Genomic DNA, 57,671 nt, shown 5'->3' on the forward strand with positions numbered 1-57,671 from the left:
CTGAGCGCCGGGCAGAACTTCCTCGTCTACGCGATTATTCAGGCTATTACCTTTGCCGCAGGTGTGTTCATTATCCTGCAAGGCGTTCGCTTGATCCTGGCGGAAATCGTGCCGGCCTTTACCGGTTTTTCTGAAAAACTGGTTCCCAATGCCCGTCCGGCGCTGGATTGCCCGGTGGTTTATCCCTATGCGCCAAACGCAGTGTTGGTTGGCTTCCTGTTCAGTTTTCTCGGCGGGCTGGTGGGGCTGTTCCTGCTCGGTCAGATGAAGCTGGTGCTGATTCTGCCTGGCGTGGTACCGCATTTCTTCACCGGTGCAACGGCGGGCGTGTTTGGTAACGCTACCGGCGGGCGACGGGGCGCGATGATCGGTGCCTTTGCCAACGGTTTGCTGATTACCTTCCTGCCGGTGTTGCTGCTGCCTGTACTGGGCGCGCTCGGCTTTGCCAATACCACTTTCTCCGATGCCGACTTTGGCTTTATTGGCATTGTGCTGGGCAACCTCGCGCGTTATCTGTCACCGATGGCCATTACCGGTCTGGTGGTGGCGTTGTTCATTGCCTTAGTGATCTGGAATGTGATGTCAAAAGGCAAGTCGGCTGCCAGCGATGCAGATGAAAAGAACGGAGCGAAGTCATGAGCACAATTGCAGAAGTAACACAATTTGCGCGGGACATTCGTATCGCCACTCTCAAGGCCTTAACGCATCTTGGTTTTGGGCACTATGGCGGCAGCATGTCGGTGGTAGAAACCCTCGCGGTGCTGTATGGCGAGGTCATGCGGATTGACCCGGCCGACCCGGACTGGCCGGAACGCGACTACTTTGTGCTCTCGAAAGGTCACGCCGGCCCGGCGCTGTATAGCACGTTGGCATTGAAAGGCTATTTTCCTCAGGAAGCGCTGATGACGCTCAACGAAAATGGAACCCGTTTGCCAAGCCATCCGGATCGCTTAAAAACGAGGGGCGTAGATGCCACAACCGGATCGCTGGGGCAGGGAATTTCTATCGCGGGGGGAATAGCGCTAGGCCATAAGCTGGCGGGCAGGCCTAATCGCGTGTTTTGCATCGTTGGCGATGGTGAGTTAAATGAAGGGCAGTGCTGGGAAGCATTCCAGTTTATTGCCCATCATCGGCTCAACAATCTGACGGTGTTTGTTGACTGGAACAAGCAACAACTGGATGGCGAGCTGGATGAAATTATCTGCGCCTTCGATCTGCAAGGGAAATTCCGCGCCTTCGGTTTTGATGTCTGTACGGTGAAGGGGGACGACATTGCTGCCCTTCTGGAGGTGGTGAAGCCTGTTCCGCCAGCCGATGCAAGGCCGCGGTTGGTGATCCTCGATAGCATTAAAGGGCAGGGGGTGCCGTACCTCGAAAGTCTCAGTAATTCTCACCACTTACGCCTGACAGATGAGATGAAGCAGGCGCTAAACGACACCATTAAACAACTGGAGGCGGCACATGATTAAGGTGGCTGAACCCGGCGGCAAAGACAGTATCGAGATGCGCAAAGTCTATGCCGGTTTTATCAGCGAGCAGATCGAGGCAGGCAGCGATATTATCGCCCTGGAAGCCGACTTGATGAGTTCGATGGCGATGGATAGCGTCCATAAAAAGTATCCGCAGCAGGTGATCAATTGCGGCATCATGGAAGCCAACGTGATCGGCACGGCGGCAGGGCTTTCACTGACTGGACGTAAACCGTTTGTGCACACGTTCACCGCTTTTGCCAGCCGACGCTGTTTCGACCAGTTGTTTATGGCGCTCGATTACCAGCGCAACAATGTTAAGGTTATCGCCTCCGATGCGGGTGTCACTGCGTGCCACAACGGCGGGACGCACATGTCATTTGAGGATATGGGGATTGTGCGCGGGCTGGCGCATTCGGTCGTGCTGGAAGTGACAGATGCGGTAATGTTCTCCGATATTTTGCATCAACTGGCGGAGCTGGAAGGTTTTTACTGGGTGCGCACCATCCGCAAACAGGCGCCGACCATCTACCAGCCGGGCTCACGCTTCACCATCGGTAAAGGTAATGTGCTGCGCGAGGGGACAGACATTACGTTAATTGCCAATGGCATTATGGTTGCCGAAGCCCTGACCGCCGCGCAGCAACTGGCGCAAGAAGGTATCAGCGTGGCGGTGATCGATATGTTTACTTTAAAACCTATCGACCGTGAGCTGGTGAAGAACTACGCAGAGAAGACCAGGCGGATTGTTACCTGTGAGAACCACAGCATTCATAACGGGCTGGGCTCAGCCGTGGCGGAAGTGTTAGTGGAAACCTGCCCGGTGCCGATGCGCCGTGTCGGCGTGAAGGAGCGTTATGGCCAGGTAGGGACACAGGATTTTCTGCAACAAGAGTATGGACTCACAGCGAATGACATCGTGGCGGCGGCACGCGAGCTGTTGTAAATAAGCAGGTGTAAATAAAAAAGGCGACCATCAGGTCGCCTTTTTGTTGCCGTTTACAGCAGATTACTGCTGTGAAGCCTGGATCGCGGTCAGTGCGATGGTGTAGACGATATCGTCAACCAGCGCGCCACGGGACAGGTCGTTAACCGGTTTGCGCATACCCTGCAGCATCGGCCCGATGGAGATCAGGTCGGCAGAACGCTGTACCGCTTTGTAGGTGGTGTTACCGGTGTTCAGATCCGGGAAGATGAACACGGTAGCGCGACCTGCAACCGGAGAGTTCGGCGCTTTGGATTTCGCAACGTCAGCCATAACGGCAGCGTCGTACTGCAACGGACCGTCGATCACCAAGTCAGGACGTTTTTCCTGTGCCAGACGCGTTGCTTCGCGCACTTTCTCTACATCGCTACCCGCGCCGGAGTTACCGGTGGAGTAGGAGAGCATTGCCACACGCGGTTCGATACCGAACGCGATAGCGGAATCCGCAGACTGAATCGCGATTTCTGCCAGCTGTTCAGCGGTCGGATCCGGGTTGATGGCGCAGTCACCGTACACATAAACCTGTTCCGGCAGCAGCATAAAGAACACGGAAGAAACCAGTGAGCTGCCCGGTGCGGTTTTGATCAACTGCAGCGGCGGACGGATGGTGTTCGCGGTGGTGTGCACAGCACCGGAAACCAGACCGTCAACTTCGTCCTGTTCCAGCATCAGCGTGCCGAGAACCACGTTGTCTTCCAGCTGTTCGCGGGCGACGGCTTCGGTCATGCCCTTGCTCTTACGCAGCTCAACCAGGCGAGCAACGTAGCTTTCACGTACCACGTCCGGATCGACGATTTCAATCCCGGTGCCCAGCTCAACGCCTTGCGCAGCGGCAACGCGATTGATCTCGTCCGGGTTACCCAGCAGGATACAGGTCGCGATACCACGTTCAGCACAGATAGCGGCAGCTTTCACGGTACGCGGTTCGTCGCCTTCCGGCAGAACAACGCGTTTGCCCGCTTTGCGCGCCAGCTCAGTCAACTGGTAACGGAATGCCGGCGGAGAGAGACGACGGCTGCGTTCGGAAGTTGCGGTCAGAGAATCGATCCACTGGGCATTGATGTAGCCAGCTACGTATTCCTGAACGTTTTCGATACGCTCGTTATCATCAACCGGAACTTCCAGGTTGAAGCTCTGCAGGCTCAGGGAGGTCTGCCAGGTGTTGGTATTCACCATAAATACCGGCAGGCCGGTGGCGAATGCACGTTCACACAGTTTGCGCACGCTGGCGTCCATTTCGTAACCGCCAGTCAGCAGCAGCGCCCCGATTTCCACGCCGTTCATCGCGGCAAGGCAAGCAGCAACCAGCACGTCCGGACGATCTGCGGAGGTCACCAGCAGTGAACCCGGGCGGAAGTGTTCCAGCATGTGCGGAATGCTGCGCGCACAGAAGGTCACGGATTTCACACGGCGGGTTTTGATATCGCCTTCGTTAACAATGGTCGCATTCAGGTGGCGGGCCATGTCAATTGCGCGGGTAGCAATCAGATCGAAGCTCCACGGCACAGCGCCCAGCACCGGCAGCGGGCTGGCTTCTTGCAGTTTCGCCGGATCGATATGAATAACTTTTGCTTTGGACGAGTCATCAAAAATTTCAGACAGGTCAGGGCGGGTACGGCCTTGTTCATCAACCGGTGCGTTCAGTTTGTTAACGATAACGCCAGTGATGTTGGTGTTTTTCGTGCCGCCGAAGCTGTTGCGGGTCAGTTCGATACGCTCTTTCAACTGCTCTGGCGTGTCGGTGCCCTGAGACATGACAAACACGATTTCTGCGTTCAGCGTTTTCGCGATTTCAAAGTTCAGCGATTGCGCGAACTGATGTTTACGCGTCGGAACCAGACCTTCAACCAGCACCACTTCAGCGTCTTTGCTGCTTTCGTGATAGCGGGCGATGATCTCTTCCATCAGCACGTCTTTCTGGTTGCTGGAGAGCAGCGACTCAACGTGGCTCATTTTCAGCGGTTCTGCTGCAGTCAGGCCAGAGTTGGCACGCACGATTGTGGTGGTCTGGTCTGGCGCATCGCCACCAGCGCGCGGCTGAGCGATCGGTTTAAAGACGCTCAGACGAACGCCTTTGCGTTCCATAGCACGGATAACGCCAAGGCTGACGCTGGTCAGGCCGACGCTGGTTCCGGTAGGGATCAGCATAATAATACGGGACACGGTTAATCCTCTTTCGTTACCGTCTTGCGAGACGGGTTACAAAACAGCACCGCCAGCGTGGGCTGGCGGTGTGTGGAATCAGGCAGTCAGGCGGCTCGCGTCTTGCGCGATGACCAGCTCTTCGTTTGTCGGGATAACGACAGCCGGGCGGGTGCCTTCTTTGTTGATAAAGCCAGACTTACCAAAACGGGCAGCCAGGTTACGTTCGTGATCAACTTCAAAGCCGAGAACGCCCAGTTTGCCCAGAGACAGCTCACGTACCATGGCGGCGTTTTCACCGATACCGCCGGTGAAGACAACCGCGTCCAGACGACCGTCCATCAGCGCAGTGTAAGAACCGATGTACTTCGCCAGACGGTGGCAGTAAACGTCCATTGCGCGTTTCGCGTCTTCTTTATCTTTGTAGTTGTCTTCTACATAACGGCAGTCGCTGGTGACTTCGGTCAGACCCAGCAGACCGGACTCTTTGGTCAGCATTTTGTTGATAGCTTCAACGCTCATGCCCAGAGTGTCATGCAGATGGAAAATGATAGCCGGATCGATATCACCAGAACGGGTACCCATTACCAGGCCTTCCAGCGGGGTCAGACCCATGGACGTGTCAACGCATTTGCCGTTACGGATAGCGGAAACAGAACCACCGTTGCCCAGGTGGCAGGTGATGATGTTCAGTTCTTCAACCGGTTTGTTCAGGACTTTGGCTGCTTCCTGAGTCACATAGAAGTGGCTGGTGCCGTGTGCGCCGTAGCGACGAACGCCGTGCTCTTTGTACAGTTTGTACGGCAGCGCATACAGGTAGGATTCTTCCGGCATGGTGGTATGGAACGCCGTATCGAAGACAGCCACGTTTTTGTCTTTCAGGTTCGGGAAGGATTTCAGCGCTTCGGCGATACCGATCAGATGAGCCGGGTTGTGCAGCGGTGCGAACGAGGCTGCATCTTTGATGCCCTGAATAACGGATTCGTCGATAACCACAGAGCTGGTGTATTTTTCGCCACCGTGCACGATGCGGTGACCGATTGCGGTCAGCTGTGCAGACAGTTCTGGTTTTTGTGCCAGAATAGTGTTAACGATAAAGTTCAGCGCTTCGCTGTGAGCGGCACCTGCACCTAAAGCCGCTTCTTGTTTACCGCCATCAATTTTCCACTTGATGCGCGCTTCAGGAAGGTGGAAACATTCGGCTAAACCAGAAAGGTACTCGTCACCATTAACTGCATCGATGATTGCGAATTTCAGTGAGGAGCTACCGCAGTTCAGAACCAGTACTAACTTACTCGACATGGAAGTACCTATTTATGATACGTGGCTAAAAAAGGTCAGTGAGTCGCACAGCGTAGCGCAGGTGGACACTGACAATTATGATTAACATCATGCCGGGTTTACTTTCTGGCATGATGAGAAGAATACATAAAATTTTAAGCTATTTTGCGCAAATTTCAGGCAGTGGCATAATGAGCTTAAATTTGACGACTTAAAGATATTCGTCTAATGAACCGGTCAAGGCCGCCACAGGATACCTGATACCAGGTGGGATTGACAAAAAATTTTAACGATGTCATTCACAGTTGTTGTTTTGCACAATTTTTTTAATTTTTATATGTGAAGTTGAGGTAAACCATGTCCACTTCAGAGAATCGACCCGTCAATTTTTTTAGTTTGTTTCGTCGGGGTCAGCACTATGCGAAGACCTGGCCTATGGAAAAACGCCTCGCTCCGATGTTCGTTGAAAACCGCGTGATCCGCGCAATGCGCTATGCCACGCGCTTTATGCCGCCAGTGGCAGTGTTTACTCTCTGCTGGCAAATTGCGCTCGGTGGCCAGCTTGGCCCGGCGGTGGCTACCGCGTTGTTTGCGCTGAGCCTGCCAATGCAAGGGCTTTGGTGGCTGGGTAAGCGTTCCGTGACGCCGCTACCGCCGTCGATTCTGCACTGGTTTTATGAAGTGCGAGGCAAGCTGCAAGAAGCGGGTCAGGCGCTGGCACCTGTAGAGGGTAAGCCTGATTACCAGGCGCTGGCCGACACGCTTAAACGTGCTTTTAAGCAGCTCGATAAAACATTTCTTGATGATTTGTGAGTTTTAGCAAATTTCGTAATCTCTATAAAAGAAGGCATTTTTGCGATGTCTTCTTTTTTATTTTTCATCGTGTTCTACCCAAAACCCCCGGCAAATCAAAAAAGCCGTCTTTTTCAGCAGGTAAACTCAAGACATCTTTTTTAATGCGCCGATGTGCCACAGGAGTCGAAAGATGGAAATGACTAATGCCCAACGTCTGATCTTATCCAACCAGTACAAAATGATGACCATGATGGACCCGGCAAATGCGGAGCGCTATCGCCGTTTGCAAACCATTATTGAGCGTGGATATGGCCTGCAAATGCGTGAGTTGGATCGTGAATTCGGCGAGTTGAAAGAAGAGACCTGTCGCACGGTTATCGACATCATGGAGATGTACCACGCACTGCATGTCTCCTGGACCAACCTGAAAGATACCAGCGCCATTGATGAGCGCCGCGTGACTTTCCTTGGCTTTGACGCCGCAACGGAAGCGCGTTATCTCGGCTATGTGCGTTTTATGGTCAACATCGAAGGCCGTTATACCCATTTCGACGCGGGAACCCATGGCTTTAACGCGCAAACCCCAATGTGGGAAAAATATCAGCGCATGTTGAGTGTGTGGCACTCCTGCCCGCGTCAGTACCACCTGAGCAGTAACGAAATTAATCAGATTATTAACGCCTGAGGAGGTGAGTGTGCAGTGTAAAGGATTTCTGTTTGACCTGGATGGCACCCTGGTGAATTCGCTGCCTGCCGTGGAGCGGGCATGGTGTAACTGGGCTGATCGATTTGGTATCGCGCATGATGAAGTACTGAATTTTATCCATGGCAAACAGGCGATTACCTCGCTGCGGCATTTCTTACCGGGCAAGTCTGAAGCAGAGATTGCGGCTGAGTTTACCTGGCTTGAACAAATTGAAGCGGCAGATACCGATGGTATTACCGCGCTGCCTGGCGCGATTGCGCTGCTTCAGCACTTAGATGAGTCAGCGATTCCGTGGGCTATCGTCACTTCCGGGTCGGTGCCTGTCGCGCACGCGCGACATCGTGCGACCGGGTTGCCGACGCCGAAAGTGTTCGTCACCGCCGAGCAGGTCACTCGCGGCAAACCTGAGCCTGATGCTTATCTCCTCGGCGCTCAGCTGCTGGGGCTGGCACCGCAAGAGTGCGTGGTGGTGGAAGATGCGCCGGCGGGTGTCCTTTCCGGCCTTGCTGCAGGTTGCCATGTGATTGCGGTAAATGTTCCTGCAGATGCGCCCCGGCTTGATGAAGTAGATTTCCGGCTCACCACACTCGACGCGCTCGATGTCGCAAAACGGCCGGACGGCCTGGTGGATGTCACGCTAAAGGCCTGATTCCATGATTTAACCCCACTTTTGTGGGGTTTTTTATGGCACTATTTCTCCACTATCAACTGACAAGGATTCGTTGTGAACGGTGAACTTATCTGGGTACTGTGTCTGCTGGGCATCGCGGTGGTGCTTTTTGCGACGGGCAAAGTGCGTATGGATGCTGTTGCGCTGTTTGTTATTGTTGCCTTCGTTCTCAGTGGAACGCTGACGATTTCCGAAGCGTTTTCCGGTTTTAGCGACCCGAACGTCGTATTAATTGCCGCTCTGTTTATCATCGGCGATGGCCTGGTGCGCACCGGTGTGGCGACGAATATGGGGACGTGGCTGGTCAACATGGCGGGCAGCAGCGAAATCAAAATGCTGGTGCTGTTGATGGTTACCGTTGCCGGGCTTGGCGCGTTTATGAGTTCGACCGGCGTGGTGGCGATCTTCATCCCGGTAGTGCTCAGTGTGTCAATGCGCATGCAGATTTCGCCGTCACGGCTGATGATGCCGCTCAGCTTCGCCGGCCTTATTAGCGGCATGATGACGCTGGTAGCGACGCCGCCAAATCTTGTCGTTAACAGTGAATTGCTACGCGAAGGCTTTAGCGGGTTCAGCTTTTTTAGCGTGACGCCTTTAGGGCTGGTGATCTTGCTGCTTGGCATTATTTATATGCTGTTGATGCGTTTCACGTTGAAAGGGGAGAGTGACGATACCGCGCGTGAAAGCTGGAAACGTCGCAGTTTTCGCGATCTTATTAAGGAGTATCGTCTTGCCGGACGGGCGCGCCGCCTGGCGATTCGCCCCGGTTCGCCAATGATTGGACAGCGCCTGGATGATTTACAACTGCGTGAACGCTATGGTGCCAACATTATCGGTGTTGAGCGCTGGCGACATTTCCGGCGTGTCATTGTTAACGTTAATGGGGTGTCCGAATTTCGTGCCCGTGATGTGCTGCTGATTGATATGTCTGCCGCCGAAGTCGACTTGCGCCAGTTTTGCGCTGAACAATTGCTTGAGCCGATGATCCTGCGCGGTGAGTATTTTTCCGACCAGGCGCTGGATGTTGGAATGGCGGAGGTGTCGTTGATTCCCGATTCGGAACTGATTGGTAAAACCGTGCGCGAAATCGGTTTTCGCACCCGCTACGGTCTTAATGTTGTTGGTCTGAAACGCAACGGCGAGGCGCTGGAAGGCGCAGTGACGGATGAAACGTTGCAATTGGGCGATGTTTTTCTGGTGGTCGGCAACTGGAAACTTATCAGCCAGCTTGGTTCGCACGGGCGCGACTTTGTGGTGCTCAACTTACCGGTGGAGGAGAGCGCCGCTTCCCCGGCGCATAGCCAGGCGGCACACGCTATTTTTTGTCTGGTATTGATGATTGCATTAATGCTGACTGATGAAATTCCCAATCCGGTGGCCGCGATCATAGCTTGTATGCTGATGGGTAAATTTCGCTGTATTGATGCGGAAAGTGCGTATAAAGCGATCCACTGGCCGAGCATTATTTTGATTGTCGGCATGATGCCGTTCGCGCTGGCGCTGCAAAAAACCGGCGGTGTGGATTTGGTGGTGAAAGGGTTGATGGATTTGGGCGGCGGCTACGGCCCACATCTGATGCTGATATGTCTGTTCGTGATGTGCGCCATGATTGGGTTATTTATCTCTAACACCGCCACTGCGGTATTGATGGCGCCGATTGCGCTGGCGGCGGCGAAATCGATGGGCGTGTCACCTTATCCGTTTGCCATGGTCGTGGCGATGGCGGCCTCGGCGGCGTTTATGACGCCTGTTTCCTCACCGGTGAATACGCTGGTTTTAGGGCCGGGTAACTATCAGTTCAGTGATTTCGTAAAAATTGGCGTGCCGTTCACGTTACTGGTGATGGTGGTCTGCGCATTATTAATCCCGGTGCTGTTTCCGTTCTGACATGACCTGACCTGGCCGGGCTGTTGGCCCGGCATGTTCAGTTACAGCGGCGAATCCTGGCTGATCTCATCCAGCGACAGATGGAAGCTCGGCACAAACACCTGCATAAAGTAATCCATTTCCGGGCTGCGGCGCGCATCGAGCGTTTTTTCCAGCCGTGATTTGGCCAGCAAGAATTCGTTGTTGCCAGCGGAGAGCTCTTCCAGACATTTCAGATAAGCGCACAGGGCATCTGCCTGTTTCACGATCGATTTTTCTTCTGCGGTGTAGTGATGCTCATCGATCAGCGGCGCAAAAATATCACGCAGTTCTTCCGGCACCATCTCGACCAGCTTCTGCTGGGCGATCTTCTCAATGGCTTTATATTCCTGGGCGATTTGCGAGTTGAAATATTTTACCGGCGTTGGCAAATCGCCGGTCAGCACTTCCGATGCATCGTGGTACATCGCCAGCAGTGCGATGCGCTCAGCATTGAGCTGGCCTGCGAATTTACGGTTTTTAATGGCCGCCAGCGCGTGGGCGACCATCGCGACTTGCAGGCTATGTTCGGAGACATTCTCTGTGCGCACATTGCGCATCAGTGGCCAGCGATTGATAAGTTTAAGGCGGGAAAGGTGGGCGAAAAAGTGGCTCTGACTCATGGTTTACCTTGTCTGTGACTGCGACCTGAGCCATTGTGCGCAGAGAGTGGGGGAAGATGCAAATCCTCCCCCGGTATCCTTACTGATGGTAACCCGAGAGGAAACGACCAAAACGGGTAATCGCCATTTCCAGATCGTCTTCACGCGGTAACGTCACAATTCGCACGTGATCCGGCCATGGCCAGTTAAACGCAGAGCCTTGTACCAGCAGCACTTTTTCCTGCAACAGGAAGTCGAGAACCATTTTCTGGTCGTCGTGAATATTGAAGCGTTTGGCGTCGATTTTCGGAAACATATACAACGCGCCGCTTGGTTTCACGCAGGAAACGCCCGGGATCTCGTTGATCAGCTCCCACGCGCGGTTACGCTGTTCATACAGGCGACCGCCGGGCACAATAAATTCACTAATGCTCTGGTAGCCGCCGAGCGCGGTCTGGATCGCATGTTGAGCCGGAACGTTGGCGCACAGGCGCATCGACGCCAGCATCTCCAGTCCTTCAATGTAGCCTTTCGCGTGCTTTTTAGGCCCGCTCAACACCATCCAGCCCTGGCGGAATCCCGCGACGCGATAGGTTTTCGACAGCCCGTTAAAAGTGATGGTGAACAGATCCGGCGCGAGTGCGGCAATGGAGTGATGCTGCGCTTCGTCGTAAAGAATTTTGTCGTAGATTTCATCTGCAAAGATGATGAGGTTGTGCTGACGCGCGATCTCAACGATTTCCAGCAGCAGCTCTTTGGAGTAGACCGCGCCGGTTGGGTTGTTCGGGTTGATAATGACAATCCCGCGCGTACGCGGCGTAATTTTGGCGCGGATATCGTCGAGATCGGGGAACCAGCCTGCCGATTCATCGCATAAATAGTGCACCGCTTTGCCGCCAGAGAGTGAGACGGCAGCGGTCCACAGCGGGTAATCCGGTGCGGGCACCAGCATTTCGTCACCGCTGTTCAGCAACGCCTGCATCGACTGCACAATCAACTCGGAAACACCGTTGCCAATATAGATGTCTTCCACAGTGATTTCGCGCATGCCGCGCGCCTGGTAGTGCTGCATGATGGCTTTGCGCGCGGAATAGAGCCCTTTTGAATCGCAGTAACCTTGCGCGCTGGGCAGGTTGCGGATCACATCAACCAGAATTTCATCCGGTGCCTCGAAGCCGAAAGGGGCTGGGTTGCCGATGTTGAGTTTGAGGACCTTGTTGCCTTCTTCTTCAAGACGTTTTGCTTCTTTCAGAACCGGGCCACGGATGTCGTAACAGACGTTATCTAATTTGCTGGATTTTTCGATGGAGGACATGAACCTTTGACCTTTTAGCTGGAATAGCCACTGCCTGCCGTGGAAGTGAGCACGGAACAATGTACTCCCCCCTCGGTCCGTTTTGAAGGGTTAGCAGGAGAAGATTTTGTCTTAATGTCTCTGATGGTTAACGATTTTTTAACTATTTATTAGGCTTTATGTTTTTTATTTTTTCTGTGTTTGTTTTATTTTTTGGTTTTTAATGCTGATTTTGTGTTTTTAGGTGAGATTTTTTACCGCCTAAAAGCGTTCGTTTAGTCTCGGTTTGAGGCCGTTGTGCTACGGTAGAATTCGCTTTCTGCTTAAAACCAGCGCGATAGATTACCTCCTCATTTGGCCTGGCGAAGAGGTGAGTTGGCTGTGAACGCAATGTTAAGCATTATTAATAGTTAGTTCTTCACTTAATTAATAGCTATTTAATATTGAGAATGGGAACGATGACTATCACTAATATTAATTAGTAGATGGTATGGTGGAAGCCATTTGTTTGCTTAAGATAATTCGTAATAATGCTTATAAATATAAAGGTTTTAGGTTAAACTCGTGGGGCAAGAAATGGAACTGATACCAAAAGCCTTGCTTTAGTTAAGGTTTATTTCTTAATTGTAGTCGATTGTTATTACTCGCTTTTAATTCTGACCAGTTATATAGGCTGGTTCTATATGGCGCAGTGCTATGTATAGCCTATGAACGTTGCACAAACATGTTTTTCTTAAAAGGAATAACGCGCTTTGGCATCTTTTATATATCTAAAAGGAATGGCAGAAGGCGAAATAAAGCCATCGAGTTCAGCTTGCGTTAGACAGCGAACTATAAACACCTGAACGACTGCCAGCTTTACCTGGTTATAAACCTGCTGGATGCACTTTTTAAATGGAATTACTTAATCTTACGAGCACAGCATAAACCCGGGTCACTCCGCGCGAACGACCCGTAAGTGAAAAATTATGATAAATGCAAATCGTCCGATATTGAATCTCGACCTCGATCTGCTGAGAACTTTCGTTGCGGTCGCCGATCTAAACACTTTTGCTGCGGCCGCTGCTGCAGTTTGTCGCACACAATCCGCTGTAAGTCAGCAAATGCAGCGGCTTGAACAATTAGTGGGAAAAGAATTATTTGCCCGTCATGGCCGCAATAAACTGTTAACTGAACATGGTATTCAGTTACTGGGATATGCGCGAAAGATCTTACGTTTCAATGACGAAGCATGCACGTCGTTAATGTTTAGCAACCTTCAGGGCGTCTTAACTATTGGTGCTTCTGATGAGTCCGCAGACACCATTTTACCGTTTTTGCTTAATCGTATTAGCTCGGTATATCCGAAGCTAGCTCTTGATGTGCGCGTGAAACGCAACCCCTTTTCTGACGAACGCGAACAAGAGCATGATGTTGATCTCGTGGTGACGACTCACCGTTCCGCGCAATTCGATTGCCTGACGTTACGCACATCGCCCACGCACTGGTACTGCTCGGCTGAGTACGTGTTACAGAAAAGTGAGGCGATACCACTGGTTCTGTTGGATGAGCCCAGCCCATTTCGCGATATGGTCATCAATTCGCTGAATGATGCGGATATTCCCTGGCGTATGGCTTATGTTGCTTCGTCGTTGTCGGCGGTCAAAGCAGCTGTAAAAGCCGGATTAGGTGTAACCGCGCGGCCGGTGGAAATGATGAGCCCTGATTTGCGCGTGCTGGGCAGAGCCGAAGGGCTGCCGCTGTTGCCGGATACGGAATATTTGCTCTGTTATAACCCGCAAAGCCGCAATGAGCTGGCACAGGTAATTTTCCAGGCCATGGAACATTATCAAAACCCCTGGCATTACAGCGGCGGTACTCCTGAAGGAGGAGGCGATCCGCTGGTTATCGAAGGGGATTTTAGCTAACATCCCCTGCCAAATCTGGTAACAAAATGTAAGTGCAAAAATGAACCGCTGGCGGCAAAAAAGCGGTTATCGGTTCATTTTGCGCACAGATGATGAATCACAGAAGCCCCATTCCTGAAAATTATTCTTTCTTTCAATAATTTAATATCACTCACAGCAAGATCTCCTTTTTTCAACTATAGTCTTTCATGCCTGCTGGTCATGTTAAAAATCAAGGCGGATTGTTGCTGTTTCACTGAATGAATTAACAAAAGCGTGTCTCAGATCAAGAAAATACTCCCGTTGAGGGGGAGGAATCCGGACAAAATCCTGTCAAAATAAGCGGGTAATTAGTGTAAAACCTCGCTACGGACACGATTCAACACTGGATATTTCTTGTGAATGTTTGAAGCCGTTCAAGAAAACGGCACTAAATGTTAATGAATTGCTGCCGATGTAAACTAATGTGAGGAAACCTTTGTTAAAGTTGACAAAAGGTTATAGAAAGGAGTAAAAACCCACATCGTTTAGCTGTTTTCGCCTTTTACACAGTTAATGTGTGGTTTTTTATTCCTCCCCGTGAATCGATGTGGCGTCATCTGCCAGCAAGAGCAGAGGTAATAACGCTACCTTTTGAGTTAAGCAATGCGTATGTCAACATCCACTGAAATCATCGCTCATCACTGGGCATTCGCTATCTTTCTTATTGTCGCCATTGGCCTGTGTTGCCTGATGCTGATCGGCGGTCGGTTTTTGGGCGGTCGCGCACGCGCGAGGCACAAAAACGTTCCTTTCGAATCGGGTATCGACTCCGTCGGTTCCGCTCGCTTACGTCTATCCGCCAAGTTCTACCTGGTGGCCATGTTCTTCGTCATCTTCGATGTGGAAGCGCTCTATTTATACGCATGGTCAACCTCCATTCGCGAGAGTGGTTGGGTCGGGTTTGTCGAAGCCGCAATTTTTATATTAGTGCTGCTGGCTGGTCTGGTTTATCTGGTGCGTATTGGCGCGCTGGATTGGACGCCCGTGCGTTCGCGCCGTGAGCAAATCAACCCAGAGACTAACAGCTACACTGACAGTCAACGCTAACCGCGAGGCAATAAGATGGATTATACGCTCACCCGCATAGATCCTAACGGTGAGAACGACCGTTACCCCCTGCAGAAACAGGAGATCGTAACCGACCCCCTGGAACAAGAAATTAACCGTAGCGTTTACATGGGCAAACTCGAGAATGCCCTGCACGATATGGTGAACTGGGGACGTAAAAACTCAATTTGGCCATATAACTTTGGCCTGTCGTGCTGTTACGTAGAGATGGTGACATCCTTTACGGCGGTGCACGACGTTGCGCGTTTTGGTGCGGAAGTGTTGCGTGCTTCTCCTCGTCAGGCAGACCTGATGGTGGTAGCAGGCACATGCTTTACCAAAATGGCGCCGGTCATTCAGCGCCTTTACGACCAGATGCTGGAACCTAAATGGGTTATCTCCATGGGCGCCTGTGCCAACTCTGGCGGTATGTACGACATCTACTCAGTCGTACAAGGCGTCGACAAATTTATCCCGGTGGATGTTTACATCCCTGGCTGCCCGCCGCGTCCTGAAGCCTATATGCAGGCGCTGATGCTGCTGCAGGAGTCGATTGGCAAGGAGCGTCGTCCGCTCTCATGGGTGGTTGGCGATCAGGGCGTTTATCGCGCCAATATGCAGTCGGAACGCGACCGTAAGCGTGGCGAGCGTATCGCCGTGACCAATCTGCGTACGCCGGACGAGATTTAATTTGCGCCTGTGGGTAATGGAAGAAACTTCGCATTTCAATAATCCAATAACGCGAAGCCATACCCAACAGTCACCACGGACCCTTTGCAATGGTGAACAATATGACCGATTTAACTGCGCAAGAAGCCGCATGGCAGACCCGGGATCATCTGGATGATCCGGTCATTGGCGAATTGCGCAACCGTTTTGGGCCGGATGCCTTTACCGTTCAGGCGACCCGCACCGGGGTACCCGTTGTTTGGGTTAAGCGTGAGCAGTTGCTGGAAGTGGTCGATTTCTTAAAGAAATTACCGAAACCGTACGTCATGCTGTTCGATTTGCACGGCATGGATGAACGTCTACGCACACACCGCGCCGGTTTGCCCGCCGCGGATTTTTCCGTTTTCTACCACTTCATTTCCATCGATCGCAACCGCGACATCATGCTGAAAGTGGCGCTGGCCGAAAACGATCTGAATGTGCCGACGATGACCAAACTTTTCCCGAACGCCAACTGGTATGAGCGTGAAACCTGGGAGATGTTTGGCGTTACCTTTAATGGTCACCCGCACCTGACGCGCATCATGATGCCGCAAACCTGGACGGGTCACCCGCTGCGTAAAGATTACCCGGCGCGCGCAACCGAATTCGATCCGTTTGAGCTGACCAAAGCCAAACAGGATCTGGAAATGGAAGCGTTGACCTTCAAGCCGGAAGACTGGGGCATGAAACGCGGCACCGAAAACGAGGACTTTATGTTCCTCAACCTCGGTCCGAACCACCCCTCTGCGCACGGTGCGTTCCGTATCATCCTGCAACTGGACGGCGAAGAGATCGTCGACTGCGTGCCGGATATCGGTTACCACCATCGTGGCGCGGAGAAAATGGGTGAGCGCCAGTCCTGGCACAGCTACATTCCTTACACCGACCGTATCGAATATCTCGGCGGTTGCGTAAACGAAATGCCTTACGTGCTGGCGGTAGAAAAACTGGCCGGTATCACCGTGCCGGATCGCGTCAACGTGATCCGCGTGATGCTGTCTGAACTGTTCCGCATTAATAGCCACCTGCTTTATATCTCAACCTTCATCCAGGACGTAGGCGCAATGACGCCGGTGTTCTTCGCCTTTACCGATCGTCAGAAAATCTACGATCTGGTGGAAGCGATCACCGGTTTCCGTATGCACCCGGCCTGGTTCCGCATTGGCGGCGTGGCGCACGATCTGCCGCGTGGCTGGGATCGTCTGCTGCGTGAATTCCTCGACTGGATGCCAAAACGTTTGGCCTCTTACGAGAAAGCGGCACTGCGTAACACCATTCTGAAAGGCCGTTCACAGGGCGTTGCCGCTTACAACGCAAAAGAAGCGCTGGAGTGGGGCACGACCGGTGCAGGCCTGCGTGCGACCGGCATCAATTTTGACGTGCGTAAAGCGCGCCCGTACTCCGGTTACGAAAATTTCGACTTTGAAATCCCGGTTGGCGGTGGCGTGAGCGACTGTTACACCCGCGTGATGCTGAAAGTTGAAGAGTTGCGCCAGAGCCTGCGCATTCTTGAGCAGTGCCTCAACAACATGCCGGAAGGCCCGTTCAAAGCGGATCACCCGCTGACTACGCCGCCGCCGAAAGAGCGCACGCTGCAACATATCGAAACCCTGATTACTCACTTCCTGCAAGTGTCGTGGGGTCCGGTAATGCCGGCCAACGAATCCTTCCAGATGATTGAAGCAACCAAGGGTATTAACAGTTACTACCTGACCAGCGACGGCAGCACCATGAGCTACCGCACCCGCGTTCGTACCCCGAGTTTTGCGCACCTGCAGCAAATCCCGTCGGCCATCCGCGGCAGCCTGGTATCAGACTTGATTGTCTATCTGGGTAGTATCGATTTTGTTATGTCAGATGTGGATCGCTAATTATGCACGAGAATCAACAACCACAAACCGAGGCTTTTGAGCTGAGTGCGGCAGAGCGTGAGGCAATTGAGCACGAGAAGCACCACTACGAAGACCCGCGTGCGGCGTCCATTGAAGCGCTGAAGATTGTTCAGAAACAGCGTGGTTGGGTGCCGGACGGCGCAATTTACGCCATCGCTGATGTGCTGGGTATTCCGGCGAGCGATGTCGAAGGCGTGGCAACCTTCTACAGCCAGATCTTCCGCCAGCCGGTTGGCCGCCATGTTATTCGCTATTGCGACAGCGTGGTTTGCCACATCACCGGCTATCAGGGCATTCAATCAGCGATTGAAAGCCACCTGAAGATCAAACCGGGCCAGACAACGTTCGATGGTCGCTTTACGCTGCTACCGACCTGCTGTCTGGGTAACTGCGATAAAGGCCCGAACATGATGATTGATGAGGATACTCACAGCCATCTGACGCCGGACGCGATCCCTGACTTGCTGGAGCGGTATAAATGAAAACAGTTATCCGTACTCCTGAAACGCATCCGCTGACCTGGCGTCTGCGCGATGACAAACAGCCGGTCTGGCTCGAAGAGTACCAGAGCAAAAACGGTTACGCCGGTGCGCGCAAGGCGCTGACCGGCATGGCGCCGGATGAGATTGTCAATGCGGTTAAAGATTCTGGTCTGAAAGGTCGCGGTGGCGCAGGCTTCTCCACGGGCCTGAAGTGGAGCCTGATGCCGAAAGACGAATCCATGAACATCCGTTACCTGCTGTGTAACGCCGATGAAATGGAGCCGGGCACCTATAAAGACCGCCTGCTGATGGAGCAACTGCCACACCTGCTGGTGGAAGGCATGTTGATTTCGGCATTCGCGCTGAAAGCCTACCGTGGCTACATCTTCCTGCGCGGTGAATATATTGAAGCGGCGGTGCATCTGCGCCGCGCGATTGCGGAAGCAACCGAAGCCGGTTTGCTCGGCAAGAACATTCTTGGCAGCGGTTTCGACTTCGAACTGTTCGTGCATACCGGTGCGGGACGTTATATCTGCGGCGAAGAAACGGCGCTGATTAACTCGCTGGAAGGCCGCCGCGCTAACCCACGATCCAAACCACCGTTCCCGGCCAGTTCCGGCGTGTGGGGTAAACCGACGTGTGTTAACAACGTCGAAACCCTGTGCAACGTCCCGGCGATTCTGGCGAACGGCGTTGAGTGGTATCAGAACATTTCGACCAGCAAAGATGCGGGCACTAAGCTGATGGGCTTCTCTGGCCGCGTGAAAAATCCGGGTCTGTGGGAGCTGCCGTTTGGCACCACCGCGCGTGAAATCCTTGAAGATTACGCGGGCGGTATGCGCGATGGCCTGAAATTTAAAGCCTGGCAGCCGGGCGGGGCAGGAACTGACTTCCTGACCGAAGCGCACCTCGACTTGCCGATGGAGTTTGAAAGCATCGGTAAAGCGGGCAGCCGTCTCGGTACGGCGCTGGCGATGGCCGTTGACCATGAAATTGGCATGGTGTCGCTGGTACGCAACCTGGAAGAGTTCTTCGCTCGTGAGTCCTGCGGCTGGTGTACGCCGTGCCGCGATGGTCTGCCGTGGAGCGTGAAAATCCTGCGTGCGCTGGAGCGCGGCGAAGGCCAGCCTGGAGATATCGAGACACTTGAGCAACTGTGTCGACAACTCGGGCCGGGTAAAACCTTCTGCGCGCATGCGCCAGGTGCGGTTGAACCGTTACAGAGCGCAATTAAATATTTCCGCGAAGAGTTCGAAGCGGGCATTAAACAGCAATTCAGCAATACCCATGCAATTGGCGGTATCCAGCCAAACTTGCTGAAAGCGCGCTGGTAATGGTTCTCCCCTCATCAGGCAGATGAGGGGAACGCGAACAGAATTTTGATTAACTCTTAGTCGCTGACTGAGACAACTGGAAGCATGCTAATGGCTACTATTCATGTAGACGGCAAAGAATACGAGGTAAACGGAGCAGACAACCTTCTTGAGGCGTGTCTCTCTTTAGGCCTTGATATTCCTTATTTTTGCTGGCATCCGGCGCTGGGGAGCGTGGGTGCGTGCCGCCAGTGTGCGGTGAAGCAATATCAAAACGCGGAAGACACGCGTGGCCGCCTGGTAATGTCCTGTATGACACCGGCATCCGACGGTACTTTTATCTCTATTGATGACGACGAAGCGAAGCAGTTCCGTGAAAGCGTGGTCGAGTGGCTGATGACCAACCACCCGCACGACTGCCCGGTCTGCGAAGAAGGGGGCAACTGCCACCTGCAGGATATGACCGTAATGACCGGTCACAGCTTCCGTCGCTATCGTTTCACCAAACGTACGCACCGTAATCAGGATCTCGGCCCGTTCATCTCTCACGAAATGAACCGCTGTATCGCCTGTTACCGCTGCGTGCGTTACTACAAAGACTATGCGGACGGCACGGATCTTGGCGTGTATGGCGCCCATGACAACGTCTACTTCGGTCGCCCGGAAGACGGCGTGCTTGAGAGCGAATTCTCCGGCAACCTGGTGGAAATCTGCCCGACCGGCGTATTCACCGATAAAACCCACTCCGAGCGTTATAACCGTAAGTGGGATATGCAGTTCGCGCCGAGCATCTGCCAACAGTGTTCACTGGGTTGTAACACCAGCCCTGGCGAACGTTATGGCGAACTGCGCCGCATCGAAAACCGTTACAACGGTACTGTTAACCACTACTTCCTTTGTGACCGTGGTCGTTTTGGCTATGGCTACGTCAACCTGAAAGACAGACCGCGCCAGCCGGTTCAGCGCCGTGGCGACGATCTGATTACCCTCAACGCCGAACAGGCGATGCAGGGTGCGGCGGATATTCTGCGTCAGTCGAAGAAAGTGATCGGTATCGGTTCTCCGCGCGCAAGCGTAGAGAGTAACTTCGCGCTGCGTGAACTGGTTGGTGCAGAAAACTTCTACACCGGTATTGCCAAAGGTGAGCAGGAACGTCTTGAGCTGGCGCTGAAAGTGCTGCGCGAAGGCGGCATCCGTACCCCGGCGCTGCGTGAAATTGAATCCTATGATGCGGTTCTGGTTCTTGGGGAAGATATCACCCAGACCGGCGCGCGCGTCGCGCTGGCGGTTCGTCAGGCGGTGAAAGGCAAAGCACGCGAAATGGCGGCGGCGCAGAAAGTGGCCGACTGGCAGATCGCGGCGATTATGAACATTGGTCAGCGTGCTAAACATCCGCTGTTTGTTACCAACGTCGACAGTACCCGTCTGGACGATATCGCAGCGTGGACCTACTGCGCACCGGTTGAAGATCAGGCTCGCTTAGGCTTCGCCATCGCGCATGCGCTGGACGACGCGTCTCCTGCGGTTGACGGTCTGAGCAATGACCTGAAAAGCAAAGTGGATGTGATTGTTCAGGCATTGGCCGGGGCGAAAAAACCACTGATTATCTCCGGAACTAACGCCGGTAGCACGGCGGTGATTCAGGCGGCGGCAAACGTAGCTAAAGCGCTGAAAGGCCGTGGTTCTGATGTCGGCATCACCATGATTGCCCGTTCGGTAAACAGCATGGGGCTGGGGCTTATCGGTGGCGGTAGCCTCGATGACGCGCTGGCTGAGCTGGAAAGCGGCAGTGCTGACGCCGTTGTCGTGCTGGAAAACGATCTGCACCGTCACGCTTCTGCTGCCCGCGTTGACGCGGCGCTGGCAAAAGCGCCGCTGGTACTGGTGGTTGATCATCAGCGCACCGCCATTATGGACAGCGCTCATCTGGTGCTCTCCGCAGCCAGCTTCGCTGAAAGTGACGGTACGGTCATCAACAACGAAGGCCGCGCGCAGCGCTTCTTCCAGGTTTATGACCCGACCTATTACGACAGCAAAACGCTGATGCTGGAAAGCTGGCGCTGGCTGCACTCGCTGCACAGCACCGTGCAAAACCGCGAAGTGGACTGGACGCAGCTTGATCATGTGATCGACGCGGCCATTGAAGCGCTGCCGCAGCTGGCCGGTATTAAAGACGCCGCACCGGATGCCAGCTTCCGCATTCGTGGTCAGAAACTGGCGCGTGAACCGCACCGCTACAGTGGACGCACCGCGATGCGCGCCAATATCAGCGTGCACGAACCGCGTCAGCCGCAGGACAAAGACACCATGTTCGCTTTCTCAATGGAAGGGAACAACCAGCCGTCTGCACCGCGTTCGCAAATTCCGTTTGCATGGGCGCCGGGCTGGAACTCCCCGCAGGCCTGGAACAAATTCCAGGACGAAGTGGGTGGTCACCTGCGTCACGGCGATCCGGGCGTACGCCTGATCGAAGCGTCTGAAAGCGGTCTTGATTATTTCACTACCGTACCAGGCGCGTTCGAAGCGCAGGATGGCAAGTGGCGTATCGCGCCTTACTATCACCTGTTTGGCAGTGATGAATTGTCGCAGCGCTCTCCGGTGTTCCAGAGCCGCATGCCGCAGCCGTACATCAAGCTGAACCCGGCAGACGCCGCGAAGCTTGGCGTGAACGCGGGCGCGCATATCTCCTTCACTTACGAAGGGCAGACGATCAGCCTGCCGTTGCAGGTTTCGGAAGGTCTGGTGGCGGGGCAGGTTGGTCTGCCAATGGGGATGCCGGGTATCGCGCCGGTACTGGCCGGAGCACGTCTTGAAAATCTGCAGGAGGCGCAAGCATGAGCTGGTTAACACCGGATGTTATCGACATTCTGTTAAGCATTCTGAAAGCGGTCGTCATTCTGCTGGTGGTGGTCACCTGCGGTGCGTTCATGAGCTTTGGTGAACGTCGTCTGCTCGGTCTGTTCCAGAACCGTTACGGGCCGAACCGCGTAGGCTGGGGTGGTTCACTCCAGCTGGTGGCGGACATGATCAAGATGTTCTTTAAAGAGGACTGGATCCCGCGCTTTTCGGACCGCGTGATTTTTACTCTTGCGCCAATGATTGCCTTTACCTCGTTGCTGTTGGCGTTCGCCATTGTGCCGGTCAGCCCCACCTGGGTGGTGGCCGACCTCAATATCGGGATCCTGTTCTTCCTGATGATGGCGGGTCTGGCAGTTTACGCGGTGCTGTTCGCTGGCTGGTCGAGTAACAACAAATACTCGTTGCTCGGTGCGATGCGTGCCTCCGCGCAGACTTTGAGCTATGAAGTGTTCCTCGGGCTTTCCCTGATGGGTGTGGTTGCGCAGGCCGGTTCATTCAACATGACCGACATCGTTAACAACCAGGCCGGTTTGTGGAACGTTATCCCGCAGTTCTTCGGTTTTGTGACTTTCGCGATCGCGGGCGTTGCGGTGTGTCACCGTCACCCGTTTGACCAGCCGGAAGCGGAGCAGGAGCTGGCGGATGGTTACCACATCGAATATTCCGGTATGAAGTTCGGCCTGTTCTTTGTCGGGGAATATATCGGTATCGTCACCATTTCCGCGCTGATGGTCACGCTGTTCTTCGGTGGCTGGCAAGGACCGTTGTTACCGCCATTCATCTGGTTCGCGCTGAAAACCGCGTTCTTTATGATGATGTTCATTTTGATCCGCGCCGCGCTGCCGCGTCCGCGTTATGACCAGGTGATGTCCTTCGGCTGGAAAGTCTGCCTGCCATTGACGCTGATTAACTTGCTGGGAACGGCGGCTGTCATTCTCTGGCAAGCGCAATAAGGGGTGAAAAGACCATGACTTTAAAAGAATTACTCGTGGGCTTCGGCACCCAGGTTCGTAGTATCTGGATGATTGGCCTGCATGCGTTCGCCAAACGCGAAACGCGTATGTACCCGGAAGAGCCGGTCTATCTGCCACCGCGCTACCGTGGCCGTATCGTGCTGACGCGCGACCCGGACGGTTCCGAGCGCTGCGTTGCCTGTAACCTGTGTGCGGTAGCCTGCCCTGTCGGCTGTATCTCGCTGCAAAAAGCGGAGATGCAGGACGGCCGCTGGTATCCGGAATTTTTCCGAATCAACTTCTCGCGCTGCATTTTCTGCGGTCTGTGCGAAGAAGCGTGCCCGACAACGGCGATTCAGCTCACCCCGGATTTCGAGATGGGCGAATACAAACGTCAGGATCTGGTGTACGAAAAAGAGGATCTGCTGATCTCCGGTCCGGGCAAATACCCGGAATATAACTTCTACCGGATGGCAGGTATGGCAATCGACGGCAAAGATAAAGGCGAAGCGGAAAATGAAGCCAAGCCTATCGACGTCAAGGGCCTGTTACCGTAAGGAGAGGGGCAATGGAGTTCGCTTTTTATATCTGTGGCCTGGTCGCCATCCTGACGACGGTACGCGTGATTACGCATACCAACCCGGTACACGCGTTGCTGTATCTGATTGTGTCTCTGCTGGCGATTGCCGGGGTCTTCTTTTCACTCGGCGCATACTTCGCCGGGGCGCTGGAGATCATCGTCTACGCCGGGGCCATCATGGTGCTGTTTGTGTTTGTGGTGATGATGCTGAACCTCGGCAATACCGTGGTCGAGCAGGAGCGCAACTGGCTGTCGCCGCAAATCTGGATTGGCCCGGCGCTGCTCTCCGCAGTGCTGCTGGTGGTAATGATTTACGCCATCCTCGGCGTTAACGATCAGGGTATCGAGGGGACGGCGATTGGCGCGAAAGCGGTTGGCATTACGCTGTTTGGTCCTTACGTACTGGCGGTAGAACTGGCTTCGATGCTGCTGCTGGCGGGGCTGGTTGTTGCTTTCCATCTGGGACGCGAAGACCGCCCGGGCGAAGTGCTGAGCAATCGCACGGAAGACCGCGCGAAAAGAAAAACGGAGGAGCACGCATGATCCCGTTGCAACATGGATTGATCCTCGCTGCGATTTTGTTTGTTTTGGGGCTGACCGGTCTGGTTATCCGCCGCAACCTGCTGTTTATGCTGATTGGGCTGGAAATCATGATTAACGCCGCTGCGCTGGCCTTTGTGGTCGCGGGCAGCTACTGGGGTCAGACCGACGGACAGGTGATGTACATTCTCGCCATTAGCCTCGCGGCTGCCGAAGCGAGCATTGGCCTGGCGTTGCTGCTGCAACTCCATCGTCGCCGCCAGAATCTGAATATCGATTCAGTAAGTGAGATGCGTGGATGAATATGCTCGCCTTAACCATTATTTTTCCTTTTATTGGCTTTGTGCTGCTGGCGTTTTCCCGTGGCCGCTGGTCGGAAAATGTTTCCGCAACCGTAGGTGTCGGGTCGATTGGCCTGGCTGCGCTGGTTACCGCGTATGCGGGCGTTGATTTCTTCAATCACGGCCAGCAACCTTTCGCAAAACCGCTGTGGACATGGATGGCAGTCGGTGATTTCAACATCGGCTTCAATCTGGTGCTGGACGGCCTCTCTCTGACCATGCTTTCCGTGGTTACCGGTGTTGGCTTCCTGATCCACATGTACGCCTCCTGGTATATGCGTGGTGAAGAGGGTTACTCCCGCTTCTTCGCCTACACCAACCTGTTTATCGCCAGCATGGTCGTTCTGGTGCTGGGTGATAACCTGCTGTTGATGTACCTCGGCTGGGAAGGTGTGGGTCTGTGCTCCTATCTGCTGATTGGTTTCTACTACACCGATCCGAAGAATGGCGCCGCGGCGATGAAAGCGTTCGTCGTTACCCGCGTGGGTGACGTGTTCCTCGCTTTCGCACTGTTCATTCTTTACAACGAACTGGGCACGCTGAACTTCCGCGAAATGGTTGAACTGGCACCGCAGCACTTCGCCAATGGCAATAACATGCTGATGTGGGCGACACTGATGCTGCTGGGTGGTGCGGTGGGTAAATCCGCGCAGCTGCCGTTGCAGACCTGGCTTGCGGATGCGATGGCTGGCCCGACCCCGGTTTCTGCGCTGATCCACGCGGCGACGATGGTTACCGCCGGTGTCTACCTGATTGCACGTACGCACGGCTTGTTCCTGTTGACGCCGGAAGTGCTGCATCTGGTGGGGATTGTGGGTGCCGTAACGCTGCTGATGGCGGGTTTCGCCGCGCTGGTGCAGACCGATATCAAACGTGTGCTCGCTTACTCCACCATGAGCCAGATTGGTTACATGTTCCTGGCGCTGGGCGTACAGGCATGGGATGCGGCGATTTTCCACCTGATGACGCACGCGTTCTTTAAAGCGCTGCTGTTCCTCTCCTCCGGTTCGGTGATCCTCGCGTGTCATCACGAGCAGAACATCTTCAAAATGGGTGGCCTGCGTAAGTCGATTCCGCTGGTGTATGTTTGCTTCCTGGTCGGTGGTGCGGCGCTGTCCGCGTTGCCGATGATCACCGCAGGCTTCTTCAGTAAGGACGAAATCCTTGCTGGTGCGGTAGCAAATGGTCATATCAATCTGATGATTGCAGGCCTGGTCGGTGCCTTTATGACATCGCTCTACACCTTCCGTCTGATTTTCATTGTTTTCCATGGAAAAGAACAAATCCACGCGCATGCAGGGAAGGGGATTACCCATCATCTGCCGCTGATCGTGTTGCTGGTGCTGTCTACCTTTGTTGGCGCGATGATCGTGCCGCCGCTGAAAGGCGTGTTGCCGGAAACCACCGAGCTTGCGCACAGCAGTGTCGTGATGCTGGAAGTGGCATCCGGTGCGGTAGCGATTATCGGTATCCTGCTGGCAGCATGGCTGTGGCTGGGTAACCGCACACTGGTGCATTCGATTGCCAACAGCGCAACGGGGCGTTTCTTCGGTACCTGGTGGTTCAATGCCTGGGGCTTCGACTGGCTTTATGATCGCGTCTTTGTGAAGCCATACCTCGGTATCGCATGGTTGCTGAAGAGCGATCCGCTCAATGCGCTGATGAACATCCCGGCGATCCTTTCCCGCTTCGCAGGCAAAGGTCTGCTGTTTAGCGAGAACGGCTACCTGCGCTGGTATGTGGCATCCATGAGCATTGGCGCGGTTGTCGTGCTGGCGCTGTTGATGGTATTGCGCTGAGTTTGTTGGCCGGCTGAGTGCGCTTATCCTGCCTGCAAACGGAAAGAGAATTTTTAGAAATTCGTTGAAAATCTGGTCCGAATGGACAGGCGTTATCGGTGAAGTCAGAGTGGACACCGCCTGCGCAGAGCAACCGGAGCGTACAGATGTACGTGAGGATTGCGAGCACAGCCGGGGTTCGCTATGACGAGCAAGATAGCCTGAGACGGACTTAAACAAGGAACAAAAATCGCCATGTTACTACCCTGGCTAATTCTGATTCCCTTTATCGGCGGCTTCCTCTGCTGGCAGACCGAGCGCTTCGGCGTGAAGGTGCCGCGCTGGATCGCGCTGATCACCATGGGACTGACGCTGGCGCTTTCTCTGCAACTCTGGTTGCAGGGCGGCTATTCTCTGACGCAAGTCACCGGCCTTCCGCAGTGGCAGGAAACGTTCAAGCATGACTGGATCCCGCGCTTTGGCATTAGCATTCATCTGGCGATGGATGGTTTGTCGCTGCTGATGGTGGTGCTGACCGGCTTCCTCGGCGTGCTGGCGGTGCTCTGCTCCTGGCGTGAAATCGAGAAATATCAGGGCTTCTTCCACCTGAACCTGATGTGGATCCTCGGCGGCGTTATCGGCGTGTTCCTTGCCATCGACATGTTCCTGTTCTTCTTCTTCTGGGAAATGATGCTGGTGCCGATGTACTTCCTGATCGCGCTGTGGGGCCATAAAGCCTCCGACGGGAAGACGCGTATTACCGCGGCGACCAAGTTCTTCATTTATACCCAGGCGAGCGGCCTGGTCATGCTGATTGCCATCCTGGCGCTGGTGCTGGTGCACTACAACGCGACCGGCGTATGGACTTTTGCTTACGAAGATCTGCTGAAGACGCCGATGTCCGGCAATGTCGAATACCTGCTGATGCTTGGTTTCTTTATCGCCTTTGCGGTAAAAATGCCGGTGGTGCCGCTGCACGGCTGGCTGCCAGACGCGCACTCGCAGGCACCGACCGCCGGTTCCGTTGACCTCGCGGGCATCTTGCTGAAAACCGCCGCTTACGGTCTGCTGCGCTTCTCGCTGCCGCTGTTCCCGAACGCGTCGGCAGAGTTTGCGCCTATCGCCATGTGGCTTGGCGTGATCGGTATTTTCTACGGGGCGTGGATGGCCTTCACCCAGACCGATATCAAACGTCTGATCGCGTACACCTCTGTGTCTCACATGGGTTTTGTACTGATTGCTATCTACACCGGCAGCCAGCTTGCTTACCAGGGCGCGGTGATTCAGATGATTGCCCACGGTCTTTCCGCTGCGGGTCTGTTTATTCTGTGCGGCCAGCTGTACGAACGTCTGCATACGCGCGATATGCGTATGATGGGCGGCTTGTGGAGCAAAATTAAGTGGCTGCCGGCGCTGTCAATGTTCTTTGCCGTCGCAACGCTTGGGATGCCGGGCACCGGTAACTTCGTGGGTGAATTCATGATCCTGTTCGGCAGCTACCAGGTTGTGCCGACGATCACGGTGATTTCCACCTTCGGCCTGGTGTTCGCGTCGGTGTACTCGCTGGCGATGCTGCATCGTGCTTACTTCGGCAAGGCGAAAAGCGAACTCGCCAGCCAGGAACTGCGGGGTCTGTCGCTGCGCGAGCTGTTTATGATTCTGATCCTGGTTGTGCTTCTGGTACTGCTTGGCTTCTATCCGCAGCCGATTCTGGATACATCGCATGCCGCGATGGGCAATATCCAGCAGTGGTTTGTTAATTCTGTTACTACTACAAGGCCGTAAATCGCCATGACGATAACTCCACAACACCTGATTGCGCTGCTGCCGCTGCTAATCGTCGGATTGACGGTGGTGGTTGTGATGCTCTCCATTGCGTGGCGACGCAACCATTTTCTCAATGCCACGCTGTCAGTCATTGGCCTGAACGTCGCGCTGCTCTCTTTGTGGTTCGTCGGCCAGGCGGGGGCGATGGATGTCACCCCGCTGATGCGCGTCGATGGCTACGCCATGCTTTACACCGGGCTGGTGCTGCTGGCGAGCCTCGCCACTTGCACCTTTGCCTATCCATGGCTGGAAGGGTATAGCGATAACAAAGAAGAGTTTTATCTGCTGGTACTGATTGCCGCGCTCGGCGGCATTCTGCTGGCGAACGCGAATCACATGGCGGCGCTGTTCCTCGGTATTGAGCTGATCTCTCTGCCGCTGTTCGGGCTGGTGGGCTACGCCTTCCGCCAGAAACGCTCGCTGGAAGCCAGTATCAAATACACCATTTTGTCCGCTGCCGCCTCCTCGTTCCTGCTGTTCGGTATCGCGCTGGTTTATGCGCAAACTGGCAACCTGTCGTTTGTCGCGATCGGTAAAAGCCTGGGCGAAGGGATGCTGCATGAACCGCTGCTGCTGGCGGGTCTGGGCATGATGATTGTCGGACTTGGCTTTAAACTCTCGCTGGTGCCGTTCCATCTGTGGACGCCAGATGTTTACCAGGGCGCGCCTGCGCCGGTGTCCACCTTCCTGGCCACCGCCAGCAAAATCGCCATTTTTGGCGTGGTGATGCGTCTGTTCCTCTACGCACCGGTGGGTGAAAGCGAAGCAGTTCGCGTGGTTCTGGGTATTATTGCTTTCGTCTCCATCATCTTCGGTAACCTGATGGCGCTGAGCCAGACCAACATTAAACGTCTGCTGGGCTTCTCCTCTATTTCGCACCTGGGTTATCTGCTGGTGGCGCTGATTGCGCTGCAAGGCGGCCAGATGTCGATGGAAACCGTTGGTGTTTACCTGGCCGGTTATCTGTTCAGCAGCCTTGGCGCGTTCGGTGTGGTCAGCCTGATGTCCAGCCCGTATCGTGGCCCGGATGCAGAGTCGCTTTACTCCTACCGTGGCCTGTTCTGGCACCGCCCGATCCTGTCTGCGGTAATGACGGTGATGATGCTGTCGCTGGCGGGTATTCCGATGACGCTGGGCTTTATCGGTAAGTTCTACATTCTGGCGGTCGGTGTTGAAGCGCATCTGTGGTGGCTGACTGCCGCGGTGGTGCTTGGCTCGGCGATTGGTTTGTATTACTACCTGCGCGTGGCGGTGAGTCTCTACCTGAACGCACCGCAACAGTTGAACCGCGATGCACCGTCTAACTGGGCTTACAGCGCAGGCGGGATTGTGGTACTTATCTCCGCGTTACTGGTGCTGCTGTTAGGTATCTATCCGCAGCCGCTGATCAGCATCGTTCAACTGGCGATGCCGATGATGTAAGCCTGGAAACAGGTAAAGAAAAACCGCCGATATCGGCGGTTTTTTTATGGGCTAACCAGATAAATGCGGAACGATTACTTCGCCAGCAGCGGGGTAGACGTTACCTGGTGGTGGCTAATCAGCGGGCCGCGAATATTATTCGCAGCGCGATCCAGCACTTCCTGAATCACGGACGAGAGTTCGTTAATCTCGAACTTCGCCACGTAACCGTCTGCCTGCACTTTACGCACGTGATCTTCGTTAGCACTACCGGAGAGCGATGAGTGGATCACCACCGGGATGTTTTTCAGACGCGGATCGGTTTTGATAAGACGCGTTAAGGTAAACCCATCCATCTCCGGCATTTCGAGGTCGGTCAGGACCATGGAGATCTTATCGCTAACTGCAACACCTTCCGCATCGGCCTGCTGCGCCAGCAACTGGATTTTCTCCCACGCGTCTTTACCGGTGATATGCATCGCACTCGGGATCTGCATCGCGTTGAGGCCTTTTTCCAGCATGGCGCGCGCCACTTTGGAATCTTCGGCCACAATGGCAACAGAACCCGGTTTCAGGTTGAATTTCTTGTCCGGCACATGATCGCCATGTACGTCATGATCCGCAGGCACGATGTCATACAGGATCTGCTCAACGTCCAGCACCATCGCCAGGTTGTTGGTATCCTTATCGTCATCCAGGCAGGCAATACTGGTGATATAGCGACCATTGATCGCTTTTTCGGCCGTGTGCACCTGTTTCCAGTCCAGGCGAATAATATTTTCCACGGACTCAACGGCAAATGCCTGCACGCTACGGGCATATTCCGTAATCAGTAAGATGTTCAGACCGCTTGCAGGTTTACAACCCGCTACGGCGGCAAGGTCAATCACCGGGATCACCTGATCGCGAATGTTGACCATCCCCATCAGTGGAGCTTTCATCCCTGCGGGACGGGTAAAGGTGGGCATCGGTACGATTTCGCGTAGCTTAAATACGTTGATGCCAAATAACTCGGATTTGGTGGCATCTAACGATGTGCCAAGGCGAAACAGCAACAGCTCAAACCGGTTCGACAGAGTAAGATTCGCCCTGTCATCGATGTCTTTCTGGAAATTGTCCATCATGCCCTCAAATAGGAAATGCCTGCGTATATCTATTATCGGCATGGTGGAGAAAAAATAGAGTGCCTAAATTAAAATCAAATGTGAACTACCGCAAAATCTTCAGCCAATGTCGTTTGCGAAAAGTACGTTTTACACTCGGCGAGCATCGCCAGGCTGCCTTGTTCGTCATAACGTGAACTGAGATGGGTAATCACCAACTTTTTTGCACCGGCATCGGCAGCGAGTTGCGCCGCCTGGCGGGTTGAGCTGTGTCCCCGGCTGTTCGCTTTTTCCTCCATCGCCTGCTCAAGTGTGGCTTCATGCACCAGTAAATCCACGTCTTGCGCCAGTTCCAGCGCGGCCGGGCAGGGTGCAGTGTCGCCAAAAATCGCCAGTTTTTTTCCGCTTTCTGCCGGGGCGAGATAATCCGCGCCATTGATGATGCGCCCGTCAGGCAGCGTGACGGTTTTCCCCTCTTTTAATTGCTGGAACAGCGGCCCTGCCGGGATGCCTTGCGCTTTTAACGCCGCCGCATTCAGCGCGCCGGGTTTATCATGCTCTTCAATCCGGTAGCCGTAGCACTCCACCGGGTGCGACAGCGGGTAAGCGGTCACTTTGCGCAAACCATCATCAACCACCAGCCCTGGCGTCACTTCTTCAATCGTCAGCGGGTAATCGGTCCATGAACCGCTAAGCCGCAGCGTGGTTTCCACAAACTCATGAATCCCTTTCGGACCGTAAATCTGTAGCGGCTGAACATTGCCAGCCATTGAGCGACTGCATAACAACCCAGGCAGACCGAAAAGATGATCGCCATGCAGGTGAGTAATAAAAATTTTATCGAGTTTGCCAGGGTGAAAGGCGGTGCGCAGCATCTGGTGCTGGGTTCCTTCGCCGCAATCAAATAGCCAAAGCCCGGCGCGGGTTGGGTGTTGTAAATTGAGCAGCATCGCCGTGACATTACGCGCCCGTGTAGGTACACCCGCAGAGGTGCCTAAAAAAATCAGTTCCACAATCTTTGCCCGAATGAAAAAGAATCTAGTATAACGAGGCCACTATAAATGAGGAGAACAACATGATCCGCTGGCAGGATGTGCACCATTCCGAACTGACCGTTCCTGAGCTGTACGCGTTACTGAAATTGCGCTGCGAAGTGTTTGTGGTTGAGCAGGCCTGCGCTTATCTGGATGTGGATGGTGATGACCTGGTGGGCGAGAACCGCCATATTCTCGGCTGGAAAGGCGACGAACTGGTGGCGTATGCGAGGATTCTGAAAAGTGATGATGATCTCTCGCCGGTGGCTATAGGTCGGGTGATTGTCAGTGCGCAGGTTCGCGGCGAAAAACTGGGTTATCAATTAATGGAGCGCGCGGTGCTTTCCTGTGAGCAACACTGGCCGCAGCACGCGCTATATCTGGGCGCGCAGGCGCATCTCCAATCTTTCTATGCCCATTTGGGTTTCCAGGCGGTGACGGATGTGTATGACGAAGATGGTATCGCGCATATCGGGATGGCGCGCGAGATCCGCCAGGCGTAACCGGCAGCCTTTGTCTATAGTTAGCGGACAGGTGCATAACATGGAGACAACAGATGGCATATCATTCTTATGAATCACATATTGATGACGACCTGACCCTGCTGAGCGAAACGCTGGAAGAAATTCTCCGCTCATCGGGCGATCCTGCCGATCAAAAGTACATTGAGTTGAAAGCCCGTGCCGAACAGGCGCTGCATGAAGTGAAAAACCGCGTCAGCAGCGCATCGGATACGTACTACTACCGTGCGAAAAAAGCCGTCTATCGCGCAGACGACTACGTGCATGAAAAACCGTGGCAGGGCATTGGTGCCGGTGCCGCAGTGGGTCTGGTGCTCGGTCTGCTGTTAGCCCGCCGTTAACGTTTCACTTCCCCTCCCTGGAAGGGGGTACTGTTATTACGCTAAGTACCCCGTATACTATGTGGTTTTTAACAGGGAGGGGCTCGCGTGTACTCCATTTCCTCGGCGCTTTCACACTTACACCGCTGCCTGACCGGCGACATTCCCCGGTCGTCAGGATTGTGCTTTTTTGATGCACCTTTCCCGTTAAACGACGCTTTTGATCCCCTGACGTGGCTTGCCAGCCAGCACGTATGGCCGCAATTTTACTGGCAGCAACGTAGCGGCGATGACGAAGCCGCCGCGCTTGGCGCATTGCGCCGTTTCTCTTCTTTATCCCTGGCGCAAGATTTTATGCAGCAATGCGCTGAAGATGTCCGCATCTGGGGGCTGAACGCCTTTGATCCCACGCAGGGCGAACTGTTTTTACCGCGCCTGGAGTGGCGTCGGGAAGGCGGTCACGCCTTTCTGCGCGTGTACATTTTCAGCGAGACTTCCCTCTGTGATGACGCACAGCGCGCAATCGCATTTCTTTCGGCGCTGGTGGAATCGACACCGCTGCAAAACGTGCAGCAAACGTGCCTTGAGCAGCATCACATCCCCGAGCGCGATGGCTGGCGAACGCTGATTGCGCAGGCGTTGCAAACGCTGGAAAGCGGCGAACTGGATAAAGTCGTGCTCGCCCGCGCAACGGATTACCATTTTGCCAGCGCGGTGGATGCCGCCGCGTTGATGGCCGCCAGCCGTCGCCTCAATCATCACTGCTTTCATTTCATGATGGCGTTCGACGCGCAAACGGCGTTTTTAGGCTCCTCGCCCGAGCGGCTCTGGCGGCGTCGCGGCACGGCTTTGCGCACCGAAGCGCTGGCCGGAACGGTGGCCAATCATGAAGATGACCAGCAGGCGCAACAGCTTGCCGACTGGCTAATGGCCGATGATAAAAACCAGCGTGAAAATATGCTGGTGGTGGAGGATATCTGCCAGCGTTTACAACAGCAGACCGGTGCGCTGGAGGTGCTGCCGCCGAAGGTGGTCCGGCTGCGTAAAGTACAGCATCTTCGCCGCTGTATCTGGACCGATCTGCAAACGCCGGATGACGCGCTCTGCCTGCAAATGCTCCAGCCGACAGCAGCAGTTGCGGGATTACCCCGCCGTGAAGCGCGGGCATTTATTGCGCGTCATGAGCCTTTTCAGCGCGCGTGGTATGCCGGTTCGGCGGGCTATCTTTCGCGGCAACAGAGTGAGTTCTGCGTTGCCCTGCGTTCGGCAAAAATTGACGGCAATACCGTGCGTCTTTACGCCGGTGCGGGCATTGTTTCCGGTTCAGACCCGGAGCAAGAGTGGCAGGAAATTGAGAACAAAGCGGCGGGATTACGATCATTATTACAACTTAGTCACGCATAACCGACTCATATCAAAAATACATAGTTCCTGATTATTTATACTAAGCCGTAATATTGATACCGGACAAATTCATGTCGATAAGCTCATTTAACCGACGCTGGGCGGCGGTGATCCTCGAAGCTCTTACCCGTCACGGCGTCAGGCATGTATGCATTGCCCCGGGATCCCGTTCCACCCCATTAACGCTCGCCGCAGCGGAAAATCACGCCTTTATTCACCATACCCATTTTGATGAGCGTGGCTTAGGCCATCTTGCGCTGGGGCTGGCAAAGGCCAGCAATGAGCCGGTGGCGGTAATCGTGACATCCGGCACGGCGGTGGCGAACCTTTATCCCGCGCTGATTGAAGCAGGGCTGACCGGTGAAAAACTGGTGCTGCTGACGGCAGATCGACCGCCGGAGTTGATTGATTGCGGTGCCAACCAGGCAATTCGCCAGCCGGGCATGTTTGCCACGCATCCCGCTGAATCTCTCGCGCTGCCGCGACCCTCACAGGACATTCCTGCGCGCTGGCTGGTTTCCACCCTTGATAACCTGCTGGGTTCGTTACAGGGCGGCGCGGTACACATTAACTGTCCGTTTGCCGAGCCGCTGTACGGTGAAATGGATGATACCGGCCTTGCCTGGCAGCAGGCGCTGGGTGACTGGTGGCAGTCAGACACGCCATGGCTGCGCGCACCGAACAGGGTGAACAGCGAAACGCAGCGCGACTGGTTTTTCTGGCGACAAAAACGCGGCGTGATCGTAGCTGGTCGCATGAGCGCGGCTGAAGGCCGTTTGCTTGCTGAATGGGCGAAAACGCTCGGCTGGCCGCTGATTGGCGATGCGCTTTCGCAGACCGGGCAACCGCTGCCGTGTGCCGATCTCTGGCTCGGCAATGGTCAGGCAGTGGCGGAGCTGAATCAGGCGCAGATTGTGTTGCAGTTTGGCAGCAGCCTGACCGGCAAACGTCTGTTGCAGTGGCAGGCGACCTGCGAACCGGAAGAGTACTGGCTGATTGATCGCCTGCAAGGGCGGCTCGATCCGGCCCACCATCGCGGGCGTCGGCTGGTTTCCAGCGTTGCTGACTGGCTGGAGCAGCATCCAGCTGAACCGCGCGCCCCCTGGTGCGAGGCGATCCCACGCCTTTCGGCGCAGGCCTGGGAAACTGTTTGTGCGAAGCGTGATATTTTTGGCGAGGCACAGCTGGCGCACCGCATCGCGGATTATTTGCCGGCCCAGGGCCAGCTTTTTCTTGGCAACAGCCTGGTCGTGCGGCTGGTCGATGCGCTGGGGCAACTCCCGGCGGGATATCCTGTTTACAGCAATCGCGGCGCCAGTGGTATTGACGGCCTGCTTTCAACGGCGGCGGGCGTTCAGCGCGCTACCGCGCGGCCTACGCTGGCGATTGTGGGCGATCTCTCCGCGCTTTACGACCTCAATGCGCTGGCGCTGCTGCGGCAGGCTTCTGCGCCATTCGTCCTGCTGGTGGTGAATAACAATGGCGGGCAAATTTTTTCGTTACTGCCCACGCCGCCCGCCGAGCGCGAGCAGTTTTATTTGATGCCGCAGAATGTCCATTTTGCGCATGCGGCGGCAATGTTTAGCCTTGCTTACCATCAACCGGAGAATTGGGCTGAGCTTGAGCAGGCGCTGGAAGGCGCCTGGTGCAAGCCAGGTGCGACGGTGATTGAACTGGTGGTGAATGCAACTGACGGCGCGCAGACGTTACAAACGCTGCTGGCGCAGGTAAGCCATCTGTGATCCTGCACGGCCAGGCTATTACTGGACACCAGCCGCAACCGTGGCTGGTGTTTCTGCATGGTTTTTCCGGCGATAACCGCGAATGGCAGCACGTTGGCGACGCGCTGAGTGATTTCCCGCGCTTGTACCTTGATCTGCCCGGACATGGTGGTTCAGCCCATACTGGCGTTGCTTCCTTTGATGCGCTGGACGCGCTGCTGCGCACCACCCTTGAGCACTACAACATACGCAACTACTGGCTGGTGGGGTATTCGCTTGGTGGGCGTGTGGCGATGTACCACGCCTGCCAGCATCCTGTCGGGCTGTGTGGCCTGGTGGTTGAAGGTGGTCATCCGGGGCTGACATCCGCGGACGATCGCGCACAGCGGCTGCGTAATGATCAGCAATGGGCTGCGCGTTTTCGCCAGCAGCCATTGAATGAGGTATTTGACGCCTGGTACCGGCAGCCTGTTTTTGCCACGCTGAGCGAATCGCAACGGGCGGCGCTGGTGGCGACACGCTGCGAGAATAACGGTGCGACGCTGGCGGCGATGCTGGAGGCAACCTCGCTTGCCTGCCAGCCCGATTTGCGCGCCGTACTTCAGACGCTTTCTGTGCCAGTACATTATTTATACGGTGAACATGACAGCAAATTTCAGGCGCTGGCGACGCAAGTCTCGCGCCACTGTCACGCCATTCCTGCCGCCGGGCACAACGCGCACCGGGAAAATCCCGCTGCCGTTATTGCCGCCCTGGCGCGTATTCTGCGTCTTGAGACAAAGGACACACTATGATCCACCCAGATGAAAACATGCTTTATGCGCCGGTTGAATGGCGTGACTGTTCTGAAGGTTACACCGACATCCGTTATCAGAAATCGGCCGATGGTATTGCCAAAATCACCATTAACCGCCCGCAGGTGCGCAATGCGTTCCGTCCGCTGACGGTCAAAGAGATGATTCAGGCCATGGCTGACGCGCGCTATGACGACAGTGTGGGCGTGATTATTCTGACCGGCGAAGGGGAAAAAGCCTTCTGTTCCGGCGGTGATCAAAAAGTGCGCGGCGATTACGGCGGCTACCAGGATGACTCCGGTGTGCATCATCTCAACGTGCTGGATTTCCAGCGCCAGATCCGCACCTGCCCGAAACCGGTGGTGGCGATGGTGGCGGGTTACTCCATCGGCGGCGGCCACGTGCTGCACATGATGTGCGATCTGACTATCGCAGCGGAAAACGCCATTTTCGGCCAGACCGGCCCGAAAGTCGGCTCCTTCGACGGCGGTTGGGGCGCGTCTTACATGGCGCGCATCGTGGGGCAGAAAAAAGCGCGCGAAATCTGGTTCCTCTGCCGTCAGTACAACGCTCAGGAAGCGTTGGATATGGGCCTGGTCAACACCGTCGTGCCGATTGCCGATCTTGAAAAAGAGACCGTGCGCTGGTGTCGCGAAATGCTGCAAAACAGCCCAATGGCGCTGCGCTGCCTGAAAGCCGCGCTGAACGCCGACTGCGATGGTCAGGCGGGGCTGCAGGAGCTGGCGGGTAACGCCACCATGCTGTTCTACATGACTGAAGAAGGGCAGGAAGGCCGCAATGCGTTTAACGAAAAACGCCAGCCTGATTTCAGCAAATTCAAACGGAATCCATAATGCGACAGGCGCAGGTTTATCGCTGGCAAATCCCGCTTGATGCGGGTGTGGTGCTGCGTGAGCGGCGCCTGAAAACACGTGACGGATTGTTCGTTCATCTCACCGAAGGCGAGCGCGAAGGCTGGGGGGAGATTTCCCCTCTGCCGGGGTTTAGCCTGGAAACGCTGGATGACGTTCAACCGGTTGTGATGGCGTGGGCGCGTAGCTGGTGCGATGGCGAACAGCCACCGCTGCCGGACGTGCCTTCTGCGGCATTTGGTTTGAGTTGCGCGCTGGCAGAACTTGGCGATGCGCTGCCGCAGGCGGCGGATTACCGCGCCGCGATGCTGTGTAGCGGTGATCCGGACGAGTTGTTCGCCGCGCTTGCTGCTTTGCCGGGTGAAAAGCTGGCGAAAGTGAAAGTGGGGCTGTATGAAGCGGTGCGTGACGGCATGGTGGTCAACTTGCTGCTGGAATCCATTCCCGATCTCCAGTTGCGGCTGGATGCTAACCGTGCCTGGACGCCGCTGAAAGCGCAACAGTTTGCGAAGTATGTCAACCCGGCTTACCGCTCGCGCATTGCCTTTCTCGAAGAGCCCTGCAAGACGCGCGAGGAGTCACTGGCGTTTGCCCGCGAGACCGGCATTACTCTCGCCTGGGATGAGAGCCTGCGTGACGCAGACTTTCGTTTTGAGCAGCAGCCAGGCGTCGGCGCCGTGGTGATTAAACCGATGTTGACCGGCAGCTTGCAGAAAGTCCAACAGCAGGTTGCAGCGGCGAAAGCGCTGGGATTGACGACCGTTATCAGTTCGTCAATCGAATCGAGCCTAGGTCTGACGCAACTGGCGCGTATCGCCGCCTGGCTGACGCCGGGAACGGTGCCGGGTCTGGATACGCTGCAATTAATGCAAACGCAGTTGATCCGCCGCTGGCCTGAGAGTGATTTACCCTGCTTGCAGGTTGATGCGCTGGAACCATTGCTATGATTTTTCCCGACTGGCCCTGGCGTCACTGGCGCACGCTGCAAGGCGAGCAGGCAGCGATTCGCCTTGAGCAGCAAAGCCTTAACTGGCATGAGCTCTGTGTGCGTATTGACAGGCTGGCCAGCGGGTTTGCCCGCCAGGGCGTGCAGTCGGGCGACGGCGTTATGCTGCGCGCGCGCAATCAGCCGGAAACGCTGCTGGCGTGGCTGGCGCTGTTGCAATGCGGCGCGCGGGTTTTGCCGCTGAACCCGCAGTTACCCGCCACGCAACTGGAGGCGCTGTTAGGGCAGTTGACGCTGCGTTTCGCGCTCGATCTGGAGTCGCATGCGGCGTATGCCGGTTTAACATCGCTGGCGTTAAGCGAGGCTGACGGCGATTATGCCGTTGACTGGCAGCCTCTACGGCTGGCCTCAATGACTCTGACTTCCGGCTCTACCGGCCTGCCGAAAGCCGCCGTGCATACCTGCGCAGCGCATCTTGCCAGTGCGCAGGGCGTGCTGGCGCTGATCCCGTTTACCGCGCAAGACGACTGGTTTCTCTCGCTGCCGCTGTTTCATGTTTCCGGGCAGGGGATTTTGTGGCGCTGGTTGCTGGCCGGGGCGCGGATCACCGTGCGGCAAAAAGCGCCGCTGGAGCAAGCGCTGGCCGGGTGCAGCCACGCCTCGCTGGTTCCAACGCAGCTGTGGCGCTTGTTAAATGACAACGTTCCGGTCTCGCTGAAAGCGGTATTACTGGGCGGTGCCGCGATCCCTGTTGAACTCACGCAGCAGGCACGCGAGCGCGGTGTCCGCAGCTGGTGCGGCTACGGCTTAACCGAATTTGCTTCGACGGTGTGTGCGAAAGAGGCCGATGGCAAGCCTGATGTCGGTTACGCGCTGCCAGGGCGTGAAGTGAAAATTGTCGGCGAGGAAGTCTGGCTGCGTGCGGCCAGCATGGCGTCGGGTTACTGGTGCAACGGAGAACTCCTCCCGCTGGTAAACAGTGAAGGCTGGTTTGCCACGCGCGATCGCGGCGAGCTGAGCGATGGTCGCCTGACCATTCACGGGCGTCTGGACAACCTTTTTTTCAGCGGCGGGGAAGGCATTCAACCAGAAGAAGTTGAACGCGTTATTGCCCGCCACCCGCAGGTGCAGCAGGTGCTGGTGGTGCCTGTCGATGACACCGAATTTGGTCAACGCCCGGTGGCAGTGGTGGAGTGCGCAGGCGATGTTGATGCCGATGCGCTGAGCCAGTGGGTCGCCGATAAACTGGCCCGTTTCCAGCAGCCGGTACGCTGGCTAATGATGCCCGCAGCGCTTAAAAATGGCGGCATTAAAATCTCCCGTAGTGCAGTGGCACAATGGGTCGCCAGCCACTCTTAGAGCAAGCCTTTCATCTTTAACGTAGTGCGGGTCGCGTCGTTCAGATCGTAGCGGTGCAGATCCGCAGGTTTTACCCATGCGTAATCCTGGAATTCGTCATTAATACTGACGTCGCGATTGGCGCTGATGCAGTCAAAAATTAAGTAAATCATGTAGATCTGCTCTTTTATGCCGTCAGCATAGGTTTTCACCCGAATATCGTCGCGAAATGTCCACGGGGTGATTTCTCTCAGCTCCAGCTTGTCGCCCAGTTCCTCACGGATCTCCCGGCGCAGCGCCTCTTCAATCCGCTCGCCAGGCTCCACACCGCCGCCGGATAATGCCCATTGACCGGGGAAAACACCGCGATTGTCGGCCATCTTACACAGCAAATAGGCGCCGTCGTTTTGAATCAATGGGCACACAATCGTCCGTTGTCGCATGGTTAACTCCTTTAGCATGGTGAACATAACGCGCCATGTTAACGCAAGCGCTGGTGCAGAAAAATTGACCCCGTCTATAGTTACTGGCCTTTTTATTCATTCTGCTGACAGAAAAATAGGCGTACAATCAGAGGCTTTTGGGCATCAGGCCCGTTATGTGCGGAAATCAAAAATGAAGAAGGTTGCTTTATTAGGTTTAGCCAGCGTGTTGCTGGTCTCTGCTGGGGCGCAGGCCGTGAGTCTGAACGGCCAGATTGGGAAAGATTACACCAACTTTGGTTTCGGTTTGGGAACTGAAACCAGCGGGATCGCCGTGAGCGGTAACTGGGCACACAGTGAAGATGACGGCGATATCGCCGGTCTGGGGCTCGGTTACAACATCCCGCTTGGTCCGTTCCTTGCGACCGTCGGCGGTAAAGGTATTTATCTCAATCCGGATGTAGGCAGCGAAGGTTATGCCGTTGCTGTCGGTGGCGGGTTGCAGTGGAAAATTGCCAGCAGCTTCAGTATTTTCGGTGAATACTACTACTCGCCGGATTCACTCTCCAGCGGCGTGAAAGAGTATCAGGAAGCGAACGCCGGGGCGCGTTATACCATTATGCGCCCGCTGACGGTTGAGGCTGGTTACCGCTACATCGACATGACCGGTAAAGAAGGGCGTCGCGACAACGCGGTTGCCGATGGCCCGTATGTTGGCGTTAGCGCCAGTTTCTAATCCCCTGGCGCGGCATCTGTCCGCGCCCGTTTGTCTCCGTTTTTCCTCTGCGCATGCGCTATAGTGTTTCAACCTCGATTGCAGGAGCTAACGATGTTAAATGTGGAGATGTTATCGACCGGCGATGAAGTGCTGCATGGCCAGATTGTGGATACCAATGCGGCCTGGCTGGCTGACTTTTTCTTTAACCAGGGGTTGCCTCTCACGCGCCGTAACACCGTGGGCGATAACCTTGATGATTTGGTCGCTATCCTGCGTGAACGTAGTGAGCACGCGGATGTGCTGATTGTGAATGGCGGCCTGGGGCCGACCAGTGACGATCTCAGCGCGCTGGCGGCGGCGACCGCCAAAGGCGAAGCACTGGTGTTACACGAAGCGTGGCTGGCACAAATGGAACGCTTCTTTACCGAACGTGGCCGCGTGATGGCACCGAGTAACCGCAAACAGGCCGAGATCCCGGCCAGCGCCGAACTGGTGGATAACCCGGTCGGTACCGCCTGTGGTTTTGCTCTGCAGCTCAACCGGTGCCTGATGTTCTTCACGCCGGGCGTACCATCGGAATTTAAAGTGATGGTGGAACAAGAAATTCTGCCGCGCCTGCGCGCACGCTTTACCTTGCCGGAGCCGCCGGTTTGCCTGCGTTTAACCACTTTCGGTCGCTCAGAGAGCGATCTGGCGCAGAGCCTGCAACACCTTCAACTGCCGCCAGGCGTAGTGATGGGCTACCGCTCTTCGATGCCGATTATCGAATTAAAACTGACCGGCCCGGCAGAGCATCGCGCCGCGATGGAAGCGCTGTGGCCGGAAGTAAAACGTGTCGCCGGGGAAAGTTTGATTTTTGAAGGCACCGAGGGTTTACCGGCAGCACTTGCCGCAACCCTGCGGGAACGTCAGCTCAGCCTGACACTGAGCGAACAGTTCACCGGCGGTCTGGTGGCCTTACAGCTTTCCCGCGCTGGTGCGCCGCTGCTGGCCAGCGAAGTGTTACCGTCGCAGGCGGAAGCGCTGGCGCAGAGCGCCCGCTGGACCACCGAGCTGCGCAATCGCCATCTTGCCGGACTGGCGCTGACGGTGACCGGTCTTGAAGAGGATCATCTCAACTTCGCGCTGGCGACGCCGGAAGGCACCCGCGCGCTGCGGGTGAAATTCAACACCAACCGCCACGGGCTGGTGGTGCGCCAGGAAGTATGCGCCATGATGGCGCTGAACATTCTGCGCCGCTGGCTGGCGGGTAAAGACATTGCCAGCGATCACGGCTGGATCAACGTGGTGGAAACGCTGTCGGTAGAGTGATCGCTGAGGGTAACGGCATGCCGTTACCCCAATGCATTTGCCAGTAGCGTAATGGGATGTTCACAGCGTTTGCTGGTGGACATCTCAATTTGCCATTTGCAGGTTTCACAATCCGTCACCACCAGATCCGCGCCGCTGGCTTCAATTTGCTCGAACAACGGCGCGCCAATCGCCTGCGATGTCGGGTAGTTTTCGCTTTTAAAGCCGTAGGTGCCGGCAATCCCGCAGCAGCGCGAATCCAGCACCGTCAACTCAAGCCCGGGGATGCGCCGCAGCAGCTCCAGCGTGTAGTGTGTCCAGCCCATTTTTTCCATATGACACGGTGTGTGGTAGACCACTTTCAGCGGCGTTTCTTTCAACGGCAACGCGCGACCTTCGTCGAGCATGCGCCAGATCCAGCGCGTGGCTAAATCGATATGCGAGCGCAAATGGCTGTTATCCACATCCAGCAGGTGAGGATATTCATCGCGCAGGGTGAAAGCACAGGTGGACGAGGTGGCGATAACCGGCAGTCCCTCGGTCCCGATAGCCTGCTCCAGCGAGCGCACATTAAACTGCGCCTGTTTTTTCGCTTTATCGAAAAACCCATTCGCAATCAGTGGTACGCCACAGCACTTTTCCCGCTGCAATAACTGTACGCCGATGCCCATATGGTTCAGCACACGGATCAGATCTTTACCCAACTGGGGATGGTTGTAATTCACGTAGCAACCGTGGAAAAACGCCACCTGCTGCGCAAATGCCTGTTGCTGCGCGGCAATGCTGCGATACCAGCGGCGAAATGTACCGCTGGAATATTTTGGCAGCGTGCGGTGGTGATCGATTTTTAATGCGGTATCCAGCAACTGGCGCACGGGTTTTAGTGATGTTGCCGCATTCACCAGCGGCGCCATCGGTGTTGATAACGTCCCCATCAGGTCGGTGTGGCTGAGAATGGCATTTCGTATGGAGAGCTTTTTCGGCGCGTACTGGGCGCGGGCGCGCTGAATAATATCGCCAATTTTTACCCCGGACGGGCAGACAGTTTCGCAGCGTTTGCAGTTGGTGCAGTACTTCAGCGCATCATCATACAGCGCGGCGTCTTTTAACCGCAGACGCTCGCCATCAGGGCCTGCCTGCTTCGGGCCAGGGTAAGCGGGGTTGACGCGGCTGACCGGGCAGGCGGTGGTGCAAACGGTGCATTTAATGCAGCTTTCAAATTGCGTATTGTTCATTGTTCGCCTCCCTGTGCGCTAATTTGCTGTGCGGCATGCAGCGCGGTAACGACGCAAACGCCGCCGCCACACCCCTGGGCGATGGCATCAAAACCGCCCAGCACGGAACCAACCACATAGAGATTGTTCACGGCGTCGCCCTCGCGCAGGCCGTGTAGTTGCGCGTCGGTCTGCACGCCAAACTGCTGCCACGGTTGGCTGTCAAACACATTATCGCGATACCACTCCTGACGCTGCGCGCTTTGTAGCACGTCGAGATCAAACACCGTTTCCCGCACGCGATCGCGCCCGGCAACCAGGCCGTTACTGAAAAAACTGCCGCTGGCGAGCACCACATTGCGCGCGCGCAGCGGGATATCTTCATGTTTACGCGTCCACACTTGCGTTACGCGCTGATCGGCGATATCGGCACGCAGCACCTCGTCACCGGGCATCCAGTTACCGCCGCTGCGTATAAACGCCTGTTGCAGGCGTTGTTGCATGCGCATACCCGGTACAGATGGTGGCAGCGTAGGCAGCAGGCGCAGCGGGCAGGCCAGTTGCTGGTTAAGGCGCGTAAAGACGCTGTTGTCCGTCAGACCAAAGCAGGCGGGCAGATAGAGCATCGCGTAGTGCTGGCTTAGCGGCAGCAGCGCTTCGTACAGGGCGTTGTAGTGCTCGGGTGCGTCCAGCAGGCGGGCGATATTCACCGCGCGAAATTCGCTGGGGTTATCACGCAGCCGATCCAGTAGCGGCAGATCTATCTCTTCTGCCTGCGCGTCAATACCGCGTTTACGCAGGGCACCAGCGGCAAGCTGCGGCTGGAAATCAAGAAAACCACTGATACCGACCACGCCAGTGTGCTGGTGGGTTTCTGTTTTTACCGGCACTTCCAGCGGACTAAGCCAGGCGGTGCGGAATGTGCCAAGCGGTGTTACGCGCTGGTGCGGCGTATCAACATCGCCCTGTAATGCCAGCCCGCAATCTGCCAGCAGCGTTTGCGCCTGGTGTGCATAGTGGCGAACCTGGTCTGCGCCGAGCCGGGCATAAGGATGACTGGCATGGTGCTGTTGGAGGTGCGCGATGGCGCTATCAAGCGTATCGATGGGCTGGCCGTCGGGTAAGTGTGAAAGCAAATCCAGCGAGCCGGAAGAGAAGCTCAGTGCACTCTGTCCGCGGCTGACAATGGCGCAGCGCTGGCCGCTCTGCGCAAGACGGATCCCGCAGACTAAACCGGCCAGCCCGCCCCCGATAATGACCGTATCAAATCTCATCTTCCGCCTCCTTTTCCAGACCGCACAACCCCTGATAAACCCAGCGCGTGAATTCGCTTTCACGCAGCGCATCGCCCCAGGCTACGGGTTTAACGCCTTTCCAGCGTTCATTAAGAAAACCGGCCAGTTGATGCAGAGATTCACTTTCGGTCGTGACATGCATGCGGTTAAGCAACCCGGCAGCGCGACAGGCGCATAGTTCGCCCTGGCAGGTGCCCATCCCGACGCGTGTGCGGCGGCGCAAATCCAGCAGCGAGTGGACATTGAGGTTTTCGACGGCGTACTGCACTTCCCCGGCGGTGACAGCTTCACATTCGCAAACCAGGCTGCGGTTATGTCTGTCACTTCCAAGCCAGGCTGGCGTGCGATCGCCATGGCGATAGACCGCCGAACCGCGTAGCGGCGTCGGCAGTGAAATGATTTTTTTGAGCGCCTGTTCTGTCGGCTCACGTGAGCCAGGCAGCGGCGCGGTGGCGGTGGTGCAAGGGGCATGATGATTGAGCTTGCGACACACGGCATCCGTTGCCCATTCGGCCATCAGCCGGTAAGTCATCAGCTTGCCGCCGGTAATAGTGATAAACCCTTCCAGTCCGTCGCGCTGCGCGTGGTCCAGCAACACAATTCCCCGGCTGACATTGCGCCCGCTCGGATCATCATCGCTGGCGACCAGCGGTCGCACACCGGCATAAGCACGCAGAATGCGCGTTTTCGCCATCACCGGTGCCAGTTTTTCCCCTTCACGCAGCAGAATATCCACTTCGTCAGGCGTGACGCGCAGGTTATCGATATCGGCGTAATCAATATGCGTAGAGGTGGTGCCAATCAGTGAAATCGTGTCGCCAGGCACCAGAATATCGGCGTCGGCGGGTTTGCGGCAGCGGTTGATGACGTGCTGGTTAATGCGGTGATCGAGGATCAGCAGCGCGCCTTTCGCCGGAAACATGCGGATGCTCAGATCGGCATATTCAGCGATACGCTGGCCCCAAATCCCGGCGGCGTTGACCACTACAGGCGCATGTAACTCCTGTGTTTCGCCGCTGGCGGGATGATAAAGCCGCACACCGCTCACCGTATCGCCATGGCGGATCAGGCCACACACTTCATGTCCGGTGAGGATTTTGGCGCCGTGCTCGCGCGCGTCCAGCATATTGCTGGCGGTGAGGCGGAAAGGGTCCACCGTGCCGTCCGGTACACGCACCGCGCCGATCAGCGCCGGGTTGACGCTTGGCTCCATGCGTAGCGCTTCCTGCGGTGAGATGGCCTGCGCCGGGATCCCCGCTTGCAGACAGGCGTCAATAAACTGGCTTTGATAGACCAGATCATCTTCCGGCAGGGTGATAAACAGGCCGTCTGTCGGTTCGATACAGTGGCGGGCGATGCGTTTGAGGATCTGGTTTTCGGCAATACATTCACGCGCTGATTCGTTATCGGTCACCGCGTAACGCGCACCGCTGTGCAGTAAGCCATGGTTACGGCCGGTCGCGCCGGTGGCGATATCGTGGCGTTCAAGCAGCACCACGCGCAAGCCGCGCAGGGCGCAGTCGCGGGCGATGCCTGCTCCGGTCGCGCCGCCGCCGATAATAATCACATCGTAGTCACTGGAGTTGCGCATGTTCGCGTCCTTCTGGTCGACGTTCCTTAGCAACCATTTAGCCATACTATGATTGTGGTTTGTTTGATATCGCGCATATTCGAGCAAAAAACGAAAGTAAAACGCGCTTTCTTGCGTGAAGTTAGATGTTTGTCATATTTCTGTAACAATATCTGCGACAACTCATTCTCTCTGGTTAAAACTTTCACTACAATCCGCCGCGAATAACTCTGGTTATGTTCGTTTTCACTCATTAATGAAAGATATGAGTCTTACCGCGCCACGGAGGCCGCTATGTTGAGTATTTTTAGACCTGCCCCCCATCAATCGCGTCTGCCCGATGCGCAAATCGACCCGCTGTACCGGCGGTTGCGCTGGCAGATTTTCCTCGGGATCTTCTTCGGTTATGCCGCCTACTATCTGGTGCGTAAGAACTTTGCGCTGGCGATGCCGTATTTAGTCGAACAGGGCTTTTCCCGTGGCGATCTGGGGTTTGCGCTGTCCGGGATCTCCATTGCCTACGGTTTTTCGAAATTTATTATGGGTTCGGTGTCGGATCGCTCGAATCCGCGCGTTTTCCTGCCCGCCGGGTTAATTCTGGCGGCGGCGGTGATGCTGGTTATGGGCTTCGTGCCGTGGGCCACATCCAGCATCATGGTCATGTTTGTGCTGCTGTTCCTGTGCGGCTGGTTCCAGGGGATGGGCTGGCCGCCGTGTGGGCGCACTATGGTGCACTGGTGGTCGCAAAAAGAGCGCGGCGGCATTGTGTCGGTGTGGAACTGTGCGCATAACGTCGGTGGTGGCATTCCTCCGCTGCTGTTCCTGCTGGGGATGGCATGGTTTAACGACTGGCACGCGGCGTTATATATGCCCGCGTTTGGCGCGATTCTGGTGGCGATTCTTGCCTTCGCACTGATGCGCGATACGCCACAATCCTGCGGCTTACCGCCGATTGAAGAGTACAAAAACGACTACCCGGATGATTACAGCGACAAGCACGAAGAAGAGTTGTCCGCCAAACAGATTTTCATGCAGTACATCCTGCCGAACAAGCTGTTGTGGTATATCGCGGTCGCGAACGTTTTTGTTTACCTGCTGCGCTACGGCATTCTCGACTGGTCGCCGACTTACCTGAAAGAGGTGAAACACTTCGCGCTGGATAAATCCTCGTGGGCCTATTTCTTCTATGAATATGCGGGTATTCCCGGCACGCTGCTGTGTGGCTGGATGTCGGATAAAGTCTTCCGCGGTAATCGCGGTGCAACGGGCGTGTTCTTTATGACGCTGGTGACCATTGCGACTATCGTTTACTGGTTGAACCCGGCGGGTAACCCGACCGTGGATATGGCTTGTATGATCATCATCGGCTTCCTGATTTATGGCCCGGTGATGTTGATTGGTCTGCATGCGCTGGAGCTGGCACCGAAAAAAGCGGCGGGTACGGCGGCGGGCTTTACCGGTTTGTTTGGCTATCTTGGCGGTTCTGTCGCCGCCAGCGCCATTGTTGGCTATACCGTTGATTTCTTCGGCTGGGATGGCGGCTTTATGGTGATGATTGGCGGCAGCATTCTGGCGGTTTTACTGCTGGTTATCGTGATGATTGGCGAGAAACGTCACCATGCCGACGTGCTGGCGCGTCGCAGCTAACAGGGAGCACTGATGAAAACCACTTTCACCCGTATGACGTCAAGCCTGCTGCTGGCAGGCGCGTTAACCAGCCAGGCGCTGGCCGCCGATAAAATCGTTATCGCCCATCGTGGCGCCAGCGGTTATCTGCCGGAACATACCTTACCGGCGAAAGCGATGGCCTATGCGCAGGGCGCGGATTTCCTGGAGCAGGATCTGGTGATGACCAAAGACGACCAGTTGGTCGTTCTGCATGATCACTATCTCGACCGTGTAACGGATGTCGCGGAGCGCTTCCCACAGCGCGCGCGTAAAGACGGGCGCTACTACGCCATCGACTTTACGCTCGACGAGATCCGCTCGCTGAAGTTTACCGAAGGGTTCGAACTGGAAAAGGGCAAAAAAGTACAGGTCTATCCGGGGCGTTTCCCGATGGGCAAATCCGATTTCCGCATTCACACGTTTGAAGAGGAGATCGAGTTTGTGCAGGGGTTAAACCACTCCACTGGCAAAAACATCGGTATTTATCCGGAGATCAAAGCGCCCTGGTTCCACCATCAGGAGGGGAAAGATATTGCCGCAAAAACGCTGGAAGTGCTGAAAAAGTACGGTTACACCAGCAAGCAGGACAACGTGTACCTGCAATGTTTTGACGTCAATGAGCTCAAGCGCATTAAGAATGAGCTGGAACCGAAGATGGGGATGGATCTGAAACTGGTACAGCTGATTGCGTATACCAAATGGAATGAAACGCAGGAGCAGCAGCCGGATGGCAAATGGGTGAATTACAGTTACGACTGGATGTTCGAACCCGGCGCGATGAAGCAGATCGCCCGGTATGCCGACGGTATCGGCCCGGACTATCACATGCTGGTGGCGGACGGTTCAAAACCGGGTAACGTCAAGCTTACGGCAATGGTGAAAGAGGCGCATGCCAGCCATTTGCAGGTCCATCCGTTTACCGTACGCGCGGATCAGCTTCCGCCATACGCCAGCGATGTGAATCAGCTCTATAAGGTGTTGTATCAGCAGGCGGGTGTCGATGGTTTGTTCACCGATTTCCCGGATAAAGCGGTGCAGTTTTTAAAGCACAAGTAAAACAAAAGGGCCTGTGAAGGCCCTTTTTTACATCTCGATTTCGATATCGCCTTTCGCCCGGCAGCAGCAGGGCAAAATTTCCCCTTCGTTGATAAAGGCCAGCGGCTCGGCAATCCAGTCCACCTGGCCTGCCACCAGGCGGCAGCGGCAGGAGCCGCAGTAGCCTTCGCGGCACTGGTACTCAACTTCCACCTGGTGCGATTCGAGCGCCACCAGCAGGGAAGGGTGCTCATCCTGGCACTGGACGTGCGTGCCGGAAAGGCTAAGCGTAACGCGGCTCATCAGAGCTGGAAGCTGCTCAGATCGTCGGTGTCGACTTCAGAGTCGATCTGGCCGACCAGATAGGAACTCACTTCCACTTCCTGCGGTGCCACCTGGACGTTATCGGAAACCAGCCAGGTGTTGATCCACGGAATCGGGTTCGAACGGGTCTGGAACGGCAGATCAAGCCCTACTGCCTGCATACGGATGTTGGTGATGTACTCAACATACTGGCAGAGAATGTCTTTGTTCAGACCGATCATCGAGCCGCCCTGGAACAGGTATTCCGCCCACTCTTTTTCCTGCAATGCTGCCTGCACGAACAGGTCATAGCACTCCTGTTTGCACTCTTCGGCGATCTCGGCCATTTCCGGGTCATCCGCGCCGGAACGCAGCAGGTTCAGCATATGCTGGGTGCCGGTCAGGTGCAGGGCTTCGTCGCGGGCAATCAGGCGAATGATTTTGGCGTTGCCTTCCATCAGCTCACGTTCGGCGAAAGCGAAGGAGCAGGCGAAGCTGACGTAGAAGCGAATCGCTTCCAGCGCGTTTACGCTCATCAGGCACAGGTAGAGTTTTTTCTTCAACTCGCGCAGGCTGACGGTCACGGTTTTACCGTTGACGTTGTGCGTGCCTTCCCCCAGCAGATGCCAGTAGCTGGTCATTTCGATCAGCTCGTCGTAGAAGTGCGAGATGCCTTCCGCGCGCTTGAGGATCTGCTCGTTGGTGACGATATCGTCAAACACCACCGCCGGATCGTTAACGATGTTGCGGATGATGTGGGTGTAAGAGCGTGAATGGATCGTTTCTGAAAACGCCCAGGTTTCTACCCAGGTTTCCAGTTCCGGGATAGAGATCAGCGGCAGCAGCGCAACATTCGGGCTACGACCCTGAATGGAATCCAGCAGCGTCTGGTATTTCAGGTTGCTGATAAAAATGTGCTTTTCGTGTTCCGGTAGCGCCTGGAAATCAATACGGTCGCGGGAAACGTCAACTTCTTCCGGACGCCAGAAGAAGGAGAGTTGTTTCTCAATCAGCTTTTCGAAAATGTCATATTTTTGCTGATCGTAGCGCGCCACGTTAACCGGCTGGCCGAAGAACATCGGCTCCAGCAACTGATCGTTTTTCGTCTGTGAAAAAGTGGTGTATGCCATGGAATGTGAGTCCTGTCTTGCGAAAAAAAAGGGCGGGTTTCCCCGCCCCTTAGTTAGATCTTACATGCGCCGCTTTCGCAGCCATCGTCCTGGATGGAAGGTGCCAGGTCATCCTGCGCATCTTCCGCGCCATCGCGGGTGTTTTGATAGTACAGCGTTTTCACACCAAATTTGTAGGCGGTCAGCAAGTCTTTCAACAATTGTTGCATCGGCACTTTGCCCGACGGGAAGCGTGACGGGTCGTAGTTGGTGTTCGCCGAAATCGACTGATCGATAAATTTCTGCATGATGCCGACCAGTTGCAGGTAGCCGTCGTTATTCGGCATTTCCCACAGCAGCTCGTAGGCATTACTCAGTTTTTCATAATCCGGCACTACCTGACGCAGGATGCCATCTTTCGACGCTTTGATGCTCACATGGCCGCGCGGCGGTTCAATGCCGTTGGTGGCGTTGGAGATCTGCGACGACGTTTCAGACGGCATCAGCGCGGAGAGCGTGGAGTTACGCAGGCCGTGCGTTTTGATCGATTCACGCAACGCTTCCCAGTCGTAATGCAGCGGCTCGTTGGTAATACCGTCGAGATCTTTCTTGTAGGTATCGATCGGCAAAATACCCTTCGAGTAGGTGGTTTCGTTGAACCACGGGCACGCGCCTTGCTCTTTCGCCAGCTCGTTAGAGGCTTTCAGCAGCCAGTACTGAATGGCTTCGAAAGTCTGATGCGTCAGGTTGTTCGCGCTGCCGTCCGAGTAACGTTTGCCGTTCTTCGCCAGCCAGTAAGCAAAGTTGATGACGCCAATACCCAGCGTACGGCGGCCCATCGCGCCACGTTTAGCGGCCGGAATCGGGTAATCCTGATAATCCAGCAGGGCATCAAGCGCACGCACCGCAAGCGTGGCCAGCTCTTCCAGCTCGTCGAGGTTTTTAATCGCGCCGAGGTTAAACGCAGAGAGCGTACAGAGCGCGATTTCACCGTTTTCGTCGTTCACATCATCCAGCGGCTTGGTCGGCAGGGCGATTTCCAGGCACAGGTTGGACTGGCGTACCGGGGCAACCACCGGGTCAAACGGGCTGTGGGTGTTGCAGTGATCGACGTTCTGAATGTAGATACGGCCCGTAGACGCGCGTTCCTGCATCATCAGAGAGAATAGCTCCACCGCTTTGATGCGCTGTTTGCGGATGCTGTCGTCTTTTTCATATTTGGTGTACAGGCGTTCGAACTCGTCCTGATCGGCGAAGAACGCATCGTACAGACCCGGCACGTCGGACGGGCTGAACAGGGTGATCTCTTCACCTTTCAGCAGACGGGTGTACATCAGTTTGTTGATCTGTACGCCGTAGTCCATGTGACGCACGCGGTTACCTTCCACGCCACGGTTGTTTTTCAGTACCAGCAGGCTTTCGACTTCCAGATGCCACATCGGGTAGAACAGGGTTGCCGCGCCGCCGCGTACACCGCCCTGCGAGCAGGATTTCACTGCCGTCTGGAAGTGTTTGTAGAACGGGATACAACCGGTGTGGAACGCTTCACCACCGCGGATCGGGCTACCCAGCGCACGAATGCGGCCGGCGTTGATACCGATACCGGCGCGCTGGGAAACGTATTTCACAATCGCGCTGGAAGTGGCATTGATGGAGTCCAGGCTGTCACCGCACTCGATCAGTACGCAGGAGCTGAACTGACGGGTCGGCGTACGCACGCCGGACATGATCGGCGTCGGCAGCGAAATTTTGAACGTGGAAACGGCATCGTAGAAGCGCTTCACGTAGTCCAGACGGGTTTCACGCGGATAGTTGGAGAACAGGCACGCGGCAACCAGGATATACAGGAACTGCGCGCTCTCGTAGATCTCGCCGGTCACGCGGTTCTGCACCAGGTATTTACCTTCCAGCTGCTTCACCGCCGCGTAGGAGAAGTTCATATCGCGCCAGTGGTCGATAAAACCGTCCATCTGCTTGAACTCTTCTTCCGTGTAGTCTTCCAGCAGATGATGATCGTATTTGCCAAGCTCAATCATTTTCTTCACGTGGTCAAACAGCGCAGGCGGCTCGAACTGGCCGTAGGCTTTTTTACGCAGGTGGAAAATGGCCAGGCGTGCGGCCAGGTACTGGTAGTCCGGCGCATCGCGGGAAATCAGATCCGCGGCGGCCTTAATGATGGTCTCGTGGATATCGGACGTTTTGATACCGTCGTAGAACTGAATGTGTGAGCGCAGTTCAACCTGAGAGATAGATACGTTACTTAGCCCCTCTGCCGCCCAATCCAGTACTCGATGAATTTTGTCGAGATTGATGCGCTCAGTGCCACCATCACGCTTTGTCACCAGCAGACTCTGATTCATGTGATTACCTGTCCGTGAAATAGAAAATATCCCCCCATTTATCCACAATTCGTTGCTGTGATTAACTCTGTGGATAAATACTACATATAGGGGGTTTGCGATAAGAGAAACGCTATATGGTGAGTATTCTAGTAAGGATTCTTTTCAGTACAAGAGTTGATTTTGAGGTTAAATTGAGGTTGCGAAAGGGTGATAATCGCTAAGTCCTCGTATCGTAAGGCCTGGCGGCGATGTCAATATTTCGCAAAAAAAAATGAATTTTTGATCGAGTGCTGATTTCTTCATCGGGAAAGGCAATTGCGCAACTTGATGCTGCGCAATCTTCTATCACTTTATCTGATGACCTTAGTCATTTTTTGCCGTTGTATGTAACATATAGTTCACATCCACACCCGGCCCTAACGTAAACTGGTTTAACAACGGGTTGTAATGTAACCCGGTAATGTGACGTTCCTGTAACACGGTGCCGTCAATCCAATGTAAGAGCTCCGCTGGCTTAATAAATTTCTTCACGTCGTGCGTGCCTTTCGGCACCATGCGCAGCACATATTCCGCGCCGACTACCGCCATCAACCAGGCTTTGCCGTTGCGGTTAATAGTAGAGAAGAAGACATGACCGCCGGGTTTGACCAGTTGCGCACAAGCTTTCACCACCGACTGTGGATCCGGAACATGCTCCAGCATCTCCATGCAGGTGACGACGTCATACTGCTGTGCATGTTTTGCCGCATGTTCTTCTACGGTTTCCTGCACATAAGTGACCTGAATGCCAGATTCCAGCGCATGCAAACGCGCCACCTGGAGCGGTTCAAAGCCCATATCGAGCCCGGTGACATCCGCGCCTTCCTGCGCCATGCTTTCCGCCAGAATCCCGCCGCCGCAGCCGACATCGAGCACTTTCTTACCGAACAGACCGGCAGCGTGTTCGCTGATATAACCCAGACGCAGCGGGTTGATGCGGTGCAGGGGTTTAAACTCACCTTCTTTATCCCACCAGCGCGAGGCGACAGCCTCAAATTTGGCGATTTCAGCATGATCAACGTTTTGAGCGACCGGCGTTTTTTCGGCATTCATGGGCGCAATAACTCCTCTATCAATAAGACCCGTGAGTATATCAGGCCAACGGGATGAATAAACCTTTGCACGGGTGTTATAGGTTTACCTGTATCAAAGCGGTTGTGTTATAATTTGCGACCTTTGAATCCGGGATACAGTAGAGGGATAGCGGTTAGATGAGCGACCTTGCGAGAGAAATTACACCGGTTAACATCGAGGAAGAGCTGAAGAGCTCCTATCTGGACTATGCGATGTCGGTCATTGTTGGCCGTGCGCTTCCGGATGTCCGAGATGGCCTGAAACCGGTTCACCGTCGCGTACTTTACGCCATGAACGTATTGGGCAATGACTGGAATAAAGCCTACAAAAAATCTGCCCGTGTCGTTGGTGACGTAATCGGTAAGTACCATCCCCATGGTGATTCCGCAGTGTACGACACCATTGTCCGTATGGCGCAGCCGTTCTCGCTGCGTTACATGCTGGTCGATGGTCAGGGGAACTTCGGTTCCATCGATGGCGACTCCGCGGCGGCGATGCGTTATACGGAAATCCGCCTGGCGAAGATTGCCCATGAATTGATGGCCGATCTGGAAAAAGAGACGGTTGATTACGTCGATAACTACGACGGCACCGAAAAAATTCCTGATGTGATGCCTACCAAGATCCCGAACCTGCTGGTGAACGGTTCTTCGGGTATTGCCGTCGGTATGGCAACCAATATTCCGCCACATAACCTGACGGAAGTGATCAATGGTTGCCTGGCTTATATTGATAACGAAGACATCAGCATTGAAGAGCTGATGGTGCATATTCCGGGGCCGGATTTCCCGACCGCGGCAATCATTAACGGTCGCCGTGGCATCGAAGAAGCCTATCGTACCGGTCGCGGCAAGATTTATATTCGCGCGCGCGCGGAAGTGGAAACCGACGCGAAAAGCGGCCGCGAAACTATCATCGTGCATGAAATTCCGTATCAGGTGAACAAAGCGCGCCTGATCGAGAAAATTGCCGAGCTGGTGAAAGATAAACGCGTTGAAGGCATCAGCGCGCTGCGTGACGAGTCCGATAAAGACGGTATGCGCATCGTTATCGAAATCAAACGTGACGCCGTGGGTGAAGTGGTGCTGAACAACCTCTACTCCCAGACGCAATTGCAGGTTTCCTTCGGTATCAACATGGTGGCGTTGCACCATGGTCAACCGAAGATCATGGCGCTGAAAGAAATTCTGGCCGCGTTTGTGCGCCACCGCCGTGAAGTCGTGACGCGTCGTACCATTTTCGAACTGCGTAAAGCCCGTGACCGTGCGCATATCCTTGAAGCGCTGGCCGTGGCGCTGGCGAACATCGATCCGATCATTGAACTGATACGCCGCGCGCCGACGCCTGCTGAAGCAAAAGCGGGCCTGATCGCGCAGCCGTGGGATCTGGGCAATGTCTCTGCCATGCTGGAACGTGCGGGCGATGACGCGGCGCGTCCGGAGTGGCTGGAGCCGGAGTTCGGTATTCGCGATGGTAAATACTATCTGACCGAACAGCAGGCACAGGCGATTCTGGATCTGCGTTTGCAGAAACTGACCGGCCTTGAGCATGAAAAACTGCTCGACGAATATAAAGAGCTGCTGGAACAGATTGCCGAGCTGCTGCATATCCTTGGCAGCGCTGAACGCCTGATGGAAGTGATCCGCGAAGAGCTTGAGCTGGTTCGCGAACAGTTTGGCGACGAGCGTCGCACCGAAATTACCGCTAACACTGCTGATATCAACATCGAAGACCTGATCAATCAGGAAGATGTTGTGGTCACGTTGTCGCACCAGGGCTATGTGAAGTATCAACCGCTGACCGACTACGAAGCCCAGCGTCGTGGTGGTAAAGGTAAATCGGCTGCACGTATTAAAGAAGAAGACTTTATTGACCGCCTGCTGGTGGCCAATACCCATGACACCATCCTCTGCTTCTCCAGCCGTGGACGTCTGTACTGGATGAAGGTCTATCAGTTGCCGGAAGCGAGCCGTGGCGCGCGTGGTCGCCCGATCGTCAACCTGCTGCCGCTGGAGCCGAACGAGCGTATCACCGCCATCCTGCCGGTGCGTGAATACGAAGAGGGCGTGAACGTCTTTATGGCGACCGCCAGCGGTACCGTGAAGAAAACCGCGCTTACCGAATTCAGCCGTCCGCGTTCTGCCGGTATCATTGCCGTCAATCTGAACGAAGGCGATGAGCTGATTGGCGTTGATCTGACGTCAGGTAGCGATGAAGTGATGCTCTTCTCTGCGGCGGGCAAAGTGGTGCGCTTTAAAGAAGGTGCTGTGCGTGCAATGGGTCGTACTGCGACCGGTGTTCGTGGCATCAAACTTGCGGAAAAAGACAGCGTTGTCTCGCTGATCGTACCGCGTGGCGAAGGCGCAATCCTGACGGTAACGCAGAACGGTTATGGTAAACGTACGGCGGAAACCGAGTACCCGACCAAATCGCGCGGTACTCAGGGCGTTATCTCCATCAAAGTCACCGAGCGTAATGGCGCAGTGGTCGGCGCGGTGCAGGTTGATGATTGCGACCAGATCATGATGATCACCGATGCCGGTACGCTGGTGCGTACACGCGTCTCGGAAATCAGCGTGGTAGGGCGTAACACCCAGGGCGTTATTCTGATCCGCACCGCGGAAGATGAAAACGTAGTCGGTCTGCAGCGTGTTGCTGAGCCGGTAGATGATGAAGAGTTAGACTCCATCGACGGTAGCGTAGCGGAAGGCGATGATGATATCGCGCCGGAAGTTGACACCGATACCGACGATGACGCGGCGGACGACGACGCCGAGTAATGCGTTATAAGGGCCGGTTTCCGGCCCTTTTTCATTGCCGTTGCGGCCTTTGCGATTTATCGCTACCTTAATCACACTCTTTTTTAACTTCCTTGTGGCGGAGTTTCCCCAGGTTGAAATACCTCGTCTCGTTTCGCAGTACCCTGAAAGTCTCCCGCTATCTGTTCAGGGCGCTGGCGCTATTGCTTTGGCTGTTGATTGCCTTTTTTTCTGTCTTTTATATTGTTAACGCCTTGCATGACAAAGAGTCGGAAATTCGCCAGGAATTTAACCTCAGTTCCGATCAGGCGCAGCGTTACATCCAGCGCACGTCTGACGTGATGAAAGAGCTGAAGTACATCGCTGAAAACCGTCTGACGGCAGAAAACGGTATTCTGACCTCGCGCAACCGCGACGACAAAACCGAAGTCCCGACATTTTTACCGCTGTTCCCGGATTCTGACTGCTCCGCCATGGGCAGCTCCTGGCGCGGCTCGCTGGAGTCGCTGGCGTGGTTTATGCGCTACTGGCGCGACAATTTCTCCGCCGCTTACGATCTCAACCGCGTGTTTTTGATCGGCAGCGACAATCTCTGTATGGCCGACTTCGGCCTGCGCGATCTCCCCGTTGAACGCGACGACACGCTGAAAAGCCTGCATGAGCGCATCGTTAAATACCGTAACGCCCCGCAGGATGAGCGCAGCAACAACGTCTACTGGATGAGCCAGGGGCCGCGTCCGGGGATCGGTTACTTCTATGCGCTGACGCCGGTTTACCTCGGCAACCGCCTGCAAGCGCTGCTGGGCACGGAACAGTCCATTCGCATGGAGAACTTTTTCACGCCGGGTAGCCTGCCGATGGGCGTGACCATTCTGGATGACAACGGCCATGCGCTGATTTCCCTTACCGGCCAGGATAGCGGCATTGTTGTCGATCCGCGCTGGATGCAGGAACGTTCATGGTTTGGTTATACCTCGGGTTTTCGCGAACTGATCCTGAAAAAGAGCCTGCCACCGTCATCGCTGAGCGTGGTTTACTCCGTACCGGTCGATATGGTGCTGGAGCGCATTCGCATGCTGATCCTCAACGCCGTATTGCTGAATGTGCTGGTCGGTGTGGCGCTGTTTACGCTTGCGCGCATGTATGAGCGGCGGATGTTTATTCCGGCGGAAAATGATGCCCAGCGACTGGAAGAGCATGAGCAGTTCAACCGCAAAATCGTCGCCTCCGCGCCGGTGGGGATCTGCATTTTACGTACTCAGGACGGGACGAACATCCT

49 protein-coding genes (2 of these 49 cut by a window edge) are annotated in these 57,671 nt (G+C 55.3%); 35 read left to right on the plus strand and 14 right to left on the minus strand.

From position 1 onward, the window contains the following. The 3 genes in view from AAIG26_RS08335 to AAIG26_RS08345 are tightly spaced (each overlapping or abutting the next) and all read left to right on the plus strand, a layout consistent with a single transcriptional unit that may run on beyond the window. Positions 1-639 carry the 3' end of a PTS ascorbate transporter subunit IIC gene (locus tag AAIG26_RS08335; RefSeq protein WP_020454539.1) on the plus strand. Its footprint begins 753 nt before the window's first position, so 639 of the gene's 1,392 nt are visible here — the last part of the coding sequence; the start codon falls outside the window, past its left edge; the stop codon is at positions 637-639. Then, entirely contained in the window at positions 636-1,469 is an 834-nt protein-coding gene (locus AAIG26_RS08340; RefSeq protein ID WP_313626378.1) for a transketolase, read from the plus strand. The genes AAIG26_RS08335 and AAIG26_RS08340 overlap by 4 nt, the downstream gene beginning before the upstream one ends. Next, a complete protein-coding gene (locus AAIG26_RS08345; RefSeq protein WP_343180448.1) occupies positions 1,462-2,415 on the plus strand; it encodes a transketolase family protein in 954 nt (317 codons plus the stop codon). The genes AAIG26_RS08340 and AAIG26_RS08345 overlap by 8 nt, the downstream gene beginning before the upstream one ends. A 63-nt stretch (positions 2,416-2,478) precedes the next feature. Here the strand turns inward: AAIG26_RS08345 and pta are convergent, their stop codons facing one another. Both pta and ackA read right to left on the minus strand, forming a co-directional pair. Then, on the minus strand, positions 2,479-4,617 hold the full coding sequence (gene pta, locus AAIG26_RS08350; RefSeq protein ID WP_017458608.1) for a phosphate acetyltransferase: 2,139 nt from the start codon (positions 4,615-4,617) through the stop codon (positions 2,479-2,481). A gap of 78 nt (positions 4,618-4,695) precedes the next feature. Next, positions 4,696-5,898, minus strand: a complete 1,203-nt coding sequence (gene ackA, locus AAIG26_RS08355) for an acetate kinase (protein ID WP_020454536.1) — start codon at positions 5,896-5,898, stop codon at positions 4,696-4,698. A gap of 336 nt (positions 5,899-6,234) precedes the next feature. Between ackA and yfbV the strand changes: the two genes are divergently transcribed. From yfbV to AAIG26_RS08375, 4 genes are all read left to right on the plus strand, one after another. Further along, positions 6,235-6,690, plus strand: a complete 456-nt coding sequence (gene yfbV, locus AAIG26_RS08360) for a terminus macrodomain insulation protein YfbV (RefSeq protein ID WP_086868037.1) — start codon at positions 6,235-6,237, stop codon at positions 6,688-6,690. Between the two features lie 172 nt (positions 6,691-6,862). Next, a complete protein-coding gene (locus tag AAIG26_RS08365; protein WP_020454534.1) occupies positions 6,863-7,357 on the plus strand; it encodes a YfbU family protein in 495 nt (164 codons plus the stop codon). A 10-nt stretch (positions 7,358-7,367) separates the two neighbouring features. After that, a complete protein-coding gene (locus tag AAIG26_RS08370) occupies positions 7,368-8,027 on the plus strand; it encodes a sugar phosphatase (protein ID WP_343180449.1) in 660 nt (219 codons plus the stop codon). 75 nt (positions 8,028-8,102) lie between these two features. Then, positions 8,103-9,935: an SLC13 family permease gene (locus AAIG26_RS08375; RefSeq protein WP_343180450.1), complete on the plus strand. Its 1,833-nt coding sequence runs from the start codon at positions 8,103-8,105 to the stop codon at positions 9,933-9,935. Positions 9,936-9,976: 41 nt separating this feature from the next. Here the strand turns inward: AAIG26_RS08375 and yfbR are convergent, their stop codons facing one another. Continuing rightward, positions 9,977-10,576: a 5'-deoxynucleotidase gene (gene yfbR, locus AAIG26_RS08380; RefSeq protein ID WP_020454531.1), complete on the minus strand. Its 600-nt coding sequence runs from the start codon at positions 10,574-10,576 to the stop codon at positions 9,977-9,979. A 79-nt stretch (positions 10,577-10,655) separates the two neighbouring features. Then, positions 10,656-11,870, minus strand: a complete 1,215-nt coding sequence (locus AAIG26_RS08385) for a pyridoxal phosphate-dependent aminotransferase (protein WP_020454530.1) — start codon at positions 11,868-11,870, stop codon at positions 10,656-10,658. A gap of 947 nt (positions 11,871-12,817) precedes the next feature. Here AAIG26_RS08385 and lrhA point away from each other — a divergent pair. The 14 genes from lrhA (at position 12,818) to nuoN (ending at position 29,522) form a co-directional block, all read left to right on the plus strand. Beyond that, entirely contained in the window at positions 12,818-13,756 is a 939-nt protein-coding gene (gene lrhA / locus AAIG26_RS08390; protein WP_045512998.1) for a transcriptional regulator LrhA, read from the plus strand. Between the two features lie 624 nt (positions 13,757-14,380). After that, positions 14,381-14,824 carry an NADH-quinone oxidoreductase subunit NuoA gene (nuoA, locus tag AAIG26_RS08395; protein WP_017458599.1) on the plus strand — a complete coding sequence of 148 codons (444 nt, stop codon included), beginning with the start codon at positions 14,381-14,383 and terminating at the stop codon, positions 14,822-14,824. Positions 14,825-14,839: 15 nt separating this feature from the next. Beyond that, positions 14,840-15,514, plus strand: coding sequence for an NADH-quinone oxidoreductase subunit NuoB (gene nuoB / locus AAIG26_RS08400; RefSeq protein WP_007371088.1), 675 nt, complete (start codon positions 14,840-14,842; stop codon positions 15,512-15,514). Between the two features lie 89 nt (positions 15,515-15,603). Then, on the plus strand, positions 15,604-17,406 hold the full coding sequence (nuoC, locus tag AAIG26_RS08405; RefSeq protein ID WP_020454526.1) for an NADH-quinone oxidoreductase subunit C/D: 1,803 nt from the start codon (positions 15,604-15,606) through the stop codon (positions 17,404-17,406). Positions 17,407-17,408: 2 nt separating this feature from the next. After that, positions 17,409-17,909: an NADH-quinone oxidoreductase subunit NuoE gene (gene nuoE, locus AAIG26_RS08410; RefSeq protein WP_017458597.1), complete on the plus strand. Its 501-nt coding sequence runs from the start codon at positions 17,409-17,411 to the stop codon at positions 17,907-17,909. Beyond that, positions 17,906-19,243, plus strand: a complete 1,338-nt coding sequence (gene nuoF, locus AAIG26_RS08415) for an NADH-quinone oxidoreductase subunit NuoF (protein ID WP_020454525.1) — start codon at positions 17,906-17,908, stop codon at positions 19,241-19,243. Before nuoE ends, nuoF begins: the two co-directional genes overlap by 4 nt. 90 nt (positions 19,244-19,333) lie before the next feature. Next, complete coding sequence (gene nuoG, locus AAIG26_RS08420) at positions 19,334-22,060, plus strand: NADH-quinone oxidoreductase subunit NuoG (RefSeq protein WP_020454524.1); 2,727 nt, start codon at positions 19,334-19,336, stop codon at positions 22,058-22,060. Further along, on the plus strand, positions 22,057-23,034 hold the full coding sequence (gene nuoH, locus AAIG26_RS08425) for an NADH-quinone oxidoreductase subunit NuoH (protein WP_017458594.1): 978 nt from the start codon (positions 22,057-22,059) through the stop codon (positions 23,032-23,034). Before nuoG ends, nuoH begins: the two co-directional genes overlap by 4 nt. Positions 23,035-23,048: 14 nt before the next feature. Beyond that, positions 23,049-23,591, plus strand: a complete 543-nt coding sequence (gene nuoI, locus AAIG26_RS08430; protein ID WP_017458593.1) for an NADH-quinone oxidoreductase subunit NuoI — start codon at positions 23,049-23,051, stop codon at positions 23,589-23,591. An 11-nt stretch (positions 23,592-23,602) separates the two neighbouring features. Then, a complete protein-coding gene (gene nuoJ, locus AAIG26_RS08435; RefSeq protein WP_017458592.1) occupies positions 23,603-24,157 on the plus strand; it encodes an NADH-quinone oxidoreductase subunit J in 555 nt (184 codons plus the stop codon). Further along, entirely contained in the window at positions 24,154-24,456 is a 303-nt protein-coding gene (gene nuoK, locus AAIG26_RS08440; RefSeq protein ID WP_002463445.1) for an NADH-quinone oxidoreductase subunit NuoK, read from the plus strand. Before nuoJ ends, nuoK begins: the two co-directional genes overlap by 4 nt. Continuing rightward, positions 24,453-26,294, plus strand: a complete 1,842-nt coding sequence (gene nuoL / locus AAIG26_RS08445; protein ID WP_313626374.1) for an NADH-quinone oxidoreductase subunit L — start codon at positions 24,453-24,455, stop codon at positions 26,292-26,294. The genes nuoK and nuoL overlap by 4 nt, the downstream gene beginning before the upstream one ends. A gap of 234 nt (positions 26,295-26,528) precedes the next feature. Next, positions 26,529-28,058 carry an NADH-quinone oxidoreductase subunit M gene (nuoM, locus tag AAIG26_RS08450; RefSeq protein WP_020454522.1) on the plus strand — a complete coding sequence of 510 codons (1,530 nt, stop codon included), beginning with the start codon at positions 26,529-26,531 and terminating at the stop codon, positions 28,056-28,058. 6 nt (positions 28,059-28,064) lie between these two features. Next, a complete protein-coding gene (nuoN, locus tag AAIG26_RS08455; RefSeq protein ID WP_020454521.1) occupies positions 28,065-29,522 on the plus strand; it encodes an NADH-quinone oxidoreductase subunit NuoN in 1,458 nt (485 codons plus the stop codon). Between the two features lie 74 nt (positions 29,523-29,596). Here the strand turns inward: nuoN and AAIG26_RS08460 are convergent, their stop codons facing one another. Further along, positions 29,597-30,622: a chemotaxis protein gene (locus AAIG26_RS08460; RefSeq protein ID WP_044489694.1), complete on the minus strand. Its 1,026-nt coding sequence runs from the start codon at positions 30,620-30,622 to the stop codon at positions 29,597-29,599. A gap of 77 nt (positions 30,623-30,699) precedes the next feature. Further along, the gene (gene rnz / locus AAIG26_RS08465; protein WP_343180451.1) at positions 30,700-31,617 is read right to left on the minus strand and encodes a ribonuclease Z; all 918 of its coding nucleotides are present in this window, start codon (positions 31,615-31,617) and stop codon (positions 30,700-30,702) included. A 62-nt stretch (positions 31,618-31,679) separates the two neighbouring features. Here rnz and AAIG26_RS08470 point away from each other — a divergent pair, with 62 nt between their 5' ends. The 8 genes from AAIG26_RS08470 to menE all read left to right on the plus strand — a co-directional run bounded on the left by AAIG26_RS08470 (position 31,680) and on the right by menE (position 39,575). After that, on the plus strand, positions 31,680-32,141 hold the full coding sequence (locus AAIG26_RS08470) for a GNAT family N-acetyltransferase (RefSeq protein ID WP_343180452.1): 462 nt from the start codon (positions 31,680-31,682) through the stop codon (positions 32,139-32,141). A gap of 53 nt (positions 32,142-32,194) precedes the next feature. Then, positions 32,195-32,500, plus strand: coding sequence for a stress response protein ElaB (gene elaB, locus AAIG26_RS08475; RefSeq protein WP_017458585.1), 306 nt, complete (start codon positions 32,195-32,197; stop codon positions 32,498-32,500). A gap of 87 nt (positions 32,501-32,587) precedes the next feature. Next, positions 32,588-33,883, plus strand: a complete 1,296-nt coding sequence (gene menF / locus AAIG26_RS08480; RefSeq protein WP_343180453.1) for an isochorismate synthase MenF — start codon at positions 32,588-32,590, stop codon at positions 33,881-33,883. A gap of 71 nt (positions 33,884-33,954) precedes the next feature. After that, the gene (gene menD, locus AAIG26_RS08485; RefSeq protein WP_020454515.1) at positions 33,955-35,625 is read left to right on the plus strand and encodes a 2-succinyl-5-enolpyruvyl-6-hydroxy-3-cyclohexene-1-carboxylic-acid synthase; all 1,671 of its coding nucleotides are present in this window, start codon (positions 33,955-33,957) and stop codon (positions 35,623-35,625) included. After that, positions 35,622-36,398, plus strand: a complete 777-nt coding sequence (gene menH, locus AAIG26_RS08490; RefSeq protein ID WP_343180454.1) for a 2-succinyl-6-hydroxy-2,4-cyclohexadiene-1-carboxylate synthase — start codon at positions 35,622-35,624, stop codon at positions 36,396-36,398. The genes menD and menH overlap by 4 nt, the downstream gene beginning before the upstream one ends. Further along, the gene (gene menB, locus AAIG26_RS08495; RefSeq protein WP_343180455.1) at positions 36,395-37,252 is read left to right on the plus strand and encodes a 1,4-dihydroxy-2-naphthoyl-CoA synthase; all 858 of its coding nucleotides are present in this window, start codon (positions 36,395-36,397) and stop codon (positions 37,250-37,252) included. Before menH ends, menB begins: the two co-directional genes overlap by 4 nt. After that, positions 37,252-38,217 (plus strand): o-succinylbenzoate synthase, encoded by a 966-nt coding sequence (menC, locus tag AAIG26_RS08500; protein ID WP_160269372.1) that lies wholly within the window; start codon positions 37,252-37,254, stop codon positions 38,215-38,217. The genes menB and menC overlap by 1 nt, the downstream gene beginning before the upstream one ends. Next, positions 38,214-39,575, plus strand: coding sequence for an o-succinylbenzoate--CoA ligase (gene menE, locus AAIG26_RS08505; RefSeq protein ID WP_343180457.1), 1,362 nt, complete (start codon positions 38,214-38,216; stop codon positions 39,573-39,575). The genes menC and menE overlap by 4 nt, the downstream gene beginning before the upstream one ends. On the opposite strand, the gene nudI is transcribed toward menE, so the two are convergent. Next, positions 39,572-39,997, minus strand: a complete 426-nt coding sequence (gene nudI, locus AAIG26_RS08510) for a nucleoside triphosphatase NudI (protein ID WP_020454510.1) — start codon at positions 39,995-39,997, stop codon at positions 39,572-39,574. The two genes, menE and nudI, sit on opposite strands and share 4 nt — an antisense overlap. Before the next feature lie 172 nt (positions 39,998-40,169). Between nudI and AAIG26_RS08515 the strand changes: the two genes are divergently transcribed. Both AAIG26_RS08515 and AAIG26_RS08520 read left to right on the plus strand, forming a co-directional pair. Next, entirely contained in the window at positions 40,170-40,712 is a 543-nt protein-coding gene (locus AAIG26_RS08515; protein WP_097407112.1) for a YfaZ family outer membrane protein, read from the plus strand. 93 nt (positions 40,713-40,805) lie between these two features. Then, complete coding sequence (locus tag AAIG26_RS08520) at positions 40,806-42,005, plus strand: nicotinamide mononucleotide deamidase-related protein YfaY (protein ID WP_020454508.1); 1,200 nt, start codon at positions 40,806-40,808, stop codon at positions 42,003-42,005. 23 nt (positions 42,006-42,028) lie between these two features. Here AAIG26_RS08520 and glpC read toward each other — a convergent pair whose 3' ends face one another. The 3 genes from glpC to glpA are packed head-to-tail and all read right to left on the minus strand — an operon-like array spanning position 42,029 to position 46,084. Beyond that, positions 42,029-43,219 carry an anaerobic glycerol-3-phosphate dehydrogenase subunit GlpC gene (gene glpC, locus AAIG26_RS08525; RefSeq protein WP_020454507.1) on the minus strand — a complete coding sequence of 397 codons (1,191 nt, stop codon included), beginning with the start codon at positions 43,217-43,219 and terminating at the stop codon, positions 42,029-42,031. Then, positions 43,216-44,472 carry a glycerol-3-phosphate dehydrogenase subunit GlpB gene (gene glpB, locus AAIG26_RS08530; RefSeq protein ID WP_343180458.1) on the minus strand — a complete coding sequence of 419 codons (1,257 nt, stop codon included), beginning with the start codon at positions 44,470-44,472 and terminating at the stop codon, positions 43,216-43,218. Before glpB ends, glpC begins: the two co-directional genes overlap by 4 nt. Continuing rightward, a complete protein-coding gene (glpA, locus tag AAIG26_RS08535) occupies positions 44,462-46,084 on the minus strand; it encodes an anaerobic glycerol-3-phosphate dehydrogenase subunit A (protein WP_020454505.1) in 1,623 nt (540 codons plus the stop codon). Before glpA ends, glpB begins: the two co-directional genes overlap by 11 nt. 273 nt (positions 46,085-46,357) lie before the next feature. On the opposite strand from glpA, the gene glpT reads away from it, so the two are divergent. Together glpT and glpQ are read left to right on the plus strand one after the other, a co-directional pair. Further along, the gene (gene glpT, locus AAIG26_RS08540) at positions 46,358-47,710 is read left to right on the plus strand and encodes a glycerol-3-phosphate transporter (RefSeq protein ID WP_045514192.1); all 1,353 of its coding nucleotides are present in this window, start codon (positions 46,358-46,360) and stop codon (positions 47,708-47,710) included. A gap of 12 nt (positions 47,711-47,722) precedes the next feature. Next, positions 47,723-48,787: a glycerophosphodiester phosphodiesterase gene (glpQ, locus tag AAIG26_RS08545; RefSeq protein WP_097407115.1), complete on the plus strand. Its 1,065-nt coding sequence runs from the start codon at positions 47,723-47,725 to the stop codon at positions 48,785-48,787. Positions 48,788-48,814: 27 nt separating this feature from the next. On the opposite strand, the gene yfaE is transcribed toward glpQ, so the two are convergent. The 4 genes from yfaE to ubiG form a co-directional block, all read right to left on the minus strand. After that, positions 48,815-49,069: a class I ribonucleotide reductase maintenance protein YfaE gene (yfaE, locus tag AAIG26_RS08550; protein WP_017458569.1), complete on the minus strand. Its 255-nt coding sequence runs from the start codon at positions 49,067-49,069 to the stop codon at positions 48,815-48,817. Beyond that, a complete protein-coding gene (gene nrdB, locus AAIG26_RS08555) occupies positions 49,069-50,199 on the minus strand; it encodes a class Ia ribonucleoside-diphosphate reductase subunit beta (protein ID WP_017458568.1) in 1,131 nt (376 codons plus the stop codon). Before nrdB ends, yfaE begins: the two co-directional genes overlap by 1 nt. A 53-nt stretch (positions 50,200-50,252) precedes the next feature. Next, positions 50,253-52,538: a class 1a ribonucleoside-diphosphate reductase subunit alpha gene (gene nrdA, locus AAIG26_RS08560; protein WP_020454502.1), complete on the minus strand. Its 2,286-nt coding sequence runs from the start codon at positions 52,536-52,538 to the stop codon at positions 50,253-50,255. Positions 52,539-52,883: 345 nt separating this feature from the next. Then, positions 52,884-53,612, minus strand: coding sequence for a bifunctional 2-polyprenyl-6-hydroxyphenol methylase/3-demethylubiquinol 3-O-methyltransferase UbiG (ubiG, locus tag AAIG26_RS08565; RefSeq protein WP_343180461.1), 729 nt, complete (start codon positions 53,610-53,612; stop codon positions 52,884-52,886). A gap of 158 nt (positions 53,613-53,770) precedes the next feature. Here ubiG and gyrA point away from each other — a divergent pair, with 158 nt between their 5' ends. Further along, entirely contained in the window at positions 53,771-56,413 is a 2,643-nt protein-coding gene (gene gyrA / locus AAIG26_RS08570) for a DNA topoisomerase (ATP-hydrolyzing) subunit A (protein ID WP_020454500.1), read from the plus strand. Between the two features lie 113 nt (positions 56,414-56,526). Next, a protein-coding gene (rcsC, locus tag AAIG26_RS08575; protein WP_343180462.1) for a two-component system sensor histidine kinase RcsC crosses the window boundary here: on the plus strand, positions 56,527-57,671 show its 5' end (the start). 1,702 nt of this gene lie beyond the right edge of the window; 1,145 of the gene's 2,847 nt are visible here — the first part of the coding sequence; it begins with the start codon at positions 56,527-56,529; its stop codon lies off the right edge, out of view.

Source organism: Kosakonia sp. PSU_27 (assembly GCF_039409795.1).
In the GTDB taxonomy this organism is placed as follows: Bacteria; Pseudomonadota; Gammaproteobacteria; order Enterobacterales; family Enterobacteriaceae; genus Kosakonia.

What these genes read in the sequence shown, in the direction of transcription:
- nuoN (WP_020454521.1), top strand. Translation starts at nt 28,065, where the DNA reads ATGACGATAACTCCACAACACCTGATTGCGCTGCTGCCGCTGCTAATC.
- menE (WP_343180457.1), top strand. Translation starts at nt 38,214, where the DNA reads ATGATTTTTCCCGACTGGCCCTGGCGTCACTGGCGCACGCTGCAAGGC.
- nudI (WP_020454510.1), bottom strand. Translation starts at nt 39,997, where the DNA reads ATGCGACAACGGACGATTGTGTGCCCATTGATTCAAAACGACGGCGCC.
- nuoJ (WP_017458592.1), top strand. Translation starts at nt 23,603, where the DNA reads ATGGAGTTCGCTTTTTATATCTGTGGCCTGGTCGCCATCCTGACGACG.
- AAIG26_RS08520 (WP_020454508.1), top strand. Translation starts at nt 40,806, where the DNA reads ATGTTAAATGTGGAGATGTTATCGACCGGCGATGAAGTGCTGCATGGC.
- elaB (WP_017458585.1), top strand. Translation starts at nt 32,195, where the DNA reads ATGGCATATCATTCTTATGAATCACATATTGATGACGACCTGACCCTG.
- nrdA (WP_020454502.1), bottom strand. Translation starts at nt 52,538, where the DNA reads ATGAATCAGAGTCTGCTGGTGACAAAGCGTGATGGTGGCACTGAGCGC.
- menB (WP_343180455.1), top strand. Translation starts at nt 36,395, where the DNA reads ATGATCCACCCAGATGAAAACATGCTTTATGCGCCGGTTGAATGGCGT.
- nuoE (WP_017458597.1), top strand. Translation starts at nt 17,409, where the DNA reads ATGCACGAGAATCAACAACCACAAACCGAGGCTTTTGAGCTGAGTGCG.
- yfaE (WP_017458569.1), bottom strand. Translation starts at nt 49,069, where the DNA reads ATGAGCCGCGTTACGCTTAGCCTTTCCGGCACGCACGTCCAGTGCCAG.
- ackA (WP_020454536.1), bottom strand. Translation starts at nt 5,898, where the DNA reads ATGTCGAGTAAGTTAGTACTGGTTCTGAACTGCGGTAGCTCCTCACTG.
- nuoG (WP_020454524.1), top strand. Translation starts at nt 19,334, where the DNA reads ATGGCTACTATTCATGTAGACGGCAAAGAATACGAGGTAAACGGAGCA.
- glpQ (WP_097407115.1), top strand. Translation starts at nt 47,723, where the DNA reads ATGAAAACCACTTTCACCCGTATGACGTCAAGCCTGCTGCTGGCAGGC.
- nuoK (WP_002463445.1), top strand. Translation starts at nt 24,154, where the DNA reads ATGATCCCGTTGCAACATGGATTGATCCTCGCTGCGATTTTGTTTGTT.
- nuoF (WP_020454525.1), top strand. Translation starts at nt 17,906, where the DNA reads ATGAAAACAGTTATCCGTACTCCTGAAACGCATCCGCTGACCTGGCGT.
- AAIG26_RS08365 (WP_020454534.1), top strand. Translation starts at nt 6,863, where the DNA reads ATGGAAATGACTAATGCCCAACGTCTGATCTTATCCAACCAGTACAAA.
- AAIG26_RS08340 (WP_313626378.1), top strand. Translation starts at nt 636, where the DNA reads ATGAGCACAATTGCAGAAGTAACACAATTTGCGCGGGACATTCGTATC.
- AAIG26_RS08345 (WP_343180448.1), top strand. Translation starts at nt 1,462, where the DNA reads ATGATTAAGGTGGCTGAACCCGGCGGCAAAGACAGTATCGAGATGCGC.
- AAIG26_RS08460 (WP_044489694.1), bottom strand. Translation starts at nt 30,622, where the DNA reads ATGGACAATTTCCAGAAAGACATCGATGACAGGGCGAATCTTACTCTG.
- nuoM (WP_020454522.1), top strand. Translation starts at nt 26,529, where the DNA reads ATGTTACTACCCTGGCTAATTCTGATTCCCTTTATCGGCGGCTTCCTC.
- nuoC (WP_020454526.1), top strand. Translation starts at nt 15,604, where the DNA reads ATGGTGAACAATATGACCGATTTAACTGCGCAAGAAGCCGCATGGCAG.
- nuoH (WP_017458594.1), top strand. Translation starts at nt 22,057, where the DNA reads ATGAGCTGGTTAACACCGGATGTTATCGACATTCTGTTAAGCATTCTG.
- gyrA (WP_020454500.1), top strand. Translation starts at nt 53,771, where the DNA reads ATGAGCGACCTTGCGAGAGAAATTACACCGGTTAACATCGAGGAAGAG.
- lrhA (WP_045512998.1), top strand. Translation starts at nt 12,818, where the DNA reads ATGATAAATGCAAATCGTCCGATATTGAATCTCGACCTCGATCTGCTG.
- glpT (WP_045514192.1), top strand. Translation starts at nt 46,358, where the DNA reads ATGTTGAGTATTTTTAGACCTGCCCCCCATCAATCGCGTCTGCCCGAT.
- glpC (WP_020454507.1), bottom strand. Translation starts at nt 43,219, where the DNA reads ATGAACAATACGCAATTTGAAAGCTGCATTAAATGCACCGTTTGCACC.
- menC (WP_160269372.1), top strand. Translation starts at nt 37,252, where the DNA reads ATGCGACAGGCGCAGGTTTATCGCTGGCAAATCCCGCTTGATGCGGGT.
- AAIG26_RS08385 (WP_020454530.1), bottom strand. Translation starts at nt 11,870, where the DNA reads ATGTCCTCCATCGAAAAATCCAGCAAATTAGATAACGTCTGTTACGAC.
- nrdB (WP_017458568.1), bottom strand. Translation starts at nt 50,199, where the DNA reads ATGGCATACACCACTTTTTCACAGACGAAAAACGATCAGTTGCTGGAG.
- AAIG26_RS08470 (WP_343180452.1), top strand. Translation starts at nt 31,680, where the DNA reads ATGATCCGCTGGCAGGATGTGCACCATTCCGAACTGACCGTTCCTGAG.
- menD (WP_020454515.1), top strand. Translation starts at nt 33,955, where the DNA reads ATGTCGATAAGCTCATTTAACCGACGCTGGGCGGCGGTGATCCTCGAA.
- nuoA (WP_017458599.1), top strand. Translation starts at nt 14,381, where the DNA reads ATGCGTATGTCAACATCCACTGAAATCATCGCTCATCACTGGGCATTC.
- nuoL (WP_313626374.1), top strand. Translation starts at nt 24,453, where the DNA reads ATGAATATGCTCGCCTTAACCATTATTTTTCCTTTTATTGGCTTTGTG.
- yfbR (WP_020454531.1), bottom strand. Translation starts at nt 10,576, where the DNA reads ATGAGTCAGAGCCACTTTTTCGCCCACCTTTCCCGCCTTAAACTTATC.
- yfbV (WP_086868037.1), top strand. Translation starts at nt 6,235, where the DNA reads ATGTCCACTTCAGAGAATCGACCCGTCAATTTTTTTAGTTTGTTTCGT.
- AAIG26_RS08515 (WP_097407112.1), top strand. Translation starts at nt 40,170, where the DNA reads ATGAAGAAGGTTGCTTTATTAGGTTTAGCCAGCGTGTTGCTGGTCTCT.
- nuoB (WP_007371088.1), top strand. Translation starts at nt 14,840, where the DNA reads ATGGATTATACGCTCACCCGCATAGATCCTAACGGTGAGAACGACCGT.
- glpB (WP_343180458.1), bottom strand. Translation starts at nt 44,472, where the DNA reads ATGAGATTTGATACGGTCATTATCGGGGGCGGGCTGGCCGGTTTAGTC.
- ubiG (WP_343180461.1), bottom strand. Translation starts at nt 53,612, where the DNA reads ATGAATGCCGAAAAAACGCCGGTCGCTCAAAACGTTGATCATGCTGAA.
- glpA (WP_020454505.1), bottom strand. Translation starts at nt 46,084, where the DNA reads ATGCGCAACTCCAGTGACTACGATGTGATTATTATCGGCGGCGGCGCG.
- nuoI (WP_017458593.1), top strand. Translation starts at nt 23,049, where the DNA reads ATGACTTTAAAAGAATTACTCGTGGGCTTCGGCACCCAGGTTCGTAGT.